Source organism: Segatella maculosa OT 289, from assembly GCF_000243015.1.
In the GTDB taxonomy this organism is placed as follows: domain Bacteria; phylum Bacteroidota; class Bacteroidia; order Bacteroidales; family Bacteroidaceae; genus Prevotella; species Prevotella maculosa.
Window position 1 is genome coordinate 2,727 of the sequence record NZ_JH594510.1, and the last position, 57,671, is coordinate 60,397.

The window sequence follows — 57,671 nt, forward strand, 5'->3', positions numbered from 1 at the left end:
GTGTGTGTGTGTGTGTGTGTGTTAGCAAATTATTTGGATTAACCAAATAATAAGCGTTAAAAGATGCAGAGAAATCAAAGTTTCTTTGCATCGGCGTTACACCTTTTATATATATGCGATATGTCACACTGTTTTGTTTCACGGCGACAAAGGTAAGACAAAATTTCGAAACAGGCAAGGAATATTCAAATATTTATTTGTAAATTTGCACGCAAAATAGAAACAAAACGATAGCTATAATGGAACTTGCAAGTAAGTATGACCCACAAGCCGTGGAGTCGAAATGGTATGAATACTGGCTCAACAATAAACTCTTCAGTAGTAAACCCGATGGCCGCGAACCTTATACGGTGGTCATTCCGCCGCCAAACGTAACGGGTGTGCTACACATGGGCCACATGCTGAACAATACGATTCAGGATATTCTCGTTCGCCGCGCCCGTATGGAAGGCAAAAATACCTGCTGGGTGCCGGGAACCGACCATGCAAGTATCGCCACAGAGGCTAAAGTGGTGGGCAAGTTGGCCGAACAAGGCATCAAAAAGACCGACCTCGGCCGCGATGAGTTCCTGAAACACGCTTGGGACTGGACGCACGAACACGGTGGCATCATATTGAAGCAACTCCGCAGGCTGGGTTGTTCATGTGATTGGGACCGCACTGCGTTCACCATGGACGAGATACGGAGCAAAGGTGTCATCAAAGTGTTCTGTGATCTCTATGAGAAAGGACTCATCTATCGCGGTGTGCGTATGGTAAACTGGGACCCTCAGGCACAGACGGCACTCTCTGATGAAGAAGTGGTTTATAAAGAAGAGCATTCTAAGCTCTATTATCTGAAGTATCGTGTTGTGGAAACCGACTGCAAGCAAGTGGAAGAAGGCAACATCATGCACAAGGACGACAAAGGATTTTATGCAGTCGTGGCAACCACACGTCCGGAAACCATCATGGGCGACACGGCCATGTGCATCAATCCCGAAGATGTGAAGAACACATGGCTCAAAGGTAAGCATGTCATCGTGCCACTTGTAGGCCGCGAAATTCCTGTCATTGAAGACGACTACGTGGATATACAGTTTGGTACAGGCTGTCTGAAAGTGACACCGGCACACGATATCAACGACCATGCCCTCGGTCTGAAGCACAGTTTACAGACCATTGACATCTTCAATGATAACGGCACCATCAGTGAGGCTGCCGGAATATATGTCGGACAGGACCGTATGACGGTGCGCAAGCAGATTGCCAAGGACTTGGAGACAGCCGGATTGATGGAGAGGACGGAAGACTATGACAATAAGGTGGGCTTCTCTGAGCGTACCAACGTACCTATTGAGCCGAAACTCTCTACACAATGGTTCCTCAGAATGCAGCATTTCGCTGATATAGCACTCGACCCTGTGATGACTGACGAGATTGAATTCTATCCTAAGAAATATAAGAACACTTATCGTCATTGGTTAGAGAATATCAAGGATTGGTGCATCTCGCGACAGTTGTGGTGGGGACATCGTATCCCGGCCTATTACTTCACGGTTGATGGTAAGCGTGACTTTGTTGTAGCCGAAACCATGGAGCAGGCTTTAGTCAAGGCTAAGGAGAAAGATGCCAAGCTGACCGCTAAAGACTTAGAGCAGGAAAGCGACTGTCTCGACACGTGGTTCTCTTCGTGGCTGTGGCCTATCTCCGTGTTCGATGGCGTAAACCATCCGAATAACGATGAAATCAATTACTATTATCCGACGTCCGACCTCGTGACGGGACCTGATATTATCTTCTTTTGGGTAGCTCGCATGATTATGGCTGGCTACGAGTACCGTAAGACCTATCCGTTCAAGCATGTCTATTTCACGGGGATTGTTCGCGACAAGTTAGGCCGTAAGATGAGCAAAAGCCTTGGAAACTCTCCCGACCCGCTCATGCTCATTGATAAATATGGTGCTGATGGCGTGCGTATGGGAATGATGCTCAGTGCACCGGCAGGCAATGATATTCTCTTTGATGAAACGCTTTGTGAACAAGGTCGTAACTTCAATAACAAGATTTGGAATGCCTTCCGGTTAGTGAAGGGCTGGCAGGCTGCCGAGATCGAACAACCTACATGCAATAAGCTGGCTGTAGAATGGTTCAATGGCAAACTCAAGGAAACAAATGAAGATTTGCAGGAGCAGTTCAAGCAGTATCGCATATCAGAAGCACTGATGACGGTTTATAAACTGTTCTGGGACGAATTCTCAAGCTGGTACTTGGAAATGGTCAAACCGGCCTACGTCAACGGTGAAGCACAGCCTATCGACCGGAAGACCTATGACGCAACGATTGGCTTCTTCGACAATCTGCTCAAAATGCTGCACCCCTTCATGCCATTCATTACCGAGGAACTGTGGCAACACATCACAGAACGCAAAGCAGGCGAGAGCATCATGAAGGCAACGTTGCAGCTTGACGCCCCAACGGCAGAAGAGTTACGGTGCATCGAAGCAGTGGAAACCGTCAAGCAGATTGTCGGTGGCGTGCGCATGATACGTAATCAAAAGAACATTGCGCCCAAAGAGCAGCTTTCCCTTTTGGCTATTGGCGAAAACAAAATGGCAGCTTACAACAGCATCATCATGAAGATGGCCAACCTCAAAGCCTTTGATGTTGCGACAGATAAGGGCAGCGATGTCAGCAGCTTCATGGTCGGCACCGACGAATATGCTGTGCCGGTGGGCGACCTCATCGACGTAGCTTCCGAAATAGCAAAAGCAGAGAAAGAACTGCAACACTTGGAAGGCTTCCTTGCAGGTATTCGCAAGAAACTCGGCAACGAGAACTTCGTAGCACATGCCCCCGAGGCCGTCATTGCCCGCGAACGTAAGAAAGAGAGTGACTCCGTTGAGAAGATTGCCGCCTTGAAGCAAACCATCGGAGAGTTGAAGAAGAAAAAGATATGACAATGAACGAACATTCAATAAAATGGAAACGAGCTATGGAGTGCATCGCTTGTGCTTTTGCATTCATGTTCACGCTCGCTTCATGTCATGACGACCCGCCCGTTCCCATCGACACCTATGAACCAACCACGCAGACGCTGTTCGTTTATATGCCATGGACTGGTTCGGCGGCTTCCTCAAGCGGTGCCTTAACCGAATACTTCGACAAGAACATTGACAGCATGCGCCGGGCCATTAACGTGGGGAAAGGTGTAAAAGGTACGGATATTATCGTGTTCAAAGCCAACAATCAAAGTCAAAGTGTCATCTTCCGCATGAAGTATAACACGACACGGCAACGCTGCGAGTTCGACACCCTGAAGGCAAATGCAGGATACGTTTCCGTCTCTGAGGCCAATCTCGAGAGCCTGCTGAACCTTATCACTTCCTACAGCAACACCGGCAAGTACCGTTTGCTCATCGGCAGCCATGGAAGCGGCTGGACACTGAAAGGAAGCGATGCCACAATGCCGCGAGATGTCAGCCGGTCTTTTGGTGGGTCGGGGCAGCAATATCAATATGACATCAGCGAACTGAAAGAAGCGATAGCCCGTTCGGCCATGAAGAAAGTGGAATATATCTGTTTCGACGATTGCTACATGGCCAACGTAGAGACAGCCTATGCATTAAAAGACGTGACGGATTACCTTATTGCCTCGACGAGCGAAGTCATGGCAGACGGAATGCCTTATCAATTGGTCTTTGGCCACATGACAGGGCAGACTGATTACCGGAAATGGCTTGATGGTTTCTATCAGTATTACATGAAGACCAGTTATCCCTACGGAGCTTTTTCGGCCATTCGCTGCGGGAAATACATTGAGAACATGGCTGCTGCGATGCGGGCTATCAATCAAACCTACACGTTCAACACGGCGAAGCTGAATGCCGTGCAATATCTCGACGGCTACGACAACCATGTATTCTTCGACTTAGGCGCTTATGTCGAACAGCTCGGCGTCCTCCCCCCATTGCTTAAGGGCTTCAATGACGCCCTACAGGAACTGGTAGTCCACAAGGTTTCCACACCTTATATATATACCATCTTCAGCAATGCGTATAGGCCGGGAGACACGAAGTATCCGCACAACACGTTCAAGGTAGACAAATTCTGCGGCGTCACCATCAGCGACCCCACGCGAAACGCTACGGTGTTTGATGCCAAACAGCAGACGGCTTGGTGGAAAGCCACCCATTAAGCCCATGTTTCAGGCACACCGCGCAGCATGCTTCTGCACCCTGCGAACACGTCCTTTTACACCCAGCTGCTGGGTAGCGTTGTACCCAGCGAATATATCCTCCCCTACCCAGCTGCTGGGTAGGAGCCAACCCAGCTGCTGGGTACGACGACACCCAACCGCTGGGTAGAATGCAACCTGTTCGCTGGGTTGAAAAATGCCTGTAAAAGGGGGATGGAAAGAGAGGATTTTAATGGTCTTTGGTTCTATATTAAGAAAGGATTAGACGCAAAGGCTTTCCACATAGCAGGCGGCCATTTCGGCACAACGCTCACCATCGATGCCTGCGGAAACGATGCCACCGGCATAGCCCGCACCCTCGCCACAGGGGAACAGCCCCTGAAGGCGAACATGTTGAAGGGTCTCTCGGTCTCTGATGATTCGCACGGGACTCGACGTCCTCGACTCGGTTGCTATCATCACAGCCTCGTTTGTCAGGAAACCATGTGCCTGCTTTCCAAAAGTTTTAAAACCTTCCTGCAAACGTTGGCTCACAAAGTCGGGCAACCAGAAGTGAAGCGGACTACTGATGAGTCCCGGTGCATAGGAACTCTTGGGAAGATCGTAGCTCAAGCGGCTGTTCACGAAGTCGGCCATTCGCTGTGCAGGGGCCGTCTGCTTCATATTCCCCTGCTGCCAACACGTTTTCTCCAGCTGCTCTTGGAAGCGCATCACGCTCAAGGCATCTTCCTGCCCGCCCGTCATCTTCACGCAGTCCTCGGGATGCACCTCAACGACCATGCCGCTGTTGCTCCATGCTGTGCCGCGGTTGCTCGGACTCATACCGTTGACCACGATTTGCGCTTTGCCGGTGGCAGCGGGAATAACAAAGCCACCCGGACACATGCAGAAACTGTACACGCCACGGCCGTTCACCTGCGTAACGAAAGCATATTCTGCGGCCGGGAGATATGCTCCGCGGCCGTTCTTGTTGTGATATTGTATCTGGTCAATCAACGCACTGGGGTGTTCCAACCGCACACCTACGGCAATACCCTTGGCTTCGATTTCAATCTGCGCTTCGTTCAAATAGCGGTAGACGTCGCGTGCACTGTGCCCCGTGGCCAATATCACCGGACCACGAAACTCCGACACCTTGTTTGTTTCCAAATCAACCGCTTCGACGCCTTTAACCTCATTGCCTTGGATAAGCAGACGGGTCATCTTTGTCAGGAAGTGCACCTCGCCGCCACACCGGAGAATCGTGTTGCGCATGTTCTCGATGACGCGCGGAAGCTTGTCGGTGCCGATATGCGGGTGGGCATCGGCCAAGATCGAAGTTGATGCACCGTGTTGGCAGAAGACATTCAGGATTTTATCAACGTTTCCCCGCTTCTTGCTCCGGGTGTATAATTTGCCATCACTGTAAGCACCTGCACCGCCCTCGCCAAAGCTGTAGTTGCTGCCTTCGTCCACCTTCTGCATCTTGGCAATCAATGCCAAGTCTTTCTTGCGCTCGCGTACGTTCTTCCCTCGCTCAAGCACAATCGGGCGCAACCCTTTTTCTATCAGCTTGAGGGCAGCAAAAAGGCCGGCCGGCCCCTCCCCCACGACGACGACCGGCCTTCCGTTTTCCACATGAGGGTATTCCGTGCTGACATATTGCTCGTCCTGCGGGAACTCATTGATGTACGCCCGCACTTTCAGATTGACGAATATCTGTCGCTGTCGGGCATCAATACTCTTTCTCAACACCCTTATCTGGTTGATTGTCCGAACGTCAAGGCTCTTGTCCTTGGCAATATAAAGCTTTATGTTTTCTTCCGTATAAGCTACTTGAGGCACCACACGGATTTGGTATTCCTGTATCATGTTGCAAAGTTACCCAAAAATGATGATAAGGAGAAAAATATCTATGGTTTTGTTGGTAAGAATGATAAAACTTTGTATTTTTGCACCTAAATTCGTTTAAACCGTAAGTACGACGACATTATTTCATTATTGTTTGCTACTTTTTGTATGGTCGGCAAAGAAGCGTGATTCGTGTTATAAGTATTTTGGTCCAACGGATTCAATAGCGAAAAGCCACTGTTGTCAAGTGGTCGCACAAACATAAAAACCAAATAAATGAAAGTATTGAAATTCGGCGGAACGTCTGTTGGTTCCGTAAAAAGCATTCTCAGCTTAAAGAAGATTGTAGAGAAAGAGGCAAAGAACGAGACTGTTATCGTTGTTGTCAGTGCCCTCGGAGGCATCACCGACAAACTCATCGCCACATCTCATTTAGCACTCAAACATGATGATAATTGGAAGGTCGAATTCAACGCAATGGTCGACCGTCATCACAAGATGATAGATACCATTATCACCGACACTAAGAAACGCGAAGATTTATTCAACACGGTTGATGCGCTTTTCGAACAACTGAAGAGTATTTATTTCGGTGTTTATCTTATTCATGATTTAAGCGAGAAGACCGAAAATGCCATTGTCAGCTATGGCGAACAACTTTCAAGCGTCATCGTGGCTGCTCTTATCAAAGGAGCGAAATGGTTTGATAGCCGTGATTTCATCAAGACAGAGCGAAAGCACAATAAAAACACATTAGACGGCGAGCTGACAAGCAAACTCGTAAAAAAGACATTCAACGACCTTCCTCATATATCACTCGTACCGGGCTTCATCAGCAGGGATAGGGATACAGATGAGACGACGAACCTCGGACGTGGCGGAAGTGATTATACGGCTGCCATCATCGCAGCAGCACTCAATGCAGACGTACTTGAGATATGGACAGATGTAGATGGTTTTATGACGGCAGACCCACGGGTCATCAAGACCGCCTATACCATTAATGAGCTGAGTTATATTGAGGCGATGGAGCTTTGCAATTTCGGAGCAAAGGTTATCTATCCTCCAACCATATACCCGGTGTGCGTGAAGAATATCCCTATCAAGGTTAAAAACACCTTTAATCCGGATAGCCCCGGAACCATCATCAAGAACAAGATAGAAGATGACCAGAAACCAATTAAGGGTATCAGCTCTATCAACGGTACTGCACTCATCACGGTGACCGGCCTGTCGATGGTCGGTGTTATTGGTGTGAATCGTCGTATCTTTACAGCTCTTGCAGCTGAAGGTATCAGTGTTTTCATGGTTTCGCAAGCCTCTTCAGAGAACTCAACGAGTATCGGTGTCAGAGAGGAAGATGCCAATGAAGCTGTCAACGTATTGAACGAAGAGTTCTCTGCCGAGATAGCAGACGGCGCCATGTTCCCAATGCACACAGAAAAAGGATTGTCCACCGTAGCCATTGTGGGTGAGAACATGAAGCATACGGCTGGTATAGCAGGGAAACTCTTTGGAACCTTGGGGCGGAGTGGTGTCAGTATCATTGCTTGTGCGCAAGGGGCCAGCGAAACAAACATATCCTTTGTTGTCAAGAGCGAACTGCTGCGTAAGTCGCTTAATGTGCTTCATGATTCCTTCTTCCTTTCAGAATACAAAGTGCTTAATCTCTTTGTTTGTGGCGTTGGAACTGTGGGGGGAAAACTAATTGAGCAAATTCGCAACCAATATGAAGAATTAAAGGAACGCAACCAACTTAAACTAAACGTTGTCGGGATTGCAAGTTCAAAGAATGCCATCTTCAATCGTGACGGGCTCGACTTGACAAACTATCATGACACACTGAAAACGTCTGAACCGAGCACACCTGAGAAACTGCGCGATAAGATTATCGAAATGAATATCTTCAACAGTGTCTTTGTAGACTGCACGGCAAGCAAAGACATTGCGGCTCTTTATCAAAGCCTTCTTGAAAACAATATCAGTGTGATAACGGCCAATAAGATTGCTGCAAGCGGAGAATATGACAAATATGCGAAGCTCAAGAAGACCGCTCTTCGCCGCGGTGTGAAATTCAGATTCGAGACCAACGTCGGCGCAGGTCTTCCGATTATAGGCACGATCAACGACCTTCGGAATTCAGGTGACAAGATTCTGAAAATAGAAGCCGTATTGAGCGGAACTCTCAATTTCATCTTCAACGAAATAAGTTCGGACGTTCCATTCTCCGAAGCTGTGCGCCGTGCAAAAGAACAAGGATACAGCGAACCCGACCCACGCATCGACCTAAGCGGAACCGATGTTGTCCGCAAATTGGTTATCCTTGCCCGTGAGGCCGGCTATCGGGTAGAACAAACCGATGTCGAGAAGCACCTCTTTGTTCCTCACACCTATTTTGAAGGAAGCGTAGAAGACTTTTGGAAACATCTGCCTGAACTGGATGCCGATTTTGAAAGTAAACGGAAAGTGTTGGAGAAAGATGAGAAACGATGGCGCTTTGTAGCGACCCTCGATGGAGACAATACCTCGGTGGAACTCAAGTCCATTGACCGCAACCACCCTTTCTATAATCTTGAGGGAAGCAACAACATCGTATTGCTCACGACCGAACGCTACAAGGAATACCCCATGCAAATACAAGGCTATGGTGCCGGAGCAAGTGTAACGGCAGCAGGAGTCTTTGCCAATATCATGTCTATTGCAAACATTTAATCGACTATGAAGCATATCATTATCTTAGGTGATGGCATGGCAGACCATGCTGTAGAACGACTGGGTGGAAAGACACTCCTGCAATATGCCGACACCCCCTATATGAATCTTTTGGCCAAACAGGGAAAGAACGGCCGACTGAATACCATTCCCGACGGATTTCTCCCCGGTTCGGAAGTAGCCAACACGGCCATTCTCGGTTATGATCTCAACAAGGTCTATGAAGGGCGCGGCCCTTTAGAGGCGGCTTCCATCGGATATGAGATGCAACCCGACGACATGGCTATCCGATGCAATATCGTCGAACTTAGCAATGGTCTCATCAAAAATCATCACGGAGGTCATCTGACCACCGAAGAAGGCGATGTACTTATTAAGTATTTGGACAAAGAGTTGGGAAACGATCGGGTGAAGTTCATCACTGGCATACAATACCGCCATCTGCTCGTTATAAAGGGAGGCAACAAGCACATCGTATGTGCTCCCCCCCATGACCATCCTAATGAAGCATGGGAACCGCTGCTCGTGAGACCCGAAGAAGGATATACAGAGACCGACGACAGACGAATGAGTCCGCAAGCCACAGCCGATCTCATCAACACCTTGATCCGAAAGAGTCAAGTGCTGTTGGCCGACCATCCTTTCAACCAAGGAAGGGCTGAAAAGGCAAACAGTATCTGGCCTTGGAGTGGAGGCTATCGGCCTTCCATGAAGACGCTGATGCAGCTTTATCCCGATATCAAAAGTGGAAGTGTTATCTCGGCTGTTGACCTGATACGCGGCATTGGCCATTACGCCGGACTCGAAGTCATAAAGGTGAAAGGAGCCACGGGCTTGGCAGACACCAACTATGAGGGAAAGGCCGAAGCAGCCCTCAATGCACTGCGCAAACAAGACTTCGTTTTCCTGCATATCGAAGCAAGCGACGAGGCTGGACATGACGGTGATTTAGACCTAAAGTTAGAAACCATACGCTATCTTGACACACGCATTGTAAAGCCCATCTACGAAACGGTGAGCCAATGGGACGAGCCTGTTTGCATTGCCTTGCTTCCCGACCATCCCACGCCCGTAGAACGACGCATCCACGTCAAGGAGCCAGTGCCGTTCTCAATATGGCATCGTGGTATCCAGCCCGATGAAGTAAAGACCTACGACGAGGTGAGCTGTGTAAATGGTGAATACGGTCTGCTTTCACTCAACCAATTTATGGAAACTTTCATGAACATCAAATGAGCCAATGAACTATTACAGCACAAACCACAAAGCCCCGACGGCAACGCTCGAAGAAGCTGTCATCAAAGGGCTTGCCCCTGACCGCGGGCTCTATATGCCGGAAGAAATCAAGCTCCTGCCGGCATCTTTCTTCAATCATATCGATACGCTCAGCTTTCAAGAGATTGCCTTTGAAGTGGCAACGTGCTTCTTTGGCAACGATATTGAAGCAGCCGACTTAAAGAATATTGTCTGCGACACGCTGTCTTTTGATATTCCCATCGTCAACATCGAGAATAACATCTATTCATTAGAACTCTTCCACGGTCCTACGCTTGCCTTCAAAGACGTAGGTGCACGCTTTATGGCTCGACTGCTCAGGCATTTCATTCGAAAAGAGAGCCGTGGGCAAGTTAACGTGCTTGTGGCGACAAGCGGCGACACCGGCTCAGCCGTGGCAAACGGTTTTCTCGGCGTCGACGGCATTCATGTCTACGTGCTCTATCCAAAAGGTAAAGTGAGCCCGATACAAGAAAGCCAGTTCACCACCTTGGGCCGGAACATTACAGCACTGGAAGTAGACGGTGTGTTTGATGACTGCCAAGCCTTAGTCAAGCAGGCTTTCATGGACGAGGAACTCAACCGCCAAATGCGCCTCACTTCGGCCAACAGCATCAATGTGGCGCGTTTCCTGCCACAGGCCTTTTATTACTTTTATGCCTATGCCCAACTCAAAAGACAAGGAAGGGCAGGCAACGTTGTCGTATGCGTTCCTAGCGGTAACTTCGGTAACCTTTGCGCTGGTCTTTTTGCTCACAGAATGGGACTTCCTGTCAAGCGGTTCATCGCGGCCAACAATGCCAATGATGTCTTTTATCAATATCTCAAAACCGGAACATACACACCGCAATCAAGCAAACAAACCTTGGCCAACGCTATGGACGTAGGTGCCCCTTCGAACTTTGCCCGCATTGCAGCCCTCTTCAACGGTAATCATGGGGCCATCAAGGCCGTCATCGGCGGAGCGACTTATTCCGACGCCATGATTCGCGAGAGCATGAAAGGTTGCTACACTGCCACGGGCTATATCCTCGACCCTCACGGTGCTTGCGGTTATCGCGCACTGAAGGAGCAACTGCAACCCGGAGAGACAGGTATCTTTCTCGAAACGGCTCACCCTGCCAAGTTCAAAGAGACGGTTGACGACGCACTGCACATCAATCTGCCTATCCCCGACAGGCTGGTAGCTTTCATGCAGAACGAAAAACAAAGCGTTCCGATGCGCAACGACTTCCATGTATTCAAGCAGTTTTTGTTGAGCAGATAGCGCGCGGCAGGCGCATTTCGACAAAACTTGAAATGCAATGAAAATAATTCACAATATAAGTGCCATAAAATTGTCTGCGCACACTTTAAAAATTCTCTTATAAGAGAAATTAAATTGTCTGCGCAGACAATTTTAAAAGAGTGAACACCTAATCTTTACGCTAAAAGCACCTTGATTATCAATAAGTTATAGAGACTAAATTTTCTATTTTTCAGAATATGAAAAGAGAAATATTACGTTAAAATAATTTTACAATATTCCCATAAAAAGCCTACCATTCCGATGAAAATTCCTCACCGTGACAAGCCAAAGATTTCTTTTAACGGGATATTATTCTATATATGGCACTCCCTATTATAAATCCCATAATTGCTGTAAAAATAAAATTAAAAGAAGTCGGTTCCGGATGGTATCCTGTATTAGATGATATTTCAAAAAATAAGTTCTCTAATTTTGTTAATTCATTTTTACCAATATCATGCTCACATTTATTGCCTATAATAATAGGAGTTATTATAGTGTAGTTTACAACAAATAAAGCCAATGTAGAAGTCATTAGAGACACTAAAAAACAAATACCTTTTTCATACACATGTCTCTAAATCAAAAAGGATTATTTAATTTCACGATATCCATTTTCCCATCTTTTTGTGTCGGAATAGTATGTCTTATTATAATCTATCGACATCATAAACGAAACAGTATAACTCGTATCATTTCTTATATCATAATAAAATGCATTTGAGTTCTCTTCTTCTATAATACCTATCTCGTTTAACTCTTTCGGTAAACGATGATTTTGCTTTCTGAAAAATTCTATTCTTCCTATGATAATCTCTCCTCTTTGCGTTAAGTCTTTTTCCCTTTTATCTTTTATAAAGAAGAATAAAAGCACACTTAGTATGATAACACCAACTATTATATGTATCTTTTTTACTTCCATCTACCTTTCTCCAAATCTATTAAATCTATTGTTACGCTTATTGCATGGTGTATAAACCATCTACTATAAACATCATGTTATTTCTTTTTCTGAACACTCATCCTCCAATCCTCTATTGTGATTATAGAATCTGTCATTGTATCATAGAAAAAGACACTACCATTTTTCGGTGAAACATAAAAATTATAAATCGGTTCAAATCGATATGAAGTGGAAAAGCCCACTTGAATCCAAAAATAGGGAGTAGTCTTATCAGGGGATTGCATCTGTACAATTGCTTTTCTTCCTTTCGTCTTGCGATGGTGTTCTAATTCTACCACTTCTTTTAATTTGCCAACTACATTCATAGCCTCATCTACTCCCAAACTATCTACTGCGATAGAAACAGAACTACACTCCCTTTTATAGTGTGTGTGTTTCCCATGGCAAGCAAATAATATACAAAATACACCTATAGAAACGAATATGAACTTTTTCATTATACTGAGTACATTTGAATGTCAACGCTTTAAGGCTAAGGCTATTTTCTTTGGAATGCCGCAAAACAGCACGGCAAGATTTTCTTTGCGCGACAAAGCAAAGAAGCTAAGATAATGTTTTAGTTTCAAACTTATTGTCTCTACATAGTAGGCAAGACCCGATCGAACCCCGTTCTTACGACCATACATGCCGAAGTTCCCACGTCTAAAAACCACTTTCATGATGCTCGCCGTATAAGAACGCGCCCGCCTGGTAAGTTTGAAAGGATATTCGGCGGCAGGCAGGCCTAGAACGTCTACACAAATCGCCCCGAACGCATTGAAACCATCAAGATGATCCAGTTTTTTGAGCCAATCGGCCAAACGTGCTTTCTCTTCGGGGCGGGCAAACACTTCGCGATATCTGTGCAACAGTACGGCCATATCGCAAATCTGCCGCAGTCCGATACCGAGTTCCATGAAATGATGATAGAGATGAAGAAAAGTGAAAATCAGATTCTCGACGGGAGGCAACGTCGGTACAGCGGTCTGCCCAACCGTAATCGTGTAGGGTGCGCTCTTTCTTATCATTTCGTCAAAATGATGTTGCACCGATGAAGATGCAAATTTAAGCAGGCGGAAATGTAATTCAAAGGGAATACCTTTGTATTCGAATGTCACATGTTGCTCATTATCGCCCTCCTCGCCCTCATGAAAAGTGACGTTCCATGCCTGTCGGATTACTGTTCGGGCCCTGTCGAAATGCTCACTGTCGCAATAAAAGTCGATGTCACCCGGTTGTCTCGAAAGCGGTTGAGGGTAGAATTGGGCCAATAATTGACCTTTCACCACGAGGAATTTAATGGAGTTAGCCTGCAACAGCGCGCAAAGTTCCTCCAAAGCGCGATTTACCTTGAGATTACTGTTCCGGATTTCCTGCTGCGAGACAAAGGTCTGTATTGCGTCTGGTTTGGGAAGACGAACCTGATAATGTTCGTCCGTCAATGCTTGCGCCAATAGTCCAACGACAGTTTGCCGCTTAGCTTGCATCATCACCCCATGAAAATCCGTTGCAGACATCACCCCATCCTCCGGGAGATTGCCCCAAAGGGAGGCACGAAGCATTTTCAAAAGGATTTGTTCGTTTGTCATGGCATCGGCCAAATAGTAATACTTATTCCCGATGACCGTCGGCAGTGGGAACATCTAATGAAGAAAATACGGAGTTCTTCGATATGAATTCGGGAACAATCTCCTTCATCTGCCTAACAATCTCCATTTCATCATAGGTTTTGCTCTCTTCAATCAACGCGTCTATAGCCTGACTAACCTTGGCAAAATCATACTCTTTAACCTTTGCAATCCTTATCTTTTCATGGAAACTGGGCAAAGTGTTCTCCGTGTTGCTCAGCACTTCTTCGTAAAGTTTCTCACCCGGGCGCAAACCGGTATAAACAATCTTCACATCCTTCGCACCACTCAGCTGTATCATGCGATGCGCCAAATCCGCAATCTTTACGGGCTCTCCCATGTCGAACACAAATATTTCACCGCCTTTCCCATGCGTTCCAGCCTCAAGAACCAGTTTACACGCCTCAGGAATCAGCATGAAGAAGCGGATTATCTTCGGATCGGTCACCGTAACGGGTCCACCAGCCTTTATTTGTTTCTCAAATAACGGTATCACAGAACCGGTCGAACCCAATACGTTGCCGAAGCGAGTCGTGACAAACTGCGTAGGAATCTCTCCCTTACTGCCGTTTGCCTCATATTCCTTCACAAGCTTTGCATTCAAAGCTTGCGTATAGATTTCACAAATGCGCTTGGAACATCCCATCACATTCGTAGGATTGACGGCTTTATCCGTGCTAATCATCACAAACTTCTTTACACCGTACTTCACACTCAAGTCTGCAACGACCTTTGTACCGTAAATGTTGTTCTGAATGCTTTCACTCGGATTCTCTTCCATCATCGGAACATGCTTATAAGCTGCCGCATGAAAAACATAATCAGGTCGGAATTCACTGAAAAGTCGTTCCATTCGTGCCTGATTAGAAATACTCATCAAGACGACATTGCATCTCACGTTTGGGAACTTATTTTTCATTAACAGCTTCATATCATGTTGTGGGGTCTCCGCTTGGTCGATGAGCATCATGGCTTCGGGGGCAAACGTCGCTATCTGTCGTACCATCTCACTACCAATACTGCCTGCAGAACCTGTAATCAGAATTTTCTTGCCCTTGAGCATGGCTCCCACAGACTCCAAATCTACGTTGATTTCATTACGCGGCAACAGGTCGTTGATGCTGACAGACTGTAGGTCGTTGACGTTCATTCCTTTTTTCCACTCCTTGGTTTCGGGCAACATCATAATTTTCACCCCGGAATCAATCAACAAATCCTGTAAAAAGGAATCCTTTCTGAAGCGTTGGTTCTGCAACGGAGAGACCAATACCGTCGAAATACCTTCCTTTACAATCACATCACGCAAACTCTCATCGCCTCTATAGACACGTTCTCCCATAAGCAAATGAGACTTGTAGGCCTTATCATGACTTATGAAACCTTTCAACAAGAAGCGTGAAGGCTTCTCGCTACGAATGTTCTTGGCCAAAGCCACACCTCCGTCTCTGATACCATATATCAAGGTCTTTGCCGCACCCTCATTGGCAAACGAAGCATCATAAACCGACTTGATGACAATCCGTGCTGCCCACATGACTAATGTAGCCAGCAGATACATACCAACAAGTTGGCGCCCCCTGAACGGAACGAACACGCCAAAGCTATAGACAGCATAGTGCAACACCTCGGCTATGAGCAGCGAGAATGCCATGGCATAGCCCACACGGCGCAAATCTATGAAACTGGAATAGCGAATAATACCTGAATAAGTGTGGAAAATTTTGAAACCGATAAGATTGAAACAGATATAGAACAATATTGTCTTGCTCAATATCAAGATGTTACCAGTCGTGACGGCACTACGATAGAAAAGCCAATAGACAAGGATTCCTGACAGATAACAAATCAGGATGTCCATAAATAATATGGCCCAATAAGGCAACGACTTCTTATTAAAATACCAATTACCCAACTTTTGAAAAAACGTCATACGAATTCTTTGTTTAGCTTATTAATAAACAGCTTCCTTTATCGTGCAGATTACTTTGGCAACATCGTCGTCTGTGACCATTGGCCCGCTTGGCAGACAAAGCCCACAATGGAACAATTCCTCGCTCACACCATTGACATAGGCCGATGCATCGTGATAGACAGGTTGCTTATGCATTGGTTTCCACAATGGTCTACTCTCTATGCCAGCCTTATCCAAATAGATGCGCATGGCTTCCACATTATTGTTCGGTTCACAATCCGTATGAACGGTCGAAGCCTGATGCACTACGCCCGCAGCACCGCCTACGGCACCCTTCACAACTGCCTTATATACATCTTCCTGCCCTTTCACTTTCAAATCAGATGCAAGCGTTATCGTGTTTAACCAGAAGTTGCTTTCCGTGCGAGAATCGGGATTATCATGAAATTCGATGCCGTCAAAATCCTTAAAAGCTTCGCGATAAAGCTGGGCAATGTGTCGGTGATGGCTGATATGAGCGTCAAGCACTGTCATCTGTCCGCGGCCAATTCCTGCACAAATATTACTCATACGGTAGTTATAACCTACTTCCGTGTGCTGGTAATACGGATAGGATTCGCGTGCCTGCGTTGCAAAATACATCACGCGATTGTAGCTTTCTCCGTCAGGACATATCAAAGCACCGCCGCCAGAAGTCGTAATCATCTTATTACCATTGAAACTCAGCACACCATAACGGCCAAATGTACCGACAACCCTGCCGTCATAGCGCGAACCAAAGCCCTCGGCTGCATCTTCAATGACGGGGATGTCATAACGATTGGCTATGGCCATGATCTCATCTATCCTTGCCGGCATGCCATAAAGGTAGACGGGAATGATTGCTTTGGGTTTATGTCCGGTCTTTGCAATCCTGTCCTTGATGGCTTCTTCCAGCAATTCAGGAGACATATTCCACGTGTCGCGTTCTGAATCAACAAACACGGGCTTAGCTCCCAAATAAGTGACTGGGTGAGAAGAGGCACAAAACGTAAACGACTGCACGATTACCTCGTCACCGGCCTTGACACCGCAAGCCACCAAAGCTAAATGTACGGCAGCTGTTCCTGAAGACAAGGCGACAACATGCTTTTGCTGACCCACAAACGCTTCCAAATCTTTCTCAAAACCCGTCACATTTGGTCCAAGAGGAACAACCCAATTCGTATCAAAAGCCTCTTGAACATACTTCATTTCCGCCCCACTCATGTGGGCCAAGCACAATAAAATCCGTTTTTCTGCCATGTCTTTTTATATCTTTATCAAAACAAATACACCATAATCTGTAAGTCGTCACACTGCGAACTTAGGACACCTCGGTTTGAAGACCAACAAAGATGAAACTTCAAAAGGAGGAACCAGCAAAGGCGAAACACCCCTCACACCACCGAAAACCAAGCGCAACGCCACTAACCAAAGTCGCATTAATTCTGCACCAACCATTTCCGCAATAGAATCATATTGGGAAATCGCAGCCATTTTTTCAAATATCCTAAACACCATGAGAACAAAAACTCACATATAATTATACAAAGGTAGACTATTTTAATGAGAAATACAAATTTATGAATATTTTTCTTAAAACAAAATATAACAAGCTGAAAATCAAACGCATGTGTCCAGCAATGTAATCTCAGCCATTTTACGAGCTCATATCAGCCATTTCGTACGGTAATATGGCCCATTTTGCATGCTAATATGGCTGATATTAGGTCGCAATCTGGCTGATATCACCGAACGTTCTCGATTGATAAGCGAAACAGCCTTGAGAACCTATCCATTTAAAAACAGCAGACGGGCTAAAAGAATGGCCCAGACATATCGGCAACTAATGACAGCCACCTCCTTATCTGCCTGCATTTACCCGCGAAACGAACGTCTTGAGCAGGACGATATCTTTCACTGCCGGAGCCACTTCGAACCGTTTATTGACGTTAATGCCGACACATTTCAAATGATTGAACATGCGCAGGCTGTCCACATCATCGGGACCGATATCTCCGCCCAGCAAGAAAGGGGTCTCGCCATGATAAGCCTGCAAAAGAGACCCGCCAAATTGGCTCTCTTTATCTTTAGTTTTCTCGCATCGCATGTCAAACAACAATAAGTCAGCATGCTCTTCATAGGCCTTACATTGCTCAAAATCAGTGACAGAAGAGACCTTAATACGCTTGATTATCTTAATTCCCGCACGGATATCGGGGTCAACTGTCCGCCGAAGATTGTCTATCATCAGCGGACTCTCCTCTCCTTGCAACTGCACATAATCAAGTTCGTAGTTATAAATGCGCGTAATGATGTTCTGCGGCATGTCATCTGCAAAGACTCCCACGCGCTTTATACGACGGAACTCTGGTTGCCCGGCAGCCTTTCCGGCCTGCTTCCGATAACGGTCCATGCTATAGTCAGGAATGATTCCGGCCAAACTGGATATCATTTGCACATAGCGTGGAGAGTCAGGACGGAAGTCAAAGCCCATCATATCAATGTCCAAGGCTTCCAGCTGGCGTATGTTTTCAGCGTCACGCATACCGCATACTTTAATCAGAAAAGGCTTTTTCGCTTTCATGTTTCGTCGTGTTTCAGTTGACTTCTATCGTTTTCATTCCTTGGTACGCACGGAAATACTGTCACCCAAGACCGTGATTGCCTGCATATTACTGATAGGCAGCAATGACAAACCGCTGTTCTTTTTCATTATTAACTGCGTCTCTTCCTCAAAGGGGAAACTATTAAAATGCACAACGGGATAGAAATCAACGATGCCAAGACCTGTGAAATCAACGAAATTCGACGTGTTTGAGAGATGATCGTCCATATCTTTGGCATATTCGATATTGGGAGAGAAAATCATTGCGCCTGCAGATTCCCCGATGCAAGGCTTGCCTTTCTCTACTTGTTCAACTATAAGTTTATCGGTTCCCGTCCTCCTTAGCTCTTGCATTAGGAAGAAAGTGTTTCCTCCGGAGATATAGATGCAATCGCAATTTTGCAAGACTTGAGCCACTTTTTCCATATCACAACGCGTTATCTCTAAGTCTTCCACCATCATTTCAAGGGCTTTGAGTGCCTCTCTCCCATCTTCCACATACTGACGGTATTCCTCATGAATGCTTGCAGTAGGAATAAAAGCAACCGTCTTCCCCCTTAACGAAACCATGAAATCAGGTAAAAGAGATGCAACATCCGAAAAAGAGGAACACAAAAAAAGTTTCTTCATTACTGTATCTTGTTTTAGAAAATCGACTTGTCCCCGCTTATTCCCCATGACACAAACTGTATGAGTGAGTGAAAAAGCGAATGCCATAAACAGATAAATCCGTAGTTTACACTTCATGTCGACCCTATATTGAAAGGACAAAGATAGGGCTTTTTTTATAAACCGAGGCAAACCACGTCGCAAAATAGACAGAAAACATATACAATATAAAGAAACATGCAACGTTTATAAGGTAAAAACAACCATAAACAGAATGCCTATGAAGTATTTTACACCTAAAGAAGTACGCCCATCTGAAAAGACTTTGAAGATGATTCGGCAAATAGCTTACACCTATCGGGCTATAAAAATGAATGGAAAAAACGAGGCGTTGTGTCTGAATTAATCTCTAAAACAGCGACAGATGAAAACAATAATATCGCCATCGTTGTTGGCTGCCGACTTTCTGAACTTGAAAGACGAAATCGAAATGATTAACAACAGCGAGGCGGATTGGTTGCATTTAGACGTTATGGACGGCGTTTTCGTTCCTAACATCTCGTTTGGCTTCCCCATACTCGAAGCGGTCAGCAAGGTTTGTACGAAGCCTTTAGACGCGCATTTCATGATTGTTCACCCCGAACGCTATATTGAACAGACGGCCCGATTGGGTACCATGATGATGAATGTACATTATGAAGCCTGCACACACCTGCACCGAACGATCCAAGAAATCCATGCTGCGGGCATGAAAGCGGGCGTAACGTTGAATCCCGCAACGCCCGTTTGTGTGCTCGAAGACATCATTCGTGATGTAGATATGGTGCTGTTGATGAGTGTGAATCCCGGATTTGGCGGGCAGAAATTCATTGAGAACACCATTCGGAAAGTAGAACGGTTACGCAAAATGATCAGTGAAGCCGAGACACATACGCTCATTGAGGTAGACGGAGGCGTGCAGGCAGAGACCGCACCACGATTGGTGAAGGCCGGAGTGGACGTTTTGGTCAGCGGTAGCTATGTATTCAAGAGCACCGACCCCTGCTCTACCATTCAAGCATTAAAGAAACTTTAAGTCAGCTGCAAGGTGATATGATGCTCTTTTGCCATTCTGCGAAGGTTCAGAATGGCATAACGCATACGTCCAAGGCTTGTATTGATACTTACATTGGTCATATCGGCAATCTCTTTGAACGAAAGTTGCTGATAGAAACGCATATATACAACCTCGCGTTGAGAAGCCGGCAACAAATTCATCATCTTTCTGACATCTCTGAGCACTTGGGTATTGACATACTTGCTTTCGATATCAAGTGATAGAAGACTCTCTTCGCCGATGTTTGACAAATCATTATCAGAAGAAGTATCAATGATCTTTTGTACCTTCTGACTGCGATAAAGGTCCATAATGATATTATGGGCTATGCGCACAAGCCATGCACCAAACTTACCACTCGGTGAATATCTTCCTTGTTGCAGTCGCGTTATTACTTTAACAAAAGTCTCTTGAAAGACATCGTCAGCAACCTCGCGATTACGAACCACGAAAAGAATATAAGAAAACAACTTGGATTGATTACGCGATAACAGTTCGTCAAACGCCCGATTATTACCGTTGGCATAGCTCATGGCCAACGCTTCATCAGTCATTACACTCAAATCTTCCATTCTTTATAAAATATTTAATTCGAAGTAAAACTGTTTCTATAGGCGTTCTTTATTATTATGGTGAATATTTTCTTTAATTATAGATAACATGAACAAGCATGATAAAGTCGATTCTCAACTTGCTGCATGCAGTCTATCCTACTGCAAAGATAAGAGTAAATTCTCTTACAACCAAATTTTTTGGACAAAAAAGAGGTTGGAGCAGGAAGCTTCCAACCTCGAGAGTGATTTAGAAAAGCTCTAAATCATCAAAAAATATGTGACAAATATATACCTTATAAATGAAAAAAGCAAATTTCTTTAAGGAAAAATCATTTTTTTAACATTTCACACACAACATATCGACTCTATTCGGCTATCAGTCGCAATGAGAATTCCATACGGAAATGAGACTATTACACTGTAGAAGAAAGTGTTTATAAAGCTATCGAAACATCTGTTATTCATAAAGAAACAATATAAATCCAGAAGGAAGAAAACTAACAAAAGGAAAATCGATAGAAGATTTTGTGTCGTTTGCAATAAATATTTTCAATTAAAATTGCAAACTATCAAATATTTTATTACTTTTGCCCCTGTGAAACTATACTAATCTAACAAATCAGAAATTTATGTCTATTAATTTAAATCGATTTCGAATTGTGCTTATTGGCTTTCTATTACTACTTGTAGGAGACCTTTCTGCACAGACAATCAAAGGAACCGTCAAAGATAGTTCCGGAGAACCTGTCATCGGAGCTACGGTGATGGAACAAGGAATGCAAGGTAACGGAGTTGTCACCGACCTTGATGGGAACTTTACGTTAAACCTTAAAGGAAACGGCAAAAAGATAACGGTATCATACATCGGTATGAAGACGCAGACCATTGATGCCGCAGGTAAGAGCATGCTTCATGTAACTCTTGAAGATGCCGCCACCAGTTTGAACGACGTTATTGTCATTGGCTATGGTTCGGTAAAGCGTAAAGACATCACAGGTTCTGTTGCAACAGTCAGCAATGAGGCCCTTGCCGCTGTTCCCGTAGCATCGGCTTCCGAGGCACTGACAGGTAAGTTGGCCGGTGTGCAAGTCAGCACTTCCGAAGGTTCTCCCGATGCCACAGTGAGAATCCGCGTACGAGGTGGTGGTTCCATCACGCAGAGTAATGACCCGTTATTCATTGTAGACGGTTTTCCAGTTGATGACATCAGCAATATTCCGGCTACAGACATTGATGACATTACGGTTTTGAAAGATGCTTCTTCAACGGCTATCTATGGTAGCCGCGGTGCGAACGGTGTAATTCTTGTTACAACAAAAAGCGGTAAGGTAGGTAAAGTGAATGTAAGCTACAACACATATTATAGCTGGAAGAAAATCGCAAAGAAGATGAATGTGCTTTCTCCGGGTGACTATGCCAAGTGGCAATATGAACTTGCACTGCTGAAAAATAATAACGATCCTAATAAAATAAGTTCCTATACTGACTATTTCGGCAACTATCAGGACCTGGACTTATATAATAATGTGAAAGGTAACGATTGGCAGGATATGACATACGGCCGTACAGGTCATACCTACAACCACAACTTGAGCGTTACAGGTGGAACGGATAATGTCAAGTATTCTTTCAGCTATGCACACATCTATGACAAAGCTATCATGGTTGGATCAAGTTTCAAACGCGACAACTTCAGCCTGAAACTAAACACAAAACCTTCAAAGACAACGACATTCGACCTGCAGGCCCGCTTTAGCGATACTGATGTGCGAGGTGGAGGGGCAAATGATTCCAAGGGAGTCTACAACACTGATAAGCGTTTGAAAGATGCCGTCATCTATCCGGTAATTCCTTTAAAAGGACTCGACGAAGCCAACACATCATTTGATGATAGCGACATGAACATCTATGACCCGATTACCTCTGCTGCCGACAATGACAGAAAGAAGCAAAACAAGAACCTGAATATTGCTGGTGCGTTTGGTTGGGAAGTATACAAGAACCTTACATTGAAAACCGAATTTGGTTATGATTATTATACGATGTATGACCAACGCTTCTTTGGATTGACTTCTTATCAAGCCAGAAATTATGCAGACCAAGCTTTTGCCAACCATCCGTTGATTAGCCTCGACAATGACGTCCGTGAAACTTTTCGTAACACGAATACAATCAACTATGATTTCAAGAATATCATAAAAAACAAGAATCATAGTTTGAATATGTTGCTGGGACATGAATATCTCATCACGAAAGAGCATGACAACCTCAATCAGGTTGTGGGCTTCCCAACTTCTTATGATGCAGATACTGCATGGAGACTGTCATCACAAGGAACTGCCTCGGGTACAAGTGATTTCTACAATCCCGATGATAAGTTGCTTTCTTTCTTCACTCGTGCGAACTACTCGTATAAAGATAAATATCTTGCCAGTTTCACATTCCGTGCTGATGCATCGTCTAAATTCTCGAAAAATAACCGATGGGGCTATTTCCCCTCCGCAGCTTTGGCTTGGCGTGTCACAAGCGAGAAGTTTATGGAAGGTACAAAGAACTGGATAGATGATTTGAAATTACGTTTCAGTTTGGGTACTGCCGGTAACAATAATATTCTATCCGGACAGCTCATTCAAGAGTATATGCCCTATGATGCAACTTCATCTCAACGTACATGGGTAAATGGGTTCTCAAATCCATTGAGACCATCCAGCTATATGGCTAACCCTAATTTGAAATGGGAAACTACAATTACACGTAACATCGGTGTAGACTGGACGCTTCTCCGCGGTAAACTGAACGGAAGTTTTGAATTCTATAAGAATACGACAAAAGACTTGTTAATAGCTTTCCCTGTTTCAGGTACAGGTTATGAGGCGCAATACCGCAACTTGGGTAAGACACAGAACCAAGGTTTTGAAGCAACATTTACATGGCATGTTATAGACAAAAAGAACTGGGGCATTGATCTAAGTGGAAATATCAACTTCAACAAGAGTAAAATCAAACAACTTGGAATCAACAACTTCTATCAAGAGACGCATTGGGCATCAAGTGAGATTGATCCCGAATACATCGTTGCTGTCGGAGGTCATGTTGGAGAAATTGTTGGCTACCAGAATGCTGGTCGATATGAGGTTTCTGACTTCACCGGCTATAATGCTGCAACAGATACGTGGACACTGAAAGATGGGGTTGACGATGCGACGGCCGTAATAGGAAAGGTTCGTCCAGGATCTTTAAAGCTCAAAGATCAAGACGGCGATCATAAAATCACAGCCAACGATAAAACCAAAATCGGTGATGTAGCTCCCGACTGTTATGGTGGCTTCAATATCAATGCTCGTGCTTACGGATTTGATTTAGGCGCTCAGTTCAATTATTCAATCGGCAATCAGGAATACAATGCTAATAAGATTGAATACACCACAACCGGTAAATACATCTATCGTAACATGATTGATGCAATGGCAGACGGTAAGCGGTGGACCAACCTCGACCCAAAAACAGGTCTCTTGAGCAATGACCCTGTACGCCTTGCCCAACTCAACGAAAATACTACCATGTGGTCTCCTTATATGGGCAAGATGGTGTTGACGGACTGGGCTATCGAAGATGCCTCTTTCCTTCGTCTCAGCACTTTAACCTTGGGCTACACGCTTCCAAAGGAATTGACACGCCGTGTCGGTATTAATAGTCTTCGACTTTATTGCACTGGATATAACCTCTTCACCTTAACTGGCTATTCGGGTTTCGATCCCGAGTCGGACACCGTCAAGAAGACTGCACTGACACCTGGCGTTGACTATTCGGCATATCCGAAGAGTCGTTCATTTGTTATTGGTTTGAACCTAAACTTCTAAATTGAATATTATTATGAAAAAATATATAAACGACACATTACTATCGGTTATAATTGCAGGAGTAACACTAAGCTCCTGTGATGTGGATGCGCCCACGAAGTCTTCGCTTGATGAATCCACAACCTTTTCGACCTACTCTTTGGCGGAAGCCGAACTCATGTCGGTCAACGTTTCCTTCGGAGAGACAAACTCCTACCGAGGGCGTTTCCTTCCCTATTACGGGCTGAACAGCGATGTCGAGGTGGGAAGTGGAACACAACCTTCCAAAGCCAACGCCAATAACGAGAAACAAGCACTCTGGAACTACGATACTTCGGCAAACAACCCGCAGATGAATACAGACAACAATGCCTATGGCAAGTTCTACGAAGGTATTGAGCGGGCAAACCTCGCCATCGAAGGCTTAAGGAAATACGGAAACGTTAAGAACAACCCCGATATGGCTCAGCTTTTAGGAGAGGCACTAACGTTAAGGGCCGTCATCTACACTGACCTCACAAAGGCATGGGGAGATGTTCCGGCACGCTTCAAGCCCAACAATAACGACAATATTTATCTGCCGCGTACCAACCGTGATTCCATCTACAAGGTGCTCCTGTCAGATCTCAAAGAGGCCAGCAACTACTGTTACTGGCCCAATCAAAACGCCATCACGAAGACAACGGAACGCGTCAGCAAGAGCTTCGTTAAGGCCCTACGTGCGCGCATTGCCCTTTACGCCGGAGGATACGGACTGCGGGGCGACGGTTATCGCCTTTCCAAAGACCCCGAACTGGCACCGGAGAAGATGTACAGGATTGTCAAAGACGAATGTGAAGCCATCATCGACGCCAAGCGTAACGAACTCGGCTCGTTCAAGGAGAACTTCATCAAACTCTGTGAAGACAATGTGACTGCCGGCGGTGAAAGTCTTTGGGAGATACCGTTCTCGGACGGGCGCGGGCGTGTTCTCTATACCTTAGGTGTGAAGCATAACAGCAAAGACCAATACACGGGACAGGCCCAAGGCGGTGTCAATGGTCCGACACCGACCCTCTACTATGCCTACGATCCCGAAGATGCGCGCCGAGATATCACCTGTGTTCCATACGATTGGAGCAAAGATCTCGATAGCAAGGGAAACGCTTACGTACAGCTAAGGGCTGTCAACAAGTGGTGCTTCGGAAAACTGCGCTACGAATGGATGAAACGAAAGGTCACCTCCACCAACGATGATGGCATCAATTGGCAGTACATGCGCCTTGCCGATGTTTACCTTATGGCAGCAGAGGCCGAGAACGCCCTTGGTAACACTTCCAAAGCATGGACCTACATGGAACCTGTGCTCGCGCGGGTGCTCCCCGCAAGCAAGGTCGCTGCCCTCAAGACCAAATACACGGCAAGCCGCCAAGCCTTCTTCGATGGCATCGTCGAGCAAAGGGCATTGGAGTTTGCAGGCGAATCGCTGCGCAAGGCCGACTTGATTCGTTGGGGCATCATCGATAGCAAAATGAAGGAAGAAACGGAGAAACTTGCGGCCCTTGCCAACAGAACAGGACAATACGCTGGCCTGCCCGACAAGGTCTATATCAACGGAACGACGGATGCCACAAACATCAAAATCTATGGACTTGACAAGGGGGAGGACGACGACACCGTAATTAAACGACTGAAGGCCGAGGGTTGGACCTCGAAGAACTGGTTCGTTGACAGCAAGACGGGCCTCAACATACTCACCGATGACTATATCGGCGGACTATATGCTGTGAAGCCCAGCACTCACTGTCTCTGGCCCATTTGGCAGACCTTCATCGACAAAAGCAACGGGCTGTTGAATAACAACGGCAATTACGGACAATCATCTAACTAACGAATAAGAACAAACATGAAAACAAATTATATCGCCGCAACTTGCATGCTGGGCCTCACTATAGGCCTTGCATCATGCGGGAACCCCATGGAAGAAATCCATGATATCATTTTCGAGAGAAACTTCTCGCCTATAGGACTCGAAGTAAAGAATATTGGGGAAAACGGTGCCACGCTGACTTGGACGGCAACCACTGGTGCCAAGGCCTACCAAGTGGAGGTCTATGCCGACGACAGTCTCGACTTCAAGGGAAAGCCAGTCATCACAACAAAGGTGAACGACCCTGCGCTCGCCTTGAAAAGCCTTGTCTACGACACCAGATATTCAGCCCGTGTGATGGTACTCGATGCAACCGACGCCGCCCGAAACTCCAAGTGGACAGGCGTTTACTTCCGTACCGCCGCACAACAGATTCTCACGGCTTTCTCTCTTGAGGACACGGGCGACAAAGACGTAATTGCCCATTGGCCCGCAACAGAAGAAGCCGACCAAATCGTCGTCTTCAACAAGAACAGCGGAAAGAAAGCAACGGAATATACCCTCACTGCCGACGACAAAAACAACGGACGAGCACGCGTCACCGGTCTGCAACCCGAAACGGAATATACCCTCAAACTCTATAAGAACGGTAAAGAGCGAGGCTCGAAGACCTTCAAGACTATTGCCGACTTGTCGGGAGCCACTATTGTCCGCTCCACCGATAACTTCAGCGAGATGCTCGAGAAAGCAACGCAAGGACAGGTCTTCGCCCTCTACAACGGCACCTACAAAATCAGTGCAGGTGCAGGAAACGAAGGCGCGGGGGCTGCGGTCGTCAACAAGAGTATCACCATCAAGGGCATCTATCCAACAGCAAAGCCGAAGATACAAGGACGCTTCCAGCTGGAAGAGGGAGCCGGACTGACAATGAAGAATGTTATCGTAGACGGTACAACTAACGCCACGAACGACCAGTTCTTTAACTATAAGACCGCCACAACTTATGCACCACTCGACATTAACAACTGCGAGTTCTACGGTGCGCAAACCGGCGGAACCGTCCTTAAAGGCTTCTGCTATATCAACGTCGCAGCTACCGTCGAAGCCGTCACCATCAGAAACTCCTCCATACATGACGTGGTGTGCGATGGAGGCGACCTCTTCGACTGCCGTAAGGGTTACATTAAAACACTTACCATCGACAATAACATCATCTACAACTGTGCCACAGAACGTGACTTCATCCGCTATGATGATGCGGCCAAAAGCTTCTCTAACCCCGTGCCCCAAATTTCTTTAACAAATAACACCATCGACCATTGTATGAACGGAGCCCCGGGAAAGCGCATCCTCTACGTGCGCTTCAATGGAAAGAAAGGCGGACAGCAAATCAAAGTGGCAGGCAACATCTTCAGCAACACGCAAGCCGTTTATACTAATCAGGCCACGACCTCTGCACCGCAATACGCCAACAACTACTACTATAACTGCAACAACGCGAGCCTTTTCGCGCCCTCAGACCCCGCCAATAAGTTCTTTTGGAATGGCGACACATCGGGCAGGAACGGAAGCAACCCACAGTATAAGGACCCCACTAAGGGCGACTATACCGTTGGCAACGAAAGCGTGGCTGCCTTGAAAGTTGGAGCAATACGATGACAGAAAGGGAGCTCCCCCACCCTCTCTAAAGGAGGGGAGCCCTGAAATTCCCCAAACACCCACTCCGTCCCTCAAATAACACTCGTCCTACCCCTCCCAAGGGGAGGGAAGCTTGAGGTGAGTCTTTCCTTTGAGCCGGAGGAGGTTCTAATATCATTCCTAAGGAAAAATAAAATTTACTGAGCCGACATTTAGTCCATACTTCAACGGTATTAGGTCCGATACTACAAAAAAGGCCGATTGGCGAGAACCAATCGGCCTGAATTTAATTCTTGTCCGATGTCTATGCACAGGTGTAACCCCTACCATTTAACAAGGCCTCACCGTAGTCATTCATTGAATGCTTGTAGGCCCGAACTATCATCATTACGATTTTCTTAATTGTCATAGTTATCCTTTCCATTTTCTTTTTATTTTTCTAAAATGTTTAATGCGTACTTGTTCGCTTGTTATCCTAATTACGTCTGCAAAGTTAACTCGGTTTTTTCGTTCGAGCAAGGATTTCGTGTGAGAAAATGGCTTGTCACTGCAATTTCTTGACAAAAGTCAATACAGACACCTGTTGCAGAATGGCCGCCCGGCATGAGGCGAGACTTATCTAATTAGTCGGCCTTTAGAAAGGAGTTATTCCTAAACATTCAAGACAGAAGCCCAATTTTTAATGGGTGGTAGCAAGAGTTGACCTCCATGTTAGAAGTGGACGTTCTTGCCCCGAACTGCCGCTATAAGATGAACAGCCCCTGTACAGGCATGAGCCCCCCGGCCCCGAGCATCAGGGACAGCATACACGAACGTCCCAAGGAGGCTGACGGCAGGGCAGTTCGGAGATTGGGAGATGGACTTGATTCTCGACAAGGACAGCCATACCATCCTCACGATGGTAGAGCGCAGCTCGGGATAAAAGAACCCACCCGATAGCGCTACGGCATCGAACGACAGTTTCTTTTTACATTTTTTATCATCGCCCACGGACAGCCCCGGTGGGGCATTTAACTTTCCTTTTGGTTTAGCGTTTGCCCATGTTGAGTATTTAACTTTCCTTTTGGTTTAGCGTTTGCCCATGTTGAGTATTTAACTTTCCTTTTGGTTTGACATTTACTCAAGCCGAGCATTTAACTTTCCTTTTGGTTTGACGTTTGCTCCAGCCGGGCATTTAACTTTCCTTTCGGTTTAACGTTTGCCCCAGCGGGGCATCTAACACCTATTATGTTTTGACGTTTGCAAGAAAAACTTTCCCTTTACATTTTTTATCTTCTTCCATGGAAGACGAACTTTCTCTTTACATTTTACTATCTTCCGAGCCGTCGGACGGGCTTTCTTTTTTTGTTTTCCGTTAATCCGATGCTTCAGAGACGCAGTTTTTTCCTGTTTTTTTCCATGGGGCTCATATCGAACGCACATAGGGTAGAGCGCAGCACAAACTTCCTCATCATGAAAAAGCGCAAGTCATGCCGCCGGCCAAGACCGCGTGGAGACTGCTCATGCCCTGCATGCGAGAGCATCGCAAGACAACGAAAGCGGATTTGCCGATTGATTGCACGCAGGTTGACACTGGATAGTTGTTTCACGGACGCGCGCGGTTCATGACAGAAAGGAGCTGTCGAGTATTACACTTGTCGGTTAAGTCTTTAGGCGACTACTTAAGTATCGGACTTACTTCCATGTAATTTCCATCATTGGGAGCCGGAGTTATACCGATGAGATGGCATAGGAGAGTATAGACATTGACATTCCGGAAATGAGGATAGTCGATATGCTTGAAGCTCGGTCCTATCGCCCGAAATACAGCTTGCATGTCGCTATATGTGGGGTCATAGCCGTGCATTCCGCCTCTATTCACGGTTCCATCGGTCACCAACCAGCCCTCTTGTGGGTCGACAATGACATCTCCTATGTTTTCATGTGTGCCATAATGAAGATAAGCGGGCACGTCCTGCTTCTTCCACACGCGCTGATGCTGGAGGTCTTTGAGCGCATTGTAGACGGAATCGACGTAGCCTTTCTTGCAGTAAATCTGTGCCGGAAGGTTACCTTCGATGCGTTCATACCATTTGGGGTTGAGGTATTTTTTGCATTCAATTTTCCGTTCCGGGCTTACCAATGTCATTCCATGGTCGGAAACGATGATGAGGTTCACGCTGTCTTTGCGCGGCCCCTGCTGTATGTTTTGCCATAGTTCGGAAAGTTGTGCGTCCATGTTTCGCAGTGCATTCTTCGTCTGCGGGTCTTGTGGACCGTAGTTGTGGCCTTGGTGATCAGGCTCTTCAAAGTAAATCATGATGAGCTCGGGCGCGCTCGCTCCATTGATGGCTTGCGAGGCCAATGTGATACGTTCGCTCACCGTCAGATGGTGCTTGTTGTAGTTGAACCAAACATCGGGATATTGATTCTTTATCTTGACATCGCTTCCCGGCCAATGATACGTGAATACTCGTTTGCCTTGTTTCTTGGCAGTAACCCATATGGGCTCCCCTCCATAGAATCTGCTATCAACCTTTGTCTTAGGATTGCCAAGAGAAAAGACAACTCCATCTTTTCTATTAATAAAAGAGTTTGCGATGATGCCATGATGATCGGGATAGAGGCCTGTTGCTAACGTATAATGATTAGGAAATGTTTTTGAGGGATAGGAGGGGATTAATCCTGATTTGACGCCTTTCTCTGCCATGTAGTTCAAGAAAGGTGTGTCATACCATTCCGGATAATCCCAGCGACAACCATCAAGAGAGACAATTATGGTATAAAACTCTTTATGGGCCGATGTTGATGTTGTAAAGATAAGAGCAATAATGGCAATAATGATTTTCTTCATATTTTGGTTATATCAAGTTATTTACTTCGACAAAGTTACCAAATTTTTATAAAAAATAATGTCCAAAAACTTGATAAATTAATTTTTTATATCTATATTTGCGACATAAAGGAGGATAACTATTTAATTATTTCTATGTATGGCAAAGTATAATATTACCGAAAAGCGGGAAAAAGAAGCAGCTTACCAAACCTTGATAAGTCCGGGATTAATGGACGATTTGAAAGAGAAAATTCTTGATATTATTTTGATACAGAAAAAATATAAGGATAAGGATTATTCCGCAAAAAAACTTGCCGATGATTTGAGTACAAATACGCGTTATATTTCGGCAGTTGTAAATGTAAGGTTTCATATGAATTATACTTCATTTGTCAATAAATACCGTATAGAAGAAGCCATGACTCTGCTCGTGGACAAACGTTATAAGGATTTGAATATGGAAGATATTTCAGATATGGTGGGATTTTCTAATCGTCAGTCGTTTTATGCTTCTTTCTTTAGATTAAATGGTTGTACACCCCGTGACTACAAGCTTCGTCATTGTCAACAATATCCTTTACAACTGGAGATGCCAAAAAGACGTGGAAGGAAACTTGGTGTAAAAAATAAATTATCGATACTTAGTGTTGAATGATTCTAATTTTTATATTTCGAAGTCCACAGCAAGGTGATTGTCCTCTTGTTGTGGGCTTTGATTTTGTATGAATAATATGAAGTATATAGACGAAAAGTTTGCAGACATTCAAATTCTTAGATATAAACTTGTTGGATTTGAAGAATTGTCTCTTCGACAAAAGATTTATATTTATTATTTGTCTAAAGCGGTCTTGTCGGGTAGAGATATCACATTTGATCAATTTGGTAAATATAATCTGAGAATACGCAAGGTGTTTGAATGTATCTATCTTAATTATGATGGCAACCGTGATAATCAAGATTTCAGAGCGTTGGTTATTTATCTAAAACGTGTATGGTTTTCAAATGGTATCTATCATCATTATAATTGCGACAAGTTTACGCCTAAATTCAGCAAGAGTTTTTTTTGTGAGGCCTATGATGCCTTGCCGTATGAGCTGTTGGGATTAAGTTCTGATGATGCCAAGCAGGAATTACGGGCCGAACTCTTAAAGGTTATTTTTGATGAAGATTACTTACCAAAACGAGTAAATAAGACCGAGGGAGTTGATTTGATAAGAACATCGGCATGCAATTTCTACGAAGATGTTTCCCAAAAAGAAGTCGAACAGTTTTATGGGAGCCTTAAAGCAGATGGCGAAACGCGACCGGCATCTTATGGACTTAATTCTAAATTGATCAAAATCAACGGAGAAGTGAAAGAATTGGTCTATAAGGCTGATGGTTTGTATGGGGAAAAAATCTGCCAAATCATCCATTGGCTGAGTAAAGCCAAGCAATATGCTGAAAATAAACAGCAGGAAAAGATAATTTCCATGCTCATCAAATATTATCAAACGGGCGACTTGGCCTTGTTCGATGAATATTCTGTTGCATGGCTCAAAGAGCATGAAGGGCAGATTGATTTTATCAATGGATTTATAGAAGTATATGGAGACCCTTTAGGGCTCAAAGGTTCATGGGAAGGCATTGTAGAATATAAAGACGTCATTGCTACAAAGCGTACACAATTGATTAGTGAAAATGCCCAATGGTTTGAAGATCATTCTCCGATAGACGACAGATTCAAGAAGAAGACGGTGAGAGGTGTAACTGCAAATGTCGTTTGTGCAGCTATGCTTGGGGGAGATGAGTATCCCTCGACGGCAATAGGTATTAATCTTCCGAATGCTGATTGGATCAGAGCCGAGTATGGATCAAAAAGCGTTACCATCGGCAATCTTATAGACGTATACAACAAGGTCTCCCATGGCAGTGACTTTATGTCAGAATTCGTGATAGACAGTAAAACACGCCAACTCATTAATGAGTATGGAGCTATTTGCGATGTTCTCCATACGGATATGCATGAGTGTCTCGGACATGGAAGCGGGCAGTTATTAAAAGATACTGCCCCGGACGCTTTGAAAGCTTATGGTAACACCATTGAAGAAGCACGTGCAGATTTATTCGGACTCTATTATTTAGCTGATGATAAAATGTTAGCGTTAGGTTTACTGCCCAATAGAGAAGCTTATAAGAGTCAATATTATACTTATATGCTGAATGGATTGCTGACACAATCGGTACGAATAGAATTGGGCAAAAATATAGAGGAGGCACACATGAGAAACAGAGCCTTGATTGCAAATTGGGCACTTGACATGGACACGGAACATCAAATTGTTTCATTGGAAATTCATGATGGTAAACATGATGTGATGGTGAAAGATTACGAGCGACTCAGAAATATTTTTGCCCGTCAACTGGCCGAAATCCAGCGTATAAAAAGCGAGGGAGATTATGAAAAGGCACGAATGCTCGTTGAGAAATATGCCGTTCATATCGACTTCCAACTGCATCAAGAAATCCACAAACGCTATGAGAAGTTGGGAATTGCACCCTATAAAGGATTTCTGAATCCATGGATGAAGCCGAAATATGATGCTGCCGGCAATATTGTCGATATAGAATTGGATTATACCGAAAGTTATACGCATCAGATGATGCGTTATTCAGGCGAATATTAACCCTCCGGAACGGTCATCGCCCTTGCGCCCGCGGGCGAAAGCATCAAACGGAAAGAAAAGTGGGTTGCGCCCCGGGGCGAAAGCTTCAAACGTAAACATGTGTTAACTGCGCAGGGTGCGCAAGCGTCAAACACAAAGAAATGTTAACTGCGCCGCCGGTGCAAACTTACCGGCGACCGATTTAGATAAAAAAAACAGAAGATATGGAATTGAAAGATAAACTGAAAGCAATCAAACAGAGTTTCAGACTTGAGATGAATGGCCCGGTTTCGCAGTCTATGCGCGCGAAAGGGGTAGATTATAAAATCAATTGGGGCATACCTTTGGTCAGTTTGAATGAGCAGGCTAAAGAATATGGAAAAGACTATGATTTGGCGATTGCTTTGTTTAAGGAGAACATACGTGAATGCAAGATTCTCGCGACGCTGATTATGCCTGCGGAAAGAATGGATGCAGAGTTGGCTGATGTGTGGTTAGAGCAGACCGAGATGCAAGAAATTGCCGAATTGCTGGCTATGAATCTATTTCAGTATGTCGATTACGCCTCTGTTTTAGCCTTTGAGTGTATTGCCTCAGATAAAATTCTATACCAGATTTGTGGTTATAGTTTACTAAGTCGCTTATTTGGAAAAGGTATGAAACCCAATGAACGAGGCATTAACGAATTTCTTGATCAGGCGGCCACGGCTTTGGTTTGTGACAACATGGGAGTCAAACATGCAGCAATAAATGCTGTTATGAACTTTATGGAACTGGGTCGTGAGTATGAACTGATAGCGCGTAAGGCATTGCACAATGTCATAGATTTTTAAATTAAAATAATGTTATTATATTTTCCAATCTGACGTAAAGTTGTTATTTTTGTACATCAAATTATTTCAATGGTGAAAGAGGACATACAAAGGGCTTACGAGATTTTGAATAGATGTTTGGAAACGGATCGTCATCGCAAGACTCCCGAACGCTATGCTGTATTGGAGGCGATATACAGCGTGGACGGTCATTTCACCATAGAAACATTGAATGATATTCTTGATAAAAAATGTTTCCGCGTAAGTAGGGCGACACTCTATAACTGTGTAAAATTATTTTCGAAATTAGGATTGGTTGTCAAACATCAGTTGTTAGGTTCCGTTGTGTACGAAGCCTCTTCTCTTGAACATGGGCACATTCAACAGATATGCAGGATATGTGGGAAGACTACTTACTTAAACTGTACGGAAATAGTGGATACAATTGATAAGATGAAACCCAAACGTTTTTGCAAAGATGATTTTATGCTCTATCTGTACGGGGTGTGCAATAGGTGTCAACCCAATTCAATGCGACAACATAAGGTTAAAAACAGTATAGGAATTAAAAAGCAATAATCTGTATAAAAGATGAACACAACAGGAAAAGTTGATGTCCTACTCGGATTACAGTGGGGCGATGAAGGAAAAGGAAAGATAGTTGACGTCTTAACGCCTGACTACGACGTGGTAGCACGCTTTCAAGGAGGACCGAATGCAGGACATACTTTAGAGTTTGAAAAACAGAAATATGTGCTTCGTTCAATTCCTTCCGGTATATTCCAAGGTGGGAAAGTGAATATAATTGGTAACGGTGTTGTGCTTGCTCCCGATTTGTTCATGTTGGAAGCAAAAGACTTGGAAAAGAGTGGGCACCCTTTGAAAGAACGTCTGTACATCTCAAAGAAAGCCCATCTCATAATGCCCACTCATCGTATTTTGGATCGGGCGTATGAATCTGATAAAGGAAAGGATAAAGTAGGAACTACGGGTAAGGGCATCGGACCAACTTATACGGATAAGGTTAGCAGAAACGGATTGAGAGTAGGAGATATTCTTGATGGTTTTGAAGAAAAATATGCTACTCACAAAAAGCGACATCTGAAGATGTTGGCTGCGCTTGGGTGGACTGATTTTGATGGTCTTGAAGAAGTCGAAAAGACTTGGAAGGAGGGCATCGACTATATGAAGCAGTTCAACTTCATTGATTCCGAACATGAAATCAATAATCTTCTACGCTCAGGAAAGAATATTCTTTGCGAAGGAGCGCAGGGAACGATGCTTGATGTGGATTTCGGTTCCTATCCTTTCGTCACATCATCCAATACCGTTTGTGCCGGAGCATGTACCGGTTTGGGTATTGGCCCAAACAAAATAGGAGAAGTCTATGGCATAATGAAAGCTTATTGCACACGTGTCGGTGCAGGTCCTTTCCCAACAGAACTTTTTGATGAGGTTGGAAAGACGATTAGACAGCGCGGACATGAATATGGAGCTGTAACCGGACGCGAACGTAGATGCGGTTGGATTGATTTGATTCAGTTGCGTTATTCAATAATGATCAACGGTGTAACTCAATTGATTCTGATGAAGAGTGACGTTCTTGATGACTTTGAAATCATCAAGGCTTGTGTAGGTTATAAATTGAAAGATGGAAGTCGCACAGAAGAATTGCCTTATGAACTTGAAGAAGTGGAACCTGTTTACAAAGAGTTTACCGGTTGGAAGACAGATATGACAAGGTTCACCGATAAATCACAATTCCCACAAGCCTTCAGAGATTATATCAGTTTCTTGGAAGAATTCCTTGAAACCCCTATCCGTATTGTATCGATAGGCCCTGATAGGGAACAAACAATCATTCTATAAATAATAGAGCATGGCACAAAAACCTTCCATTCCAAAGGGGACCCGTGATTTTGGGCCCGAAGAGATGGCAAAAAGAAATTATATTTTCAACACCATAAAAGACGTTTATGCCCTTTATGGGTTTCAACAGATTGAGACACCGGCAATGGAAACCTTACAGACCCTCATGGGAAAGTATGGTGAAGAAGGGGATAAATTGCTTTTCAAAATACTGAACTCAGGGGATTATCTTAGTAAAATTTCTGATGAAGAACTGCATGAACGCAACTCGCTTCACTTGGCCGCAAGCTTGTGTGAGAAGGGACTTCGCTATGATTTGACGGTTCCGTTTGCACGTTACGTGGTAATGCATCGTGACGAGCTTCAACTTCCTTTCAAACGCTATCAGATTCAGTCCGTATGGCGTGCAGACCGTCCGCAAAAAGGTCGTTATCGCGAGTTCTACCAGTGTGATGCTGATATCGTAGGGTCAGATTCACTGCTGAATGAGATAGAATTGATGCAAATTGTGGATACAGTTTTCACACAATTCGGAATAAAAGTTCAAATAAAAATCAACAATCGAAAGATATTGGCTGGCATTGCCGAGATTATTGGCGAGCCCGACAAGATTGTCGATATCACGGTTGCTATCGACAAACTCGACAAAATTGGTCTTGATCATGTGAATGCAGAACTCAAGGCCAACGGTATCAGCGACGAGGCAATCGAAAAACTTCAGCCAATTATCTCCTTAGAAGGCTCGAATGGGGCTAAACTCAATGTGATTGCCGGAGTTCTTCAAGGTTCGGAAACAGGGTTGAAAGGCATTGAAGAGATAAAGTTTATTCTCGATACGTTGCAATCTACCGGACTGAATAATGAAATACAACTTGATTTGACATTGGCACGCGGCTTGAATTATTATACGGGGGCCATATTCGAAGTCAAGGCACTTGACACATCGATAGGAAGTATAACCGGAGGTGGACGATATGACAATCTTACGGGCATTTTCGGTATGCCGGGGTTAAGCGGTGTCGGCATTTCCTTCGGGGCCGATCGCATCTATGATGTGCTGAACACCCTAAACCTTTATCCTAAAGAGGCCACGAATGCCACCCAAGTTCTCTTCATTAACTTTGGCGAAAAGGAAACCACCTATTGCCTTCCTTTCGTTTCACAGCTTCGTAAAGCCGGCATTCGTACAGAGCTATTCCCCGACAAGGCCAAGATGAAAAAGCAAATGGGATATGCAAACGCAAAGCATATTCCTTTCGTGGTGCTTGCCGGAGAAAATGAGATGAACGAAGGAAAACTGACGCTTAAAGATATGCAGACAGGCGAACAGACCTTGGTTACGATAGAAGAGCTGACAACCACGGTTCTAAAGTAAACCAATTCAACTGAGTATCGGCATTCTCGAGGTCCAATGGCTGTGCATATGAAACATTTTATCCCTTTTCTTTTCGCATTGGCAGCCTTATTTTTGGTTGCTTCCGAACGTCCTCGGCCTGTTATATATATTATAGGAGACTCAACGGCGGCCGATAAAAAGGACCCGCTGCATAATCCTGAACGAGGTTGGGGAATGATGTTGCAGGCCAACTTCACAGAAGACGTGATTGTGAGCAACCATGCAGTCAATGGGCGTTCAAGCAAGAGCTTTCTGGACGAAGGAAGATGGCAAAAGGTGCTTGAAACATTGAAGCCCGGCGACTATGTAATCATTCAATTCGGGCACAACGACTCAAAGCTTGACACCGCCCGGCATACGGTTCCGGGAGCGACTTTCGATGCCAACATAGAGCGATATGCTCGTGAGACGATGGCAAAAGGAGCAATCCCGATTTTGATGAGCCCTGTAGTCCGACGGAATTTCCATCAAGCGAAAAGCGAACTTATAGAAGATGAGGCCTTGCGCGACGTGCCCTATCATGACGAGACCGGCAATACAGACACATTGATTGACACGCATGGTGCCTACAGGCTGTCTGCACAGCGCGTAGCCCGGAAACTAAACGTCGTTTATATAGACGCAAACGCCATAACAACCAAGCTCGAACAGCAGTGTGGAGTTATCGGAAGCCGCAGCTTGCACGTGTGGCTGAAACCCGGTGAGAACAAAGATATACCGCAGGGAAGAAAAGACAACACACACTACAGCGTGTATGGCGCATCGATTGTGGCCGGCTTGCTGGCAGACGCCATCGGGCAGAAGATAAAGACCTTGAAGCCATTCGTCCGTCATTATGATGCCGTGGTCTCCACAACGGGGCGAGGCAACTTCTTCACGCTGCAAGAGGCACTCAAACATGCGCCCAAAAAGGGAAAATACAGCCTTCTCATTATGGATGGAACATGGCAGCAGCCCCCAAAGCAGCACGGATTGCATTTGAAAATCACGAAATACAAGCAGGCAACCTTATATCGGCCTACGATTATCAGCCACACCAACCATACCAACCTGTCACATCAGCCATTAAGTCCGCAGTGACTTTTTCTCTTTTCCGCAAGCCCTCAAATTCTCTTCCATATATAAATCCATTTTAATGTGTATGTTTCCAAGTTTACAACCGGACGGAAACGTATTTACAACCGTATGTCCCATGATTTACATCCGTATCTAATTGAATTATCTCCGTGGAGATAAATTCTTATCACCGTGGAGATAAATATTTATCTCCATGGAGATAAGTTCGTTTCTCCATGGAGATAATTCAATTAGATACGGATATAAATGATAAAAGATACGGATGTAAATACGTTTCTGTCCGGATATAAATCATAAGAGATACGGATTTAACCTTATTATCACTGCTTGAAAGTATCATTTCGGCAGAAAAGGTTAACAATTAATTTGAGACAGAAAAGCTTATGAGAAAGGAATTTACTTTTTCTGTCTCCAGTTTCGTGCGTTTCATGCGCGGTTCAGAATTCAAAGTGCGCAACTAAAGGTAAATGGTCGCTGAACCCATTAAGGTATTTCGCCCCTCGGAAGTTTCTTAGCGGTTGCACGCCACCGTATACCTCGTCATCGGTCAACAGAAAGGGAAAGTCGGCTACGATACAGCCTCTGAACCTTGACAGCAAAGGCGCACTGCAGAGCACATGGTCCAGACTCCCCCACTCTCCTTTATATTTATAGGTTGCTTTCGCCCCGTGCGTCCCCGTAGCCGAAGCAGAAATGTCGGTAAGCCCGCGCGTGACAAGATATTGCAAGCTCGCATCTTGCGTATAGTCATTGAAATCCCCGGCCACAAGAATATGCGGCTTTGAAGAACAACGCCGAACAGAGTCCACAGCGGCTTGCAATCGCCTTGCAACCACCATTCGATTGGGGCGCGTTGCAAGTTCGCCACCGCTCCTGCTGGGTGCATGCAACACGAACACATGGAGCGTGTCGCCCGTTATCACTCGCCCTGCGGCATAAAGAATGTCGCGTGTGGGCTTCATATCCTTGAGGGGCGTAACACGAATGGCATGCCATGAAAGCAACTGAAAAGTAAAAGGTGAATAGAGCAATGCCACATCAATGCCGCGCTCATCGGGCGAGTCGGTCATGATGTATTCATAACGTGCCTGACGCAATAGTGAACGCTTGGTAAGATCGTGCATAACCGAGTCATTCTCTACTTCGCAAAGCGCAACCATATCCGGCAATATCCATGCTTTTCCTTCTCCCCCGCAAGCAATAATCTCTTGTCCGATGTGGTTAAGCTTTTTCCAATAACGTCCCTTATTCCAATAATGGTAACTGTCAGGCAGAAACTCCATGTCGTGCTTGAGAGAATCGTGCCGGGTGTCGAAAAGGTTCTCGCAGTTCAGTTCCACGAAAGTGAAGATACCAAGCAACAGACAAAGTATATTCATAAAACGTTCAGCCTAATTCTTCTTTCAGATGACCGCGAATCCTCGCCAAGAAAGCCTTCATGGCTTCGGCATCTTTATGCTCGATGATGTCCATGAGCAGCTTCAGCTCTTCTCTGATTTTTGCAACCTGCCCGTTCGTATAAGGATTGAACAGTATTTCCTGCAAGAGATAGTCGTCTTCATTCAGCACGCCCTTGGCTATTTGCATATGACGCTTAAACGTCGTTCCCGGAGCGTCCTGATGTTTCATCACGGCAGCGAAGACAAACGTCGAGACGAACGGGATACTCAATGAATAGGCCACGGTTTCATCATGCTCTTGGAACGTATATTCATAGATATTGAGCCCTAAACGCCGGTAAAGGTCTTTGAAAAAGATGCGCCCCGTACGGTCGCCTTCACTGATGATGATGGCATTCTCTTCACTCAACTGATTTAGATTTGCAAAGGTGGGACCGAACATCGGATGACTGCTCACATAAGGGTGTCCGCTCTGTTCATAAAATGTTTTTAGTCCGGTCTTAACACTGGCTATATCACTGATGATGCAATCAGAAGAAAGGTAAGGCAATATCTCACAAAAAGCCGACAATGTGTTTTTTACAGTAACTGCATTAATAACCAATTCAGGCGTAAAACCCTTTACTTCTTCAAGCTTGGTAAAGCGTTGGCAGTTATAAGTGAACCGCATACGCTTGGGGTTTTTCTCGTAGACGGCCACCTCATGGTCGAAGCTGAGCAGGTCGATGAAAAAACTTCCCATCTTACCTGCTCCCATAATCAAAATCTTCATCTCTTTACTGATTTACGATTTCCAACTGCTGACGTACACTCTCCTCATGGATATGCTCAAACACTTGTGCCGCAAACTCCGGACTCATGCCACAGAGACTTGCCTGGGCACCGCGCTTCTCCAAAATTTCATTGTAGCGGCTTGCCTGAAGTACGGTCATGTTGTGTTCCTTCTTATATGTTCCTATCTCACGGCACACACGCATTCGTTTAGCCAAAAGGTCCATCAACAGGTTATCGATTTCATCTATCTGCGAACGCAGTTGGCGAAGCCCTTCTGTTGTGGTGTGCTCGTCTCGAACAATCAACAAACTCAGGATATAGTCCAGAATATCGGGCGTCACTTGCTGCTTGGCATCGCTCCAAGCCTCGTCAGGAGCGCAATGACTTTCAACAATCAGTCCGTCGAAGCCCAAATCCATCGCCTGCTGACACAAAGGAGCTATCAAGTCACGACGCCCGCCAATGTGACTCGGGTCGCAGATGATTGGCAGGTCAGGTATGCGTCGGTGCAGCTCGATAGGTATCTGCCACATCGGTAGGTTGCGGTAAATCTTCTTGTCATAGCTTGAGAAGCCGCGGTGAATGGCTCCCAACCGTTTGATGCCTGCCTGATTGATACGTTGCAAGGCGCCAATCCACAATTCTATATCCGGATTGACTGGGTTTTTAACAAGCACAGGGACATCTATACCTTTCAAACTGTCAGCCAATGCCTGCATGGCAAAAGGATTAGCACTGGTACGGGCTCCCACCCAAAGCACATCAATACCGTATTTCAATGCCAGTTCCACGTGCTCTGGCGTAGCCACCTCAGTAGCTGTCAACATACCGGTTTGTTCCTTCACTTCTTTCAACCACGGCAATGCTGCCTCTCCATTTCCTTCAAAGCCGCCCGGTTTCGTGCGTGGTTTCCATATTCCTGCACGGAAGATATGACAACCTTTGGCTGCCAATTCCTTTGCCGTGGTGAGTACTTGTTCTTCGGTCTCGGCCGAGCAAGGGCCTGCTATCACGCATGAAGGCCGTTCATTGTCGCTCGGTAAATTCAGGGGTTGTAGTTCGAGTTCCATCATCATATTTTTTAATTCTTAATGTATCTATACGCCAACTCGGGATAAGAGAAAAATGGTCCCGAGGCCTCGGACGACAGTTCATTTTTACATTTTTTATCTTCCGCCGTGGCGGGAGAATATTCCTTTTACATTTTTTATCTTCCTCCACGGCGGAAGAACATTCCTTTCACATTTTTTATCTTCCACCATGGCGGAAGAACGTTTCTTTTACGTTTTTTATCTTCCGTCGTGGCGGAAGAACGTCCTTTTTTTATTTTACTATTTTCCGCCACGGCGGACGGGCGTTTTTTTTTAATTTTACTATCTTCCGAGACCTCGGAAACGCAATTTTTTCTGTTTCTTCTCCATCAGACTCCTATTTTGAACTCACGTATTTATCACATCATTCCGCGTTCTTCACTCCACTTTCCTAATTCTTCTTAGGGCCTCTTCAAGCTTTTCTTCCTTGGCGCAAAGACTGATACGCACATAGCGTTTGCCGTTCTCGCCAAAGATAAAGCCGGGAGTAATGAAGACTCTGGCCTCATGGAGCACGCGCTCGGTGAGTTCTTCCACATCAATATAATACTCGGGAATACGTCCCCAAAGGAACATTCCGACCTGCTTTTGCCTGAACGTACAACCCAATGCGCGCATGATTTCCTCGGCAATCCCACGTCGGCGCTTGTACACTTCGATGTTATATTCGCGATGCCAAGCCTCATCATTGTCATTTAGTGCCTCGGCTGCGGCCAACTGTATGCCACGAAATGTGCCGCTGTCAATGTTGCTCTTTATTTTCAAAATCCAACTCATGAACTTGGGGTTCGAAACACACATACCCACACGCCAGCCCGGCATGTTATAGGCCTTACTCATTGAGTTGAGTTCTATGCAACAGTCTTTTGCACCCTCCACCTGCATGATAGAGCATTTCTTACCCTCGTTTAAAATAAAGGAATATGGGTTATCATTGACGACCACGAGGTCGTGTTCCTTGGCAAAAGCCACAAGTCGTACGTAGGTTTCCATGTCGGCAGCTGCCCCCGTTGGCATATTTGGATAGTTTGTCCACATGAGTTTAACCCCTGTCAAATCCATCTTCTCCAACATGTCAAAGTCGGGTTGCCAATCATTATCCTCACATAGGCTGTAGTTCACAACCTTTGCTCCAAGAATTTTGCTAAGACTTGTATAGGTGGGATAGCCGGGATCGGGCACCAAAACCTTGTCACCGGGATTCACAAAGGCCAATGTCACGTGTAGAATGCCCTCTTTGCTTCCGATAAGCGGAAGAATCTCTGTCTGCGGATTCAATGTCACTCCATACCAACGCTGATAGAAGCCGGCCATTGCCTTGCGCAGTTCGGGTGTGCCCATCGTGGGTTGATAGCCATGTGCATCGGGCATTCGCGCTACCTCACAGAGCTTTTCTATCGTCTGTTTCGATGGTGGAAGGTCAGGACTTCCAATGGCAAGACTGATAATGTCCTGCCCTTCGGCATTGAGTTTGGCAACTTCTTTCAACTTGCGACTGAAATAATATTCCTGTATCTCATTCACTCTGTCAGCAGCTTTCATATTCTCCAAGTATTTTTATGTTCTTTACAAGCGGCGTGATGGCATCAATGCCCTGCCGAAAGCGTTCCATATTTGAAAAGGTTACGTCGACATAGAACAGGTATTCCCACTCATGACCAACGATCGGAAGCGATTGTATTTTCGTCAGGTTGATGTCGTAAAAGCTCAAGATGGTGAGTACCTTGCTCAAACTTCCCTCTTCATGGGGCAGGCTGAATACGAGACTCGCCTTGTTATGCTTTCCTTCACAAGAGAAACGGGCAACCTCGTGCGGATTACACACCACAAGAAAACGCGTATAGTTATGTTTGTTGTCGTGAATATCCTCTTGCAACACTTTCATGCCATATAGTTTGGCCGCATAACTTGAGCAAATGGCTGCCCAGCCGTACTTCTTGTGCTTTGCAATATATGCAGCACTGCCGGCTGTGTCTTCCGCTTCCACGGCTTTTATATCAGGATGTTCGGAAAGAAAGTTGCGACATTGCGCCAATGCCACTGGATGAGAATGAACCTCGGAAATATCTGCCCAGTCTTCATCGGGCAAGCAGCAAACCGAATGCTTGATATGAAGTTTATACTCGCCCACGACAACCGAACCACTCTCGCGCAACAGCTCGTAATTATGGAGCAACGAACCGGCTATTGTGTTCTCAATAGCCACCACTCCCACTGCCGTCGGCTCCCTCTTAATGTGCTCAAACACCTGCTCGAAAGTGGAACAGCAAATCAATTCTACCTGCTCGCCTTCAAAATATTGGTGTGCCGCAATGTCATGAAACGACCCTTTCTCGCCTTGTATTGCTATTTTCTTCATCTTTTATCAATGAAAAACGGTCCTCACTCTATCAAGCGGGACCGTTTCGTATTTTTATTCTCTTGTTTTCATTCAAATCTTAAGTTGAAATTCACACGCAACTTCCCGCTCCACAAATCCTTGCAAAGTAAAAATAAAAGTAATAAAAGAATGCATATGACTTCATATTTTAATGTCTTTTTTGTATGATTTGTTGACACAAACCAATCTTTAAGTGCAAAAATATAACATTTATTTCATTCCACCAAACAATATGACACTCTTTTTAAAAAAGAATTGCAATCTTGTTTCAGCCTTATTGCAATTCAATCTCAGCCATTCTGCCACGCAATCTCAGCCATATTGCATGGTAAAGTGGCTGATTTTACGCTGTAAAAACAATGTTTTTACAAACTATTGTCCCAGACTCGTGTATTTTATGTAAATTTGCATGGAGCAATTAAATCTGACGACGATGAACGTAGAAAAAATAAAAGAGATGTTACGCCGGCACGACGGACTGTCCAACACGCTGGGAATGGAATTCATTTCGACTCCGGAGCCTGATACCTGCAAGGCCGTCATGAAAGTTGACGAACGCAACAAGCAAGCATTCGGCTTTCTGTCGGGCGGTGCCTCATTAGCCTTGGCCGAGAATTTGGCGGGTGTGGGGAGCATCGCCCTGTGTCCGGGAAAAATATGCGTGGGCATCAACGTCAGTGGCAGTCATGTCAAGGCTGTGCTCGAAGGAGACACCGTGACGGCTTGGGGGCGGCTGCAGTTCAAAGGGAATACCTTGCACGAGTGGCAAATAGATATAACAGACTCTTCCGGAGACTTGATCTCGACGGTGCATGTCACAAATTACATCATGAAATCCACAACTCCGAAAAGATGACCGTTATTGTTGCTTATCGGCTTCCGGAAGCGCAGAAATACCGGCTGATACGTTCAACCCACGAACCGTTGGTAATTCCTTCTTATGCCTCATTGAGCGGTCTTTCCGGGTTTGTCTTTGCCCCTTTTTCAGTTTCGGCTTCTGCCCCTCTGTTGGTGATTCCTGCTGACGATGTTCAAGAATGCTACTGTGAGAAGTGCAAAGCTGAGGCGGGGGCTGCCGGGATAGAAGTTGTTGCTTCTGATCGGGACAGTTATCATGAAGACTTCCGACGCTTTCGTGCAAATCTTCTTAGCGGACGGTTTCAGAAGATTGTGCTTTCGCGCCATATCGAGGTGGAGAGTAAGGAGGATTTGGATCCAATGCACTTGTTCAGCAGGGCCTGCACCTTGTATCCGCACCAGTTTGTGTGTCTGGTTTCGACGCCGAGGAGCGGCACTTGGCTGATGGCCACGCCCGAAGTGTTGATAGAAAGGAAGCCCGGAGAAAGTTTGTGGCATACGATGGCCTTGGCAGGAACGATGCGGAAAGCCGGTGCTTGGGAAGATAAGGACTGTCGGGAACAACAGTATGTGGCTGATTATATCGGCCGTAGTCTGTCTGTTTATGCTGAGGAAACCGTGAAGAGCGAGCCCTATACGCGTATGGCTGCCAATCTGTATCACCGGTGTACGGACTTTCATTTCTCATTGAAGCATGACGAAGAGGTTGGCCGTGTTCTTTCTGCCCTACATCCTACTCCAGCCGTGTGTGGTATTCCCAAACAGGCTGCGCTTGAGTTTATATTGAATAACGAGTCTCATGAGCGTAAGTATTATAGTGGCTTTTGTGGCCCGTTGAATATGGACGGAGCCACTCACCTTTATGTCTCACTGCGTTGCATGGAGATAATGGATAATGTTTGTCGCCTTTATGCTGGAGGCGGATTGCTGATAGACTCAGAAGAGAAAAGGGAATGGGAAGAAACCGAAATAAAACTAAATACGATGTTGAATGTTCTCAGATAAGGAAAATGTAAATGTATTGACAAGCCTTTTGGTCGTCTATGGCGTACGCCATGCAGTGGTCTGCCCGGGCAGTAGGAATGCGCCCATTGTGCATAATCTTGACGCGTGCGGAGATATTCGGTGCTATCCGGTGACCGATGAACGCAGTGCTGGTTTTTATGCTATGGGATTGTGCCAAGCTTTGTGCGAACCCATTGTGGTTTGCGTCACAAGCGGTACGGCCTTGTTGAACTTATGTCCTGCCGTTGCCGAGGCCTTCTATCAACATCTTCCGCTGGTCGTTGTGTCGGCTGACCGCCCAAATCGGTGGATAAATCAGCTGGATGGACAAACGCTTCCACAAGCGGGTGCCTTTGGGTCTTTTGTCAGATGCTCGGTGAGTTTACCCGAATCGTGTGACGAAGAAGAACATTGGTATTGCAATCGAATGCTAAACGAGGCAATGATAGCTTGTATGCAAGGAAGTCGTGGGCCGGTGCATATCAACGTTCCTATAGCGGAATCTCTTTATACATTCAATGTAAAACAATTGCCTAAGGAGCGTAAAATATGTTTCTTATCTGATTTGGATATTCGTCCCTCTTCTATTCAATATATAAAACCATTGAAGACTGCCCTGCAGACTGCCAGCAGACCATTGATCGTGATTGGACAGGCAAAGCCTTCGGCGATAGCTGCTTGTACTGTAGATTGGTTGGCTTCCCGAAAATATGTTGTCTTGCACGAAGCATTGAGTGTCGGCGAAAGAGAGGCATGTCTTGAGGAAACGATGCATTTGGTAGGTGGGAAGGAAAACTTCCTTCCTGATTTCATATTATATGTCGGCGATGTGTTGGTGAGTAAGCGCGTCAAGCAATTCCTACGTAGCGCAAAGCATGCGTCATGTTGGATTGTTAATCCCGAAGGCTGCGTGCATGATACCTTTAAGAACTTACAAGGTGTGGTTCAGGCCCGTCCCAATGATATTCTGATGTCCATCAATAGTGATGGAAATGAAGATTGGTTTAACCGTTGGGAAGCTGTAAGACAAAAAGCACTTGCGCATCGTTTGGATTTTCAGCCCGATTATTCAAATATGTTGGCAGTGAAGTTCTTGGAAGAACGCTTGGCGAAAGACGATACTATACCTATTGTTCACTATGCCAATAGCATATCGGTCAGGCTGGGGTGTATCTATGCATGGCACCATATCTATTGTAATCGGGGAGTTAATGGCATTGAAGGCTCGCTTTCCACAGCCGGAGGATATTCTTTGGCAACAAATGAACGGGTGTATTGTGTCATCGGGGATTTGAGTTTCTTCTATGATCAAAATGCTTTATGGAACCAAAATCTGAAGTCTAATCTCAGAATCTTGTTGTTGAATAATCATGGCGGGGAAATTTTTGGAAAGTTCGAAGGATTAAGACAGAGTAGTGTGCGTAACAAAATGGTAATGGCAAAGCATTCTGCTACAGCCGAAGGAATTTGTCAAGAGAACAATGTTCGATACTATTCGGCTGATGATCCGGTGTCGCTTGAAAAGCACATGGAGACTTTGACCAGCGAGCATTCAGATCGTCCGATCTTATTGGAAGTCTTTACCGATTGTGAAGAGGATTTGCGCATATATAAAGAATATTTTAATACATTATAATTATGGTACAGAGAGAATGGGAAACCATCAAAGGATTTGATTTTAAGGATATCTTGTTTGAAAGCTACAATCATATAGCTAAAATCACCATTAATCGTGAGCGTTATCGTAATGCTTTTACTCCTCTGACTACTTGGGAGATGAGCCAAGCTTTCAGTTATTGTCGGGAGTGTCAGGATATTCGGGTAGTTATCCTGACCGGAGCTGGCGACAAGGCTTTCTGTTCGGGTGGCGATATGCATGTGAAAGGACGTGGCGGATATATAGGAACTGATGGTGTTCCTCGTTTGAATATACTTGATGTGCAGATGCAGATACGGCGCCTGCCTAAGCCTGTCATCGCAATGGTTAACGGGTATGCTATCGGAGGCGGACATGTCCTTCATGTCATGTGCGATTTAACCATAGCCAGCGAGCATGCGGTTTTTGGGCAAACTGGTCCGAAAGTGGGTTCGTTCGATGCCGGTTTCGGTGCCAGCTATTTGGCGCGTATGGTGGGACAGAAGAAAGCTCGCGAAATATGGTTCCTCTGCAAACAATATAGCGCAAAGGAAGCTGAAGAGATGGGAATGGTCAACAAGGTTGTTCCTTTTGAGCAATTGGAAGATACTTGTGTGGAGTGGTGCGAAGTGATGATGGAACGCAGTCCGTTGGCATTAAGGATGATTAAGGCCGGGCTGAATGCCGAACTTGATGGACAAGCAGGTATTCAAGAACTTGCAGGCGACGCTACCATGCTTTATTATACGATGGACGAGGCACAAGAGGGTGGAAAGGCCTTTTTAGAGAAACGGAAGCCTGATTTCGAAAAGTTTCCTCAATTTCCATAATGATACATATTGATATAGACAGGCGCACGTTCCACTTCAAGATGCCCGCTGGAACCTCGCGTGGTATTTATACTACGCGCCAAAGTTATTTTCTCACAATACGAAATGATGCGTATCCCAAGGTGAAAGGGATAGGAGAGTGTGCGCCTTTACCCGATTTGTCGTGTGATGCCATACCCGAATATGACAATATCCTCCACCAACTGTGTAAGATAGTAGAGAACTTAGGGAAGATTCCTTATGAAATACTGCGGCCTTATCCAAGCATTCTTTTCGGGTTGGAGACGGCCTTTGCACAATTAAAAGTACAAGGACGTACGATGCTCTTTGATACTCCGTTTGGTAGAGGAGAAGAAGGTATACGCATTAATGGCTTGGTTTGGATGGGTAGCTTCGAAGAGATGTGCGGGCGGTTGGAAGAGAAACTCAAACAAGGCTTTCATTGCGTGAAATTAAAGATAGGAGCAATAGATTTTGAGAAAGAACTTGAACTGATAAAACATATTCGCCAATCTTTCGATAGAGAGAAAATCGAATTGCGTGTAGATGTCAATGGAGGATTTTCGCCGGACAATGCCATGAAACGAATAGAAGCATTGGCTAAATATGATATCCATTCTATAGAGCAACCTATCAAGCAGCATCAGTGGACGGCAATGGAGCACTTATGTCAAGTGTCTCCAATACCGATAGCTTTAGATGAAGAATTGATAGGCGTAAATGTGAGGAGCATGAAAGAGGCTTTGCTTGATCGGATACAGCCGCAATATATCGTCTTGAAACCAAGTCTTCATGGTGGTATGTTTGGATCGGAAGAATGGATCGGACTGGCGCAAGAACGTGGGATTGGAAGTTGGATAACAAGTGCTTTGGAAAGTAATATCGGGCTGAATGCCGTTGCTCATTTCTGTGCAAAGACCTATGGCCCGCATATATCGATGCCGCAAGGATTGGGAACGGGGCAACTCTTCACGGATAATATAGAGATGCCATTAGAAATCCGAGGCGATGAGTTGTGGACGGTCTCGGTGGAGAATGTATGATGACACTGGAAGCTTTTTTAGAGGAATGGAATAATCCTTCCGATACGATATTGGTACATAGCAGTGGAAGCACGGGTAAGCCCAAGCCTTTACTTGTTGAGAAAAGACGAATGCTGAATTCAGCGCGTATCACTTGTGACTTTCTTGGATTGACTTCCGGCGACATGGCCTTTCTTTGCATGCCCTTGGATTACATTGCCGGGAAGATGATGGTTGTGCGAAGCATCGAACGGCATTTGGATTTAGTGAGTGTTCCTCCTTCAGGACACCCTTTACGTGGGATTACAATTGATGTAAACAGGCGTTCATTGGCTGCCATGGTGCTTCCGCAAGTTTATAACAGTTTGCAAGTCCCGGAAGAAAAGGAGGCATTGCAGCATTTCAGTCATTTGATCATAGGAGGCGGTGCGATTGATACACATTTGGAAGAGGAACTGAAAGAATTCCCAAATCCTGTGTGGAGCACGTATGGCATGACCGAGACGCTTTCTCATATTGCGCTGCGCAGGCTGAACGGAGCTGAAGCTGGCAAATGGTATAAGCCGTTTGACAGTGTCAAAGTGGCATGCAACGAGGAGGGATGCCTTGTCATTGATGCTCCTTTGGTGCACGAGGGAAAACTTGTTACCAACGATATTGTGGAAATCAACGCAGCAGGACATTTCAAAATCAAAGGACGGAAAGACAATGTTATCAGTAGCGGAGGAATAAAAATACAGATAGAGGAAGTGGAAGCAGTTTTGAAGCCGCTGTTGGACAGACCTTTTATGATTACAAAACGGGCCGACAGGAAGTTTGGTGAGGCTGTCGTTCTTTTGACGGAACAAGAGAAACTGTCCGAAGTGAAATCAATCTGCAGGCAAACGCTCCCAAAATATTGGCAGCCGCGCCATTATCTTCATGTGAATCAAATACCACTTACCGAGACTGGAAAGCCGAACCGCGCCCGCGCTTTATCCCTCGCGGAAGAAATCTAACGCCTCTTTAATCTCTTCATTCGTGGCGGTCTGATTGATTTTCATGTTACCGACATCGCTTAGCAGCGTGAAATTGATATGGCCGCCCACATTCTTCTTGTCATGTGTCATCAATTCTATCAATTCCTCATAGTCATCGCATGTAACAGGAAGCGAACCATAGTTCTCGCGAATGAAACCAACCGTCTGTCTCATCTTGTTTGTCGGGAAACCTGTCTTTACGCAACTGAGATACAATTCGCATATCAGCCCGAAGGACACGGCATAGCCATGCAATATGGGGCTGCGTCTCAGCGACCAGCTCTCGAATGCGTGCCCGATGGTATGCCCAAGGTTCAGCGATTTTCGTAATCCTGTCTCCCGGGGGTCTTGGCTAACGAGGCGCTCCTTTACTTTAACCGAGGCGCCGACCATTCGTTGAAGCACTTTCAAATCGGGCTGCACCAAGTTGAACGTGATAAGTTCTGACCAAAGCTCTTCATTTGCGATAAGACCATGCTTCAACATTTCCGCATAGCCCGAACAAATATTCTCCTCGTCCAGCGTCTGCAGGAACCGGGTGTTGATAATAACGAAACGGCTATCGTTGAACACGCCAATCTCATTCTTTAATCCATTGAAGTTGATGCCGGTTTTTCCGCCCACGGAAGCGTCTACCATTGCCAGCAAAGTCGTGGGAATATTGATAAAATCAATTCCTCGTTTGAACGTAGAGGCCGCAAAACCACCAAGGTCTGTCACCATTCCGCCACCAAGGTTTATCATGCAAGAATGCCGAGTGCCCCCTCGGGCGCCCAGTTCCTGCCAGACATGCGACAATGCGGCAATATCTTTATGACTGTCCGTGGCCCGAATGGTAATCACTTTCGCGCCCTTCAGTTCTGAAAGACATGCTATAACGGGCCAACAGAGCCGCTGTGTGTGCTCGTCGGTAAGCACAAACACTTGGTCGTGTTCGCACGCTGCAATAGCGTTCGCAAGTTCTTTTTCAAAGTTTTCCGAGATGATGACTCGCTGTTCCATAGCCGATTTATTGCAAATGTTTATCATTTGTTTGCAAAGATAATGATTTGTATTTGAATAACCGTCTTTTCGGAGCGCGTTATTCTTTTTCGCTCCTCCCGTGAGTCACAAAATTTCTTCCCGTATAGAAATTTATTTCCTTGCGGGAGAAAATTTATCTCAATACGTAACTAATCATTGAAAATGAGGAAATATCGAAGTTGGTGTAAACTAACTGATAATGAGGAGGAAATACTATGATTTACACAATTCTGCTCTATTTGTAAAGGGTAAAAATATGCAGATTTAAGCAGAAGTTCAGTTACCAGAGTGTTACCTTGTTTTGATGTTGGTAACGATGGTGCAGCATTCGGTAACTGAAATATTTTCGCTCGTGTGGCTGTTGCTTTGGTCGGCAGTTTTCTGCGTACGTGAGGAACGCTTTAATTCGGGTAACTTTGCATAAGACAGGCTGCGCTCGTCCATTTGAGAGCAAGCTCTCATGGAACTCGCTTGCACTGTCTTTGCCCACAAATATTAAAGCGTATGAAAACAGAGAAGATGAAGGTGTTGCTCTACCTTAAAAAGAGCGGTTTGGACAAGTCGGGGAAGGCTCCGATTATGGGACGAATTACCATTGGGCGTTCCATTGCCCAGTTCAGTTGCAAGCTCTCCTGCAATCCCGATTTATGGAATCCCCGTGAGAGCAGGATGGACGGTAAGAGCCGTGAGGCGGTGGAGATTAACGGAAGGTTGGAGAACTTGTTGCTTTCCATTCAATCTACCTATCAGTCGCTAATTGCCAAAGGACAGCCATTTGATGCAACTGATGTAAAGGAACAGTTTCAAGGCTGTGTGCAGGCACGATGTATGCTCATCGAGAGATTGGAAATGCTCATCAAGGAGAAAGAAAGCCATATCGGTATAGACATCAAGAGGGACTCTATGTCCGCCTATCATTCCACTCGAAAACGGTTGCAGGAGTTTATACAGAAGAAGTATCATGTTTCGGATTGGGCTTTCTCGCAGCTTACAGAAAGCTTTATCTACGAATTGCAGGCGTTCTGTCTCGGTGAACTCGGTCATCAGCAAAGCACATTTTTCAGAGTTGCAGCAGATTTGAAGACCGTCTGTAGGCTGGCTTATCGTGAGGGACTGGCTGATACGCATCTGTTTGACAAAGTCCATATAGAACGGGGAGACAAGAAAGTACCCAAGGCACTTGACCAAGAAGCATTGGACAAGTTGAAGGCACTCCGCTTTGATGAATTGGAAAAAGAAATGGAAACTGCTCGTGATGTGTTTCTCTTCGCCTGTTATACCGGTGCAGCCTATTGTGATTTGATGGAGCTAAGCAAGAAGCATCTTGTTCGTGATGATAATGGTAGCCTTTGGTTAAAGTTCAACCGACAGAAGACGGGGGTGCTTTGTCGTATCAAGTTATTGCCGGAAGCTGTTCGGTTAATTGAGAAAATGTACAGCGATGAAAGGGAAACACTGCTGCCTTTCATAAAATATCCCACTTATCAGTCCTGTCTTAAAGCCTTGCGACTACGGGCAGGTATTTCTTTTCCCTTTACCTCGCACACTGCAAGACATACCTTTGCCACGCTTATCACCTTGGAGCAGGGCGTTCCTATTGAAACAGTCAGCAAGATGCTGGGACATACGAATGTAAGTATGACCGAACGTTATGCAAAGGTTACACCACAGAAACTCTTTGAGGAGTTTAACCGTTTCCTCTCTTTCACCGAAGATATGCATTTAACCATTTAACCAAGATTTTTTATGAGAAGTACATTCAAGATATTATTCTATATCAACAGACAGAAAATAAAAGCAGACGGCAAGACCGCTATTCTCTGCCGTATCACCATAGACGGAAAGAGTACCGCCATTACCACAGGCGAGCAGTGCAAATCCTCCGAGTGGAACAGCAAACAAGGACTGACAACCGACAAGAAGACCAATCAAAGAATCGGCGAGTTTAAGGAACTTGTAGAAAAGACCTATCAGGATATTCTGATAAAGGACGGAGTGGTAAGTGTGGAACTGCTTAAAAACCGTTTGCAGGGAATAGCCACCACACCAACAACGCTCCTTGCCATGAGCAAGGCAGAATTGCAATCCGTTAAAGAGTGCGTGGGCAAATCGAGTGCTGAGGGAACCTATCAGAATCTTCTCTATTCAGATAAGTTACTTACGGAGTTTGTAAAGGATAAGGGAATGACGGATATAGTCATAGCCACTATAACGGAAGACTTGTTTGAAAAATACCGTTTCTATCTGAAAAAACGAGGTTTGGCAACAGCAACCATGAATCGCTATCTTTGTTGGCTGAGTAGGCTGATGTATCGTGCGGTCAGCCAGAGGCTCATTCGTTACAATCCTTTTGAGAATGCCAAGTATGAGAAAACGGAACAGAAGATACGCTTTCTGCAAAAGAGCGATGTTGCCAAACTCATGGCATTGAGAGTAATGGATAAGGAAGCAGAACGGGCAAGACGAATGTTTATCTTTTCTTGTTTTACAGGTTTGGCTATTGCTGATATGGAACATTTGCAATTTGGGCACATTCAAACGGCAGCCGACGGACAGAAATATATCCGTAAAGAAAGGCAGAAGACAAAGGTGGAGTTTATTGTGCCCCTGCACCCGATAGCGGAGGCCATCATCAATCAATGTAAGGAAGAACAACCCAGCATGAAAGAAATGCAGACGGTGAAAGAAAAAGGTGACGACTTTATCTTTCACTGTGCTTGTAGCCGTAGCGTGATGAGTGCAAAGCTGAGCATCGTGGGCAAGGCTTGCGGTATCAGAGAGCGGTTGTCCTACCACATGGCAAGGCACACATTCGGTACGATGAGTTTAAGTGCAGGAATACCCATCGAAAGCATTGCCAAGATGATGGGGCATGCCTCTATATCCAGTACTCAAATCTACGCACAGGTGACAGACAATAAGATTTCGGAGGATATGGACAGGTTGATAAGGAAACATCAGACAAAGGAAACGAAGGAGGAAGCCGTATGAATGCCTATCACTATCAAACGAAAAGAGACCGCAGTTATTTCGAGTGGGGCGGCGATATGCAAATTATTCGTAAAGGCAAAGGCGAAATAGCAATGACAGAGAGTGAATTGGTAGATTTCTTCGGTGTAACATGGAGGAAACTCAATTATCGATTGCAACTGCTTCTGAAAACATATACCCTACATCCCGGTGAAAGAAATGCAGGGGAGGTGAAAGTATTCGTGAACGGACGGTTGCGAGGATATGCTCCGCTTTATCCGCTCACTATCATCATCGCTCTGTCTTATCAATTGGACAGCATGGAAGCCCACCTGTTTAGAAAACATGTATGTCAGAGATTACTGAAACCTACATCCATAATAACACCGATATTCTTAATAGGAAAGACGGATACCTGATGATTATATTTTCTTTTTCTTTCATTGATTATATCTTACTACATAACTACAATAAGGTATAATACGTTGAAAGAAAAAGGATTAAAGATTTTTATTGATATACGAATATTCTTTCATTTATTTACTACGCTACTACAAAAGAAAGATTTTTATTAAAACTGAATTGACAGTGTATAAAAACTAAAAGCACAACCATGAGAATTTATAGTTTATAACACATAAACTAAAAGAGCCGTATCAAACCCTATAATGAGTAACGATACAGCTCTTTTCCTTGTTTTGAGGAGGTTAAAGTTTCTAATCAAGAAGTTCGCATCCTTTCAGATGTTGAGTTTGTATCCAATATATTTTATGGCAACTATTTAAGTTCATGCAACATGTAGGGTGCTCCAGAAACCTTTACCTTCAATTTTTCATAGCTTCCATCATCCATGTGATAGACAGAGTAGCCCATGCCTTGGTCTGTTGACATGCCGAAGATGATATTATTGCCAGACTTGCAGATGGATGTGGCCCAGCCTACAGTTCCAGAAAAATTCATCTTCTTGCAAGTCTTATTGTATAGATTAATTTCAAAGGCTTGAAATGATTTGTCATGAACGTAGTCAGGTGGATTGCTTGCCGCTCCGGGAATGTTAAGGTATCCATAAACCTTTCCGTTTCCACCATACACTTTATTATAAGCATACGATGTTCTGTTCCCCTTTACTCCTTCTAAGTTTACGTCTGCAAGGGTGAAGCAATATGAGTTGTCAAAGTCTTGCTCCCCTTTCTTAATGCGCAAGAATCCTTCTTTGACCCCAGGCTGGTATCCAAACATAGCTACGCAATAGAAATAGATGTCACCCTTCTCGTCCACGAATGGGTCCCCAGCGGGGGTCATAGAGGAGGCCATTGTAGCACGAGGGTCACTAATCATTTTGATGGGCTTATCGGTCTTGGTATCTATTAAGGCTATATGTGCCCCCTTCTCGCATGAGTAGGCAGACTTTAATTGGCAGAGCGTCACGTATAAGATGCCGTCTCTGATGATGGAAGCACATGGTTCAGGATTATTGTCGCCAGCCAACTTTCCCAAGGAATAGCCAGATAAATCTATTTCTCCTGTTTTTGTCATGGAGGACGGATCTATAATCCACACCTTTCCTAATCCAAGACAAGAAACGTAGGCTTTCTTCTCGGATAAGAATGTGATGTATGTGGCCTTTGCACCACTTGGAAATAGCATGGTGTTTCCTTCTTGAACAAGGATTCCATCCTTAGGGATGTACTTGTAGAGGTGTTCTGTATCTGTCACATATATCTTATTTTTATACATGAATGTGAATGCCCCCTTCGGAAGCACCAATGCGTTGTCTGTATTGAGTGAACTAACACTCAAATCCTTGAACAGGCTAATATATGTGTTTTCTCCGATGTTTACGCTGTGTACAAATCCTACTTCAGATTTTGTAGAGGGAGGAAAGTCCGGAGAGTCCTTTCCGCATGAGGTGAGACCTACAAGAGATAGCAACACAAGGGCTGCGATTAAAAAATAATGTTTCATTTTATTTGTTTTTAAATTGGTAATATATTACAAACTCATTGCTCCGCCCGATGTTTTGTCGCGGAACAGATTAAAACGCAATTTTGTTTTAAAAGTGCGTCCTTGCAGTGGCATCTTGAATTCCATATAGTTCTCCTTGTCAAAGATGTTTTCAACTTCGAAACTCAATGAAATGTTATTGTGCCAAAAGGATTGTTGAAGGCCTATGGTAAACACATCGTTGGAGGGGATAATCCATTTTTTACGCTGGTCGGACAGTGTGCTCATTTGCCATCCCCAATCGAATTCTCCGACATGGGACACATCCATATAAATTCTAGATAGTTCATTTCGCCCCAGCAAATTTTCTGCATGATACTCCAAACCATAGTTAAAATAGAAAGACGGTATGTTGGGTACATGTTTATTATATGTGGGATTATCCGTCCCTTTTGCATCGTTTAACCATTTCTGCCGGTCTCGAATGTCCTGTAGTGTAAGATTGAAATATGTATAGATGTTTGGTGTCACGTCTACTTTCAAATCGGTATCAAATCCCATCGTGCTCGTCTTTCCCAAGTTTGTGTAGATGGAACGGATATCAGCGGGGAAAAGCCTTATCATATTCTGGATATACATGTAATAGAAGTTTGTTTCCCACTGCACGCGGGTAAGTCCCATCACATTTCTTGTATCTATGATGGTTCCAACGTTCAGGTTGTCTCCAATTTCAGGCAGTAAGTTCACTGATGGCTTGATGCTCATTCCGTTACCGAAAAGTTCTCCTGTATCCGGGAGTCTCACATTGTGTGAAAACGAGAACTTTCCCCTCACGCCTTTCCAAAACTCATAGCTCACTCCCTCACTAAATCCGTAGTACGTTTTGTTCACACTTGTTTGTTTGGGAGCTGATGCATCTTTCATTTGGGCTTTCGACAAGGCATCGCTTGTTCTAAAGATTTTTGACTTCAGATAGTAAATGCTTATCGTCAAGGAATTCTGAAAACGATGATTGGAAGAGGCATACAAATGACAGAGTCCGATATTGTTTGAAATCATTTTGCTGGGAAACGAGCTAGGATCGAACCCGAGATAGTCATTCATGCGTTCATCTTTAGGACGGTAG

45 protein-coding genes and 1 pseudogene (1 of these 46 only partly in view) are annotated in these 57,671 nt (G+C 45.0%); 27 read left to right on the forward strand and 19 right to left on the reverse strand.

Annotated features, from left to right (window positions below):
• Positions 1–239 precede the first annotated feature (239 nt).
• Together HMPREF9944_RS10855 and HMPREF9944_RS10860 are read left to right on the forward strand one after the other, a co-directional pair.
• Positions 240–2,939, forward strand: a complete 2,700-nt coding sequence (locus tag HMPREF9944_RS10855) for a valine--tRNA ligase (protein ID WP_008566336.1) — start codon at positions 240–242, stop codon at positions 2,937–2,939.
• A 2-nt stretch (positions 2,940–2,941) separates the two neighbouring features.
• Positions 2,942–4,177, forward strand: a complete 1,236-nt coding sequence (locus HMPREF9944_RS10860; RefSeq protein WP_244861156.1) for a clostripain-related cysteine peptidase — start codon at positions 2,942–2,944, stop codon at positions 4,175–4,177.
• Positions 4,178–4,438: 261 nt separating this feature from the next.
• Here HMPREF9944_RS10860 and HMPREF9944_RS10865 read toward each other — a convergent pair whose 3' ends face one another.
• Positions 4,439–6,028 (reverse strand): NAD(P)/FAD-dependent oxidoreductase, encoded by a 1,590-nt coding sequence (locus tag HMPREF9944_RS10865; RefSeq protein WP_008566338.1) that lies wholly within the window; start codon positions 6,026–6,028, stop codon positions 4,439–4,441.
• A gap of 255 nt (positions 6,029–6,283) precedes the next feature.
• On the opposite strand from HMPREF9944_RS10865, the gene thrA reads away from it, so the two are divergent.
• From thrA to thrC, 3 genes are read left to right on the forward strand one after another with little or no spacing between them, the layout of a single operon-like run.
• Complete coding sequence (gene thrA, locus HMPREF9944_RS10870) at positions 6,284–8,719, forward strand: bifunctional aspartate kinase/homoserine dehydrogenase I (protein ID WP_008566339.1); 2,436 nt, start codon at positions 6,284–6,286, stop codon at positions 8,717–8,719.
• Between the two features lie 6 nt (positions 8,720–8,725).
• Positions 8,726–9,955: a cofactor-independent phosphoglycerate mutase gene (locus tag HMPREF9944_RS10875; RefSeq protein ID WP_008566341.1), complete on the forward strand. Its 1,230-nt coding sequence runs from the start codon at positions 8,726–8,728 to the stop codon at positions 9,953–9,955.
• A gap of 4 nt (positions 9,956–9,959) precedes the next feature.
• Positions 9,960–11,261, forward strand: coding sequence for a threonine synthase (thrC, locus tag HMPREF9944_RS10880; protein ID WP_008566342.1), 1,302 nt, complete (start codon positions 9,960–9,962; stop codon positions 11,259–11,261).
• 613 nt (positions 11,262–11,874) lie between these two features.
• Here thrC and HMPREF9944_RS10885 read toward each other — a convergent pair.
• From HMPREF9944_RS10885 to HMPREF9944_RS10920, 7 genes are all read right to left on the reverse strand, one after another.
• Positions 11,875–12,204, reverse strand: coding sequence for a hypothetical protein (locus tag HMPREF9944_RS10885; protein WP_008566344.1), 330 nt, complete (start codon positions 12,202–12,204; stop codon positions 11,875–11,877).
• Positions 12,205–12,281: 77 nt separating this feature from the next.
• Positions 12,282–12,683 carry a hypothetical protein gene (locus HMPREF9944_RS10890; RefSeq protein WP_008566345.1) on the reverse strand — a complete coding sequence of 134 codons (402 nt, stop codon included), beginning with the start codon at positions 12,681–12,683 and terminating at the stop codon, positions 12,282–12,284.
• A gap of 21 nt (positions 12,684–12,704) precedes the next feature.
• Entirely contained in the window at positions 12,705–13,868 is a 1,164-nt protein-coding gene (locus HMPREF9944_RS10895) for a nucleotidyltransferase domain-containing protein (RefSeq protein ID WP_008566347.1), read from the reverse strand.
• Positions 13,837–15,783, reverse strand: coding sequence for a polysaccharide biosynthesis protein (locus HMPREF9944_RS10900; RefSeq protein WP_008566348.1), 1,947 nt, complete (start codon positions 15,781–15,783; stop codon positions 13,837–13,839). Before HMPREF9944_RS10900 ends, HMPREF9944_RS10895 begins: the two co-directional genes overlap by 32 nt.
• Positions 15,784–15,804: 21 nt before the next feature.
• Positions 15,805–17,049, reverse strand: coding sequence for a DegT/DnrJ/EryC1/StrS family aminotransferase (locus tag HMPREF9944_RS10905; RefSeq protein ID WP_008566349.1), 1,245 nt, complete (start codon positions 17,047–17,049; stop codon positions 15,805–15,807).
• Positions 17,050–17,650: 601 nt separating this feature from the next.
• On the reverse strand, positions 17,651–18,373 hold the full coding sequence (locus HMPREF9944_RS10915; RefSeq protein ID WP_008566350.1) for a phosphoribosylanthranilate isomerase: 723 nt from the start codon (positions 18,371–18,373) through the stop codon (positions 17,651–17,653).
• A 33-nt stretch (positions 18,374–18,406) separates the two neighbouring features.
• The gene (locus HMPREF9944_RS10920; protein WP_008566351.1) at positions 18,407–19,024 is read right to left on the reverse strand and encodes a Type 1 glutamine amidotransferase-like domain-containing protein; all 618 of its coding nucleotides are present in this window, start codon (positions 19,022–19,024) and stop codon (positions 18,407–18,409) included.
• A 259-nt stretch (positions 19,025–19,283) separates the two neighbouring features.
• Here HMPREF9944_RS10920 and HMPREF9944_RS13445 point away from each other — a divergent pair, with 259 nt between their 5' ends.
• Together HMPREF9944_RS13445 and rpe are read left to right on the forward strand one after the other, a co-directional pair.
• A complete protein-coding gene (locus HMPREF9944_RS13445) occupies positions 19,284–19,409 on the forward strand; it encodes a hypothetical protein (protein WP_280513088.1) in 126 nt (41 codons plus the stop codon).
• 18 nt (positions 19,410–19,427) lie between these two features.
• Positions 19,428–20,078 carry a ribulose-phosphate 3-epimerase gene (gene rpe, locus HMPREF9944_RS10925; protein WP_044113680.1) on the forward strand — a complete coding sequence of 217 codons (651 nt, stop codon included), beginning with the start codon at positions 19,428–19,430 and terminating at the stop codon, positions 20,076–20,078.
• Here rpe and HMPREF9944_RS10930 read toward each other — a convergent pair.
• Positions 20,075–20,671 carry a sigma-70 family RNA polymerase sigma factor gene (locus HMPREF9944_RS10930; protein WP_008566357.1) on the reverse strand — a complete coding sequence of 199 codons (597 nt, stop codon included), beginning with the start codon at positions 20,669–20,671 and terminating at the stop codon, positions 20,075–20,077. The two genes, rpe and HMPREF9944_RS10930, sit on opposite strands and share 4 nt — an antisense overlap.
• 611 nt (positions 20,672–21,282) lie before the next feature.
• Between HMPREF9944_RS10930 and HMPREF9944_RS10935 the strand changes: the two genes are divergently transcribed.
• The 4 genes and pseudogenes from HMPREF9944_RS10935 to HMPREF9944_RS13565 form a co-directional block, all read left to right on the forward strand.
• On the forward strand, positions 21,283–24,513 hold the full coding sequence (locus tag HMPREF9944_RS10935; RefSeq protein ID WP_008566358.1) for a SusC/RagA family TonB-linked outer membrane protein: 3,231 nt from the start codon (positions 21,283–21,285) through the stop codon (positions 24,511–24,513).
• A 13-nt stretch (positions 24,514–24,526) separates the two neighbouring features.
• Complete coding sequence (locus HMPREF9944_RS10940) at positions 24,527–26,362, forward strand: RagB/SusD family nutrient uptake outer membrane protein (protein ID WP_008566359.1); 1,836 nt, start codon at positions 24,527–24,529, stop codon at positions 26,360–26,362.
• Positions 26,363–26,449: 87 nt separating this feature from the next.
• Positions 26,450–28,000 (forward strand): DUF4957 domain-containing protein, encoded by a 1,551-nt coding sequence (locus HMPREF9944_RS10945; protein WP_044113682.1) that lies wholly within the window; start codon positions 26,450–26,452, stop codon positions 27,998–28,000.
• Between the two features lie 705 nt (positions 28,001–28,705).
• Positions 28,706–28,895: pseudogene (locus HMPREF9944_RS13565) on the forward strand (IS30 family transposase); the annotation flags it as partial.
• A gap of 741 nt (positions 28,896–29,636) precedes the next feature.
• On the opposite strand, the gene HMPREF9944_RS10960 reads toward HMPREF9944_RS13565, so the two are convergent.
• Positions 29,637–30,812, reverse strand: coding sequence for an alkaline phosphatase family protein (locus HMPREF9944_RS10960; protein WP_008566364.1), 1,176 nt, complete (start codon positions 30,810–30,812; stop codon positions 29,637–29,639).
• Positions 30,813–30,951: 139 nt separating this feature from the next.
• Between HMPREF9944_RS10960 and HMPREF9944_RS10965 the strand changes: the two genes are divergently transcribed.
• The 7 genes from HMPREF9944_RS10965 to HMPREF9944_RS10995 all read left to right on the forward strand — a co-directional run bounded on the left by HMPREF9944_RS10965 (position 30,952) and on the right by HMPREF9944_RS10995 (position 38,596).
• Positions 30,952–31,449 (forward strand): helix-turn-helix domain-containing protein, encoded by a 498-nt coding sequence (locus tag HMPREF9944_RS10965; protein WP_008566365.1) that lies wholly within the window; start codon positions 30,952–30,954, stop codon positions 31,447–31,449.
• A gap of 76 nt (positions 31,450–31,525) precedes the next feature.
• Positions 31,526–33,460, forward strand: coding sequence for a dipeptidyl-peptidase 3 family protein (locus HMPREF9944_RS10970; RefSeq protein ID WP_008566366.1), 1,935 nt, complete (start codon positions 31,526–31,528; stop codon positions 33,458–33,460).
• A 203-nt stretch (positions 33,461–33,663) separates the two neighbouring features.
• On the forward strand, positions 33,664–34,272 hold the full coding sequence (locus HMPREF9944_RS10975) for a DNA alkylation repair protein (protein WP_008566367.1): 609 nt from the start codon (positions 33,664–33,666) through the stop codon (positions 34,270–34,272).
• 69 nt (positions 34,273–34,341) lie between these two features.
• Positions 34,342–34,830, forward strand: coding sequence for a Fur family transcriptional regulator (locus tag HMPREF9944_RS10980; protein WP_008566369.1), 489 nt, complete (start codon positions 34,342–34,344; stop codon positions 34,828–34,830).
• Positions 34,831–34,842: 12 nt separating this feature from the next.
• A complete protein-coding gene (locus tag HMPREF9944_RS10985) occupies positions 34,843–36,120 on the forward strand; it encodes an adenylosuccinate synthase (RefSeq protein ID WP_008566371.1) in 1,278 nt (425 codons plus the stop codon).
• 10 nt (positions 36,121–36,130) lie between these two features.
• Positions 36,131–37,495, forward strand: coding sequence for a histidine--tRNA ligase (hisS, locus tag HMPREF9944_RS10990; RefSeq protein ID WP_008566372.1), 1,365 nt, complete (start codon positions 36,131–36,133; stop codon positions 37,493–37,495).
• A 48-nt stretch (positions 37,496–37,543) separates the two neighbouring features.
• Positions 37,544–38,596, forward strand: coding sequence for a rhamnogalacturonan acetylesterase (locus HMPREF9944_RS10995; RefSeq protein WP_244861157.1), 1,053 nt, complete (start codon positions 37,544–37,546; stop codon positions 38,594–38,596).
• Between the two features lie 434 nt (positions 38,597–39,030).
• On the opposite strand, the gene HMPREF9944_RS11000 is transcribed toward HMPREF9944_RS10995, so the two are convergent.
• The 5 genes from HMPREF9944_RS11000 to HMPREF9944_RS11020 form a co-directional block, all read right to left on the reverse strand.
• Positions 39,031–39,972, reverse strand: a complete 942-nt coding sequence (locus tag HMPREF9944_RS11000) for an endonuclease/exonuclease/phosphatase family protein (RefSeq protein WP_008566374.1) — start codon at positions 39,970–39,972, stop codon at positions 39,031–39,033.
• A gap of 7 nt (positions 39,973–39,979) precedes the next feature.
• Positions 39,980–40,765: a prephenate dehydrogenase/arogenate dehydrogenase family protein gene (locus HMPREF9944_RS11005; RefSeq protein ID WP_008566375.1), complete on the reverse strand. Its 786-nt coding sequence runs from the start codon at positions 40,763–40,765 to the stop codon at positions 39,980–39,982.
• A 4-nt stretch (positions 40,766–40,769) separates the two neighbouring features.
• On the reverse strand, positions 40,770–41,837 hold the full coding sequence (locus HMPREF9944_RS11010) for a bifunctional 3-deoxy-7-phosphoheptulonate synthase/chorismate mutase type II (protein WP_008566376.1): 1,068 nt from the start codon (positions 41,835–41,837) through the stop codon (positions 40,770–40,772).
• A 399-nt stretch (positions 41,838–42,236) separates the two neighbouring features.
• The gene (locus HMPREF9944_RS11015; protein ID WP_008566377.1) at positions 42,237–43,400 is read right to left on the reverse strand and encodes a pyridoxal phosphate-dependent aminotransferase; all 1,164 of its coding nucleotides are present in this window, start codon (positions 43,398–43,400) and stop codon (positions 42,237–42,239) included.
• Positions 43,387–44,217, reverse strand: coding sequence for a prephenate dehydratase (locus HMPREF9944_RS11020; protein ID WP_008566378.1), 831 nt, complete (start codon positions 44,215–44,217; stop codon positions 43,387–43,389). The genes HMPREF9944_RS11015 and HMPREF9944_RS11020 overlap by 14 nt, the downstream gene beginning before the upstream one ends.
• Before the next feature lie 454 nt (positions 44,218–44,671).
• On the opposite strand from HMPREF9944_RS11020, the gene HMPREF9944_RS11025 reads away from it, so the two are divergent.
• Genes HMPREF9944_RS11025 through HMPREF9944_RS11050 form a run of 6 tightly spaced genes read left to right on the forward strand, consistent with a single transcriptional unit; the run spans position 44,672 to position 50,587 of the window.
• Positions 44,672–45,094: a PaaI family thioesterase gene (locus HMPREF9944_RS11025; protein ID WP_019968881.1), complete on the forward strand. Its 423-nt coding sequence runs from the start codon at positions 44,672–44,674 to the stop codon at positions 45,092–45,094.
• Positions 45,091–46,101, forward strand: coding sequence for an isochorismate synthase (locus tag HMPREF9944_RS11030; RefSeq protein ID WP_008566381.1), 1,011 nt, complete (start codon positions 45,091–45,093; stop codon positions 46,099–46,101). Before HMPREF9944_RS11025 ends, HMPREF9944_RS11030 begins: the two co-directional genes overlap by 4 nt.
• On the forward strand, positions 46,088–47,737 hold the full coding sequence (gene menD, locus HMPREF9944_RS11035; RefSeq protein WP_008566382.1) for a 2-succinyl-5-enolpyruvyl-6-hydroxy-3-cyclohexene-1-carboxylic-acid synthase: 1,650 nt from the start codon (positions 46,088–46,090) through the stop codon (positions 47,735–47,737). The genes HMPREF9944_RS11030 and menD overlap by 14 nt, the downstream gene beginning before the upstream one ends.
• Before the next feature lie 2 nt (positions 47,738–47,739).
• Positions 47,740–48,567 carry a 1,4-dihydroxy-2-naphthoyl-CoA synthase gene (gene menB, locus HMPREF9944_RS11040; protein WP_008566383.1) on the forward strand — a complete coding sequence of 276 codons (828 nt, stop codon included), beginning with the start codon at positions 47,740–47,742 and terminating at the stop codon, positions 48,565–48,567.
• Positions 48,567–49,610 carry an o-succinylbenzoate synthase gene (locus HMPREF9944_RS11045; protein WP_008566384.1) on the forward strand — a complete coding sequence of 348 codons (1,044 nt, stop codon included), beginning with the start codon at positions 48,567–48,569 and terminating at the stop codon, positions 49,608–49,610. Before menB ends, HMPREF9944_RS11045 begins: the two co-directional genes overlap by 1 nt.
• Positions 49,610–50,587 (forward strand): AMP-binding protein, encoded by a 978-nt coding sequence (locus tag HMPREF9944_RS11050; protein WP_172634003.1) that lies wholly within the window; start codon positions 49,610–49,612, stop codon positions 50,585–50,587. Before HMPREF9944_RS11045 ends, HMPREF9944_RS11050 begins: the two co-directional genes overlap by 1 nt.
• Here the strand turns inward: HMPREF9944_RS11050 and aroB are convergent.
• Both aroB and HMPREF9944_RS13220 read right to left on the reverse strand, forming a co-directional pair.
• Complete coding sequence (gene aroB, locus HMPREF9944_RS11055; RefSeq protein WP_008566386.1) at positions 50,564–51,610, reverse strand: 3-dehydroquinate synthase; 1,047 nt, start codon at positions 51,608–51,610, stop codon at positions 50,564–50,566. The two genes, HMPREF9944_RS11050 and aroB, sit on opposite strands and share 24 nt — an antisense overlap.
• Before the next feature lie 312 nt (positions 51,611–51,922).
• Positions 51,923–52,075, reverse strand: coding sequence for a hypothetical protein (locus HMPREF9944_RS13220; RefSeq protein ID WP_216594340.1), 153 nt, complete (start codon positions 52,073–52,075; stop codon positions 51,923–51,925).
• Positions 52,076–52,135: 60 nt separating this feature from the next.
• On the opposite strand from HMPREF9944_RS13220, the gene HMPREF9944_RS11060 reads away from it, so the two are divergent.
• The 3 genes from HMPREF9944_RS11060 to HMPREF9944_RS11070 are packed head-to-tail and all read left to right on the forward strand — an operon-like array spanning position 52,136 to position 55,020.
• The gene (locus HMPREF9944_RS11060) at positions 52,136–53,365 is read left to right on the forward strand and encodes a site-specific integrase (protein WP_044113687.1); all 1,230 of its coding nucleotides are present in this window, start codon (positions 52,136–52,138) and stop codon (positions 53,363–53,365) included.
• A 12-nt stretch (positions 53,366–53,377) separates the two neighbouring features.
• Positions 53,378–54,622, forward strand: coding sequence for a site-specific integrase (locus HMPREF9944_RS11065; RefSeq protein ID WP_008566388.1), 1,245 nt, complete (start codon positions 53,378–53,380; stop codon positions 54,620–54,622).
• Complete coding sequence (locus HMPREF9944_RS11070; protein WP_008566389.1) at positions 54,619–55,020, forward strand: hypothetical protein; 402 nt, start codon at positions 54,619–54,621, stop codon at positions 55,018–55,020. The genes HMPREF9944_RS11065 and HMPREF9944_RS11070 overlap by 4 nt, the downstream gene beginning before the upstream one ends.
• A 358-nt stretch (positions 55,021–55,378) precedes the next feature.
• On the opposite strand, the gene HMPREF9944_RS11075 is transcribed toward HMPREF9944_RS11070, so the two are convergent.
• Positions 55,379–56,566 carry a YncE family protein gene (locus HMPREF9944_RS11075; RefSeq protein WP_008566390.1) on the reverse strand — a complete coding sequence of 396 codons (1,188 nt, stop codon included), beginning with the start codon at positions 56,564–56,566 and terminating at the stop codon, positions 55,379–55,381.
• A gap of 27 nt (positions 56,567–56,593) precedes the next feature.
• Positions 56,594–57,671, reverse strand: the 3' portion of a protein-coding gene (locus HMPREF9944_RS11080) for a TonB-dependent receptor (RefSeq protein WP_008566391.1). It continues 1,337 nt past the right edge of the window; the window shows 1,078 of its 2,415 coding nt (coding positions 1,338–2,415); the start codon falls outside the window, past its right edge; its stop codon occupies positions 56,594–56,596.

Bases quoted from the DNA above. Each gene is read 5' to 3' on its own strand.
- HMPREF9944_RS10855 (WP_008566336.1), top strand. From the start codon at position 240: ATGGAACTTGCAAGTAAGTATGACCCACAAGCCGTGGAGTCGAAATGG.
- HMPREF9944_RS10860 (WP_244861156.1), top strand. From the start codon at position 2,942: ATGAACGAACATTCAATAAAATGGAAACGAGCTATGGAGTGCATCGCT.
- HMPREF9944_RS10865 (WP_008566338.1), bottom strand. From the start codon at position 6,028: ATGATACAGGAATACCAAATCCGTGTGGTGCCTCAAGTAGCTTATACG.
- thrA (WP_008566339.1), top strand. From the start codon at position 6,284: ATGAAAGTATTGAAATTCGGCGGAACGTCTGTTGGTTCCGTAAAAAGC.
- HMPREF9944_RS10875 (WP_008566341.1), top strand. From the start codon at position 8,726: ATGAAGCATATCATTATCTTAGGTGATGGCATGGCAGACCATGCTGTA.
- thrC (WP_008566342.1), top strand. From the start codon at position 9,960: ATGAACTATTACAGCACAAACCACAAAGCCCCGACGGCAACGCTCGAA.
- HMPREF9944_RS10885 (WP_008566344.1), bottom strand. From the start codon at position 12,204: ATGGAAGTAAAAAAGATACATATAATAGTTGGTGTTATCATACTAAGT.
- HMPREF9944_RS10890 (WP_008566345.1), bottom strand. From the start codon at position 12,683: ATGAAAAAGTTCATATTCGTTTCTATAGGTGTATTTTGTATATTATTT.
- HMPREF9944_RS10895 (WP_008566347.1), bottom strand. From the start codon at position 13,868: ATGTTCCCACTGCCGACGGTCATCGGGAATAAGTATTACTATTTGGCC.
- HMPREF9944_RS10900 (WP_008566348.1), bottom strand. From the start codon at position 15,783: ATGACGTTTTTTCAAAAGTTGGGTAATTGGTATTTTAATAAGAAGTCG.
- HMPREF9944_RS10905 (WP_008566349.1), bottom strand. From the start codon at position 17,049: ATGGCAGAAAAACGGATTTTATTGTGCTTGGCCCACATGAGTGGGGCG.
- HMPREF9944_RS10915 (WP_008566350.1), bottom strand. From the start codon at position 18,373: ATGAAAGCGAAAAAGCCTTTTCTGATTAAAGTATGCGGTATGCGTGAC.
- HMPREF9944_RS10920 (WP_008566351.1), bottom strand. From the start codon at position 19,024: ATGAAGAAACTTTTTTTGTGTTCCTCTTTTTCGGATGTTGCATCTCTT.
- HMPREF9944_RS13445 (WP_280513088.1), top strand. From the start codon at position 19,284: ATGAAGTATTTTACACCTAAAGAAGTACGCCCATCTGAAAAGACTTTG.
- rpe (WP_044113680.1), top strand. From the start codon at position 19,428: ATGAAAACAATAATATCGCCATCGTTGTTGGCTGCCGACTTTCTGAAC.
- HMPREF9944_RS10930 (WP_008566357.1), bottom strand. From the start codon at position 20,671: ATGGAAGATTTGAGTGTAATGACTGATGAAGCGTTGGCCATGAGCTAT.
- HMPREF9944_RS10935 (WP_008566358.1), top strand. From the start codon at position 21,283: ATGTCTATTAATTTAAATCGATTTCGAATTGTGCTTATTGGCTTTCTA.
- HMPREF9944_RS10940 (WP_008566359.1), top strand. From the start codon at position 24,527: ATGAAAAAATATATAAACGACACATTACTATCGGTTATAATTGCAGGA.
- HMPREF9944_RS10945 (WP_044113682.1), top strand. From the start codon at position 26,450: ATGGAAGAAATCCATGATATCATTTTCGAGAGAAACTTCTCGCCTATA.
- HMPREF9944_RS10960 (WP_008566364.1), bottom strand. From the start codon at position 30,812: ATGAAGAAAATCATTATTGCCATTATTGCTCTTATCTTTACAACATCA.
- HMPREF9944_RS10965 (WP_008566365.1), top strand. From the start codon at position 30,952: ATGGCAAAGTATAATATTACCGAAAAGCGGGAAAAAGAAGCAGCTTAC.
- HMPREF9944_RS10970 (WP_008566366.1), top strand. From the start codon at position 31,526: ATGAAGTATATAGACGAAAAGTTTGCAGACATTCAAATTCTTAGATAT.
- HMPREF9944_RS10975 (WP_008566367.1), top strand. From the start codon at position 33,664: ATGGAATTGAAAGATAAACTGAAAGCAATCAAACAGAGTTTCAGACTT.
- HMPREF9944_RS10980 (WP_008566369.1), top strand. From the start codon at position 34,342: ATGGTGAAAGAGGACATACAAAGGGCTTACGAGATTTTGAATAGATGT.
- HMPREF9944_RS10985 (WP_008566371.1), top strand. From the start codon at position 34,843: ATGAACACAACAGGAAAAGTTGATGTCCTACTCGGATTACAGTGGGGC.
- hisS (WP_008566372.1), top strand. From the start codon at position 36,131: ATGGCACAAAAACCTTCCATTCCAAAGGGGACCCGTGATTTTGGGCCC.
- HMPREF9944_RS10995 (WP_244861157.1), top strand. From the start codon at position 37,544: ATGAAACATTTTATCCCTTTTCTTTTCGCATTGGCAGCCTTATTTTTG.
- HMPREF9944_RS11000 (WP_008566374.1), bottom strand. From the start codon at position 39,972: ATGAATATACTTTGTCTGTTGCTTGGTATCTTCACTTTCGTGGAACTG.
- HMPREF9944_RS11005 (WP_008566375.1), bottom strand. From the start codon at position 40,765: ATGAAGATTTTGATTATGGGAGCAGGTAAGATGGGAAGTTTTTTCATC.
- HMPREF9944_RS11010 (WP_008566376.1), bottom strand. From the start codon at position 41,837: ATGGAACTCGAACTACAACCCCTGAATTTACCGAGCGACAATGAACGG.
- HMPREF9944_RS11015 (WP_008566377.1), bottom strand. From the start codon at position 43,400: ATGAAAGCTGCTGACAGAGTGAATGAGATACAGGAATATTATTTCAGT.
- HMPREF9944_RS11020 (WP_008566378.1), bottom strand. From the start codon at position 44,217: ATGAAGAAAATAGCAATACAAGGCGAGAAAGGGTCGTTTCATGACATT.
- HMPREF9944_RS11025 (WP_019968881.1), top strand. From the start codon at position 44,672: ATGAACGTAGAAAAAATAAAAGAGATGTTACGCCGGCACGACGGACTG.
- HMPREF9944_RS11030 (WP_008566381.1), top strand. From the start codon at position 45,091: ATGACCGTTATTGTTGCTTATCGGCTTCCGGAAGCGCAGAAATACCGG.
- menD (WP_008566382.1), top strand. From the start codon at position 46,088: ATGTTCTCAGATAAGGAAAATGTAAATGTATTGACAAGCCTTTTGGTC.
- menB (WP_008566383.1), top strand. From the start codon at position 47,740: ATGGTACAGAGAGAATGGGAAACCATCAAAGGATTTGATTTTAAGGAT.
- HMPREF9944_RS11045 (WP_008566384.1), top strand. From the start codon at position 48,567: ATGATACATATTGATATAGACAGGCGCACGTTCCACTTCAAGATGCCC.
- HMPREF9944_RS11050 (WP_172634003.1), top strand. From the start codon at position 49,610: ATGACACTGGAAGCTTTTTTAGAGGAATGGAATAATCCTTCCGATACG.
- aroB (WP_008566386.1), bottom strand. From the start codon at position 51,610: ATGGAACAGCGAGTCATCATCTCGGAAAACTTTGAAAAAGAACTTGCG.
- HMPREF9944_RS13220 (WP_216594340.1), bottom strand. From the start codon at position 52,075: ATGGACGAGCGCAGCCTGTCTTATGCAAAGTTACCCGAATTAAAGCGT.
- HMPREF9944_RS11060 (WP_044113687.1), top strand. From the start codon at position 52,136: ATGAAAACAGAGAAGATGAAGGTGTTGCTCTACCTTAAAAAGAGCGGT.
- HMPREF9944_RS11065 (WP_008566388.1), top strand. From the start codon at position 53,378: ATGAGAAGTACATTCAAGATATTATTCTATATCAACAGACAGAAAATA.
- HMPREF9944_RS11070 (WP_008566389.1), top strand. From the start codon at position 54,619: ATGAATGCCTATCACTATCAAACGAAAAGAGACCGCAGTTATTTCGAG.
- HMPREF9944_RS11075 (WP_008566390.1), bottom strand. From the start codon at position 56,566: ATGAAACATTATTTTTTAATCGCAGCCCTTGTGTTGCTATCTCTTGTA.